This window comes from Paraburkholderia sp. RL18-085-BIA-A, from assembly GCF_046027075.1.
GTDB lineage: Bacteria > Pseudomonadota > Gammaproteobacteria > Burkholderiales > Burkholderiaceae > Paraburkholderia.
On sequence record NZ_JARESU010000076.1, the window covers coordinates 1 to 41,598 of the forward strand.

36 protein-coding genes and 5 pseudogenes are annotated in these 41,598 nt (G+C 57.7%); 15 read left to right on the forward strand and 26 right to left on the reverse strand.

Annotated elements, in window-relative coordinates; all coding sequences use genetic code 11:
* Positions 1-976: 976 nt before the first annotated feature.
* The gene (locus tag P0D89_RS34260) at positions 977-1,249 is read right to left on the reverse strand and encodes a helix-turn-helix domain-containing protein (RefSeq protein ID WP_408363847.1); all 273 of its coding nucleotides are present in this window, start codon (positions 1,247-1,249) and stop codon (positions 977-979) included.
* A gap of 628 nt (positions 1,250-1,877) precedes the next feature.
* Here P0D89_RS34260 and phaP point away from each other — a divergent pair.
* Both phaP and P0D89_RS34270 read left to right on the forward strand, forming a co-directional pair.
* A complete protein-coding gene (gene phaP, locus P0D89_RS34265; protein ID WP_408363849.1) occupies positions 1,878-2,444 on the forward strand; it encodes a TIGR01841 family phasin in 567 nt (188 codons plus the stop codon).
* A 299-nt stretch (positions 2,445-2,743) separates the two neighbouring features.
* Positions 2,744-2,962 (forward strand): hypothetical protein, encoded by a 219-nt coding sequence (locus P0D89_RS34270; protein ID WP_408377828.1) that lies wholly within the window; start codon positions 2,744-2,746, stop codon positions 2,960-2,962.
* A gap of 25 nt (positions 2,963-2,987) precedes the next feature.
* Here P0D89_RS34270 and P0D89_RS34275 read toward each other — a convergent pair whose 3' ends face one another.
* Genes P0D89_RS34275 through P0D89_RS34285 form a run of 3 tightly spaced genes read right to left on the reverse strand, consistent with a single transcriptional unit; the run spans position 2,988 to position 4,513 of the window.
* Positions 2,988-3,800, reverse strand: a complete 813-nt coding sequence (locus tag P0D89_RS34275) for an IS5 family transposase (RefSeq protein WP_408363851.1) — start codon at positions 3,798-3,800, stop codon at positions 2,988-2,990.
* 42 nt (positions 3,801-3,842) lie between these two features.
* A complete protein-coding gene (locus P0D89_RS34280; protein WP_408363853.1) occupies positions 3,843-4,295 on the reverse strand; it encodes a hypothetical protein in 453 nt (150 codons plus the stop codon).
* Positions 4,292-4,513 (reverse strand): hypothetical protein, encoded by a 222-nt coding sequence (locus P0D89_RS34285; protein ID WP_408363855.1) that lies wholly within the window; start codon positions 4,511-4,513, stop codon positions 4,292-4,294. The genes P0D89_RS34280 and P0D89_RS34285 overlap by 4 nt, the downstream gene beginning before the upstream one ends.
* 83 nt (positions 4,514-4,596) lie before the next feature.
* Here P0D89_RS34285 and P0D89_RS34290 point away from each other — a divergent pair, with 83 nt between their 5' ends.
* From P0D89_RS34290 to P0D89_RS34300, 3 genes are all read left to right on the forward strand, one after another.
* A complete protein-coding gene (locus tag P0D89_RS34290) occupies positions 4,597-5,565 on the forward strand; it encodes a LysR family transcriptional regulator (RefSeq protein ID WP_408363857.1) in 969 nt (322 codons plus the stop codon).
* Between the two features lie 563 nt (positions 5,566-6,128).
* Positions 6,129-6,320, forward strand: a complete 192-nt coding sequence (locus P0D89_RS34295) for a hypothetical protein (RefSeq protein WP_408363859.1) — start codon at positions 6,129-6,131, stop codon at positions 6,318-6,320.
* Between the two features lie 9 nt (positions 6,321-6,329).
* Entirely contained in the window at positions 6,330-6,563 is a 234-nt protein-coding gene (locus P0D89_RS34300; RefSeq protein WP_408363925.1) for a YybH family protein, read from the forward strand.
* Between the two features lie 236 nt (positions 6,564-6,799).
* Here the strand turns inward: P0D89_RS34300 and P0D89_RS34305 are convergent, their stop codons facing one another.
* Entirely contained in the window at positions 6,800-7,078 is a 279-nt protein-coding gene (locus P0D89_RS34305) for a hypothetical protein (protein WP_408363861.1), read from the reverse strand.
* Between the two features lie 553 nt (positions 7,079-7,631).
* Here P0D89_RS34305 and P0D89_RS34310 point away from each other — a divergent pair.
* The gene (locus P0D89_RS34310; protein ID WP_408363863.1) at positions 7,632-7,838 is read left to right on the forward strand and encodes a hypothetical protein; all 207 of its coding nucleotides are present in this window, start codon (positions 7,632-7,634) and stop codon (positions 7,836-7,838) included.
* 233 nt (positions 7,839-8,071) lie between these two features.
* Here the strand turns inward: P0D89_RS34310 and P0D89_RS34315 are convergent, their stop codons facing one another.
* Positions 8,072-8,833, reverse strand: coding sequence for an SGNH/GDSL hydrolase family protein (locus tag P0D89_RS34315; protein WP_408363865.1), 762 nt, complete (start codon positions 8,831-8,833; stop codon positions 8,072-8,074).
* Positions 8,834-8,897: 64 nt separating this feature from the next.
* On the opposite strand from P0D89_RS34315, the gene P0D89_RS34320 reads away from it, so the two are divergent.
* Together P0D89_RS34320 and P0D89_RS34325 are read left to right on the forward strand one after the other, a co-directional pair.
* Entirely contained in the window at positions 8,898-9,098 is a 201-nt protein-coding gene (locus P0D89_RS34320; RefSeq protein ID WP_408363867.1) for a hypothetical protein, read from the forward strand.
* A gap of 234 nt (positions 9,099-9,332) precedes the next feature.
* A complete protein-coding gene (locus P0D89_RS34325; protein ID WP_408363869.1) occupies positions 9,333-9,500 on the forward strand; it encodes a hypothetical protein in 168 nt (55 codons plus the stop codon).
* Between the two features lie 1,060 nt (positions 9,501-10,560).
* Here the strand turns inward: P0D89_RS34325 and P0D89_RS34330 are convergent.
* The 7 genes from P0D89_RS34330 to P0D89_RS34360 all read right to left on the reverse strand — a co-directional run bounded on the left by P0D89_RS34330 (position 10,561) and on the right by P0D89_RS34360 (position 20,779).
* The gene (locus tag P0D89_RS34330) at positions 10,561-11,118 is read right to left on the reverse strand and encodes a MerR family transcriptional regulator (protein ID WP_408363871.1); all 558 of its coding nucleotides are present in this window, start codon (positions 11,116-11,118) and stop codon (positions 10,561-10,563) included.
* The gene (locus tag P0D89_RS34335; protein WP_408363873.1) at positions 11,115-11,531 is read right to left on the reverse strand and encodes a hypothetical protein; all 417 of its coding nucleotides are present in this window, start codon (positions 11,529-11,531) and stop codon (positions 11,115-11,117) included. The genes P0D89_RS34330 and P0D89_RS34335 overlap by 4 nt, the downstream gene beginning before the upstream one ends.
* A gap of 1,346 nt (positions 11,532-12,877) precedes the next feature.
* Positions 12,878-14,131 (reverse strand): TniQ family protein, encoded by a 1,254-nt coding sequence (locus P0D89_RS34340; RefSeq protein WP_408377830.1) that lies wholly within the window; start codon positions 14,129-14,131, stop codon positions 12,878-12,880.
* 93 nt (positions 14,132-14,224) lie between these two features.
* Positions 14,225-15,583, reverse strand: coding sequence for a TniQ family protein (locus tag P0D89_RS34345; RefSeq protein WP_408377832.1), 1,359 nt, complete (start codon positions 15,581-15,583; stop codon positions 14,225-14,227).
* A 199-nt stretch (positions 15,584-15,782) separates the two neighbouring features.
* The gene (locus P0D89_RS34350) at positions 15,783-17,336 is read right to left on the reverse strand and encodes an ATP-binding protein (RefSeq protein WP_408377834.1); all 1,554 of its coding nucleotides are present in this window, start codon (positions 17,334-17,336) and stop codon (positions 15,783-15,785) included.
* A 39-nt stretch (positions 17,337-17,375) separates the two neighbouring features.
* Positions 17,376-19,715, reverse strand: a complete 2,340-nt coding sequence (locus P0D89_RS34355; RefSeq protein WP_408377836.1) for a TnsB C-terminal domain-containing protein — start codon at positions 19,713-19,715, stop codon at positions 17,376-17,378.
* Between the two features lie 251 nt (positions 19,716-19,966).
* Positions 19,967-20,779 (reverse strand): PDDEXK family nuclease, encoded by an 813-nt coding sequence (locus P0D89_RS34360; protein WP_408377838.1) that lies wholly within the window; start codon positions 20,777-20,779, stop codon positions 19,967-19,969.
* A 513-nt stretch (positions 20,780-21,292) separates the two neighbouring features.
* On the opposite strand from P0D89_RS34360, the gene P0D89_RS34365 reads away from it, so the two are divergent.
* The 3 genes from P0D89_RS34365 to P0D89_RS34375 all read left to right on the forward strand — a co-directional run bounded on the left by P0D89_RS34365 (position 21,293) and on the right by P0D89_RS34375 (position 24,400).
* Entirely contained in the window at positions 21,293-21,928 is a 636-nt protein-coding gene (locus tag P0D89_RS34365; RefSeq protein WP_408377840.1) for a helix-turn-helix transcriptional regulator, read from the forward strand.
* Positions 21,929-22,049: 121 nt separating this feature from the next.
* Entirely contained in the window at positions 22,050-23,462 is a 1,413-nt protein-coding gene (locus tag P0D89_RS34370; protein ID WP_408363885.1) for an APC family permease, read from the forward strand.
* On the forward strand, positions 23,459-24,400 hold the full coding sequence (locus tag P0D89_RS34375) for an acetamidase/formamidase family protein (RefSeq protein ID WP_408363887.1): 942 nt from the start codon (positions 23,459-23,461) through the stop codon (positions 24,398-24,400). Before P0D89_RS34370 ends, P0D89_RS34375 begins: the two co-directional genes overlap by 4 nt.
* A gap of 365 nt (positions 24,401-24,765) precedes the next feature.
* Here P0D89_RS34375 and P0D89_RS34380 read toward each other — a convergent pair.
* The 4 genes and pseudogenes from P0D89_RS34380 to P0D89_RS34395 form a co-directional block, all read right to left on the reverse strand.
* A pseudogene (locus P0D89_RS34380) lies at positions 24,766-24,942 on the reverse strand (IS5/IS1182 family transposase); the annotation flags it as partial.
* A gap of 215 nt (positions 24,943-25,157) precedes the next feature.
* The gene (locus tag P0D89_RS34385; protein ID WP_408363888.1) at positions 25,158-26,237 is read right to left on the reverse strand and encodes an aldo/keto reductase; all 1,080 of its coding nucleotides are present in this window, start codon (positions 26,235-26,237) and stop codon (positions 25,158-25,160) included.
* Entirely contained in the window at positions 26,237-26,668 is a 432-nt protein-coding gene (locus tag P0D89_RS34390) for an RbsD/FucU family protein (RefSeq protein WP_408363890.1), read from the reverse strand. Before P0D89_RS34390 ends, P0D89_RS34385 begins: the two co-directional genes overlap by 1 nt.
* Before the next feature lie 8 nt (positions 26,669-26,676).
* A complete protein-coding gene (locus P0D89_RS34395) occupies positions 26,677-27,906 on the reverse strand; it encodes an ABC transporter ATP-binding protein (protein ID WP_408363892.1) in 1,230 nt (409 codons plus the stop codon).
* Positions 27,907-28,300: 394 nt separating this feature from the next.
* Between P0D89_RS34395 and P0D89_RS34400 the strand changes: the two genes are divergently transcribed.
* Both P0D89_RS34400 and P0D89_RS34405 read left to right on the forward strand, forming a co-directional pair.
* Entirely contained in the window at positions 28,301-29,761 is a 1,461-nt protein-coding gene (locus tag P0D89_RS34400; RefSeq protein ID WP_408377842.1) for an ISKra4 family transposase, read from the forward strand.
* A gap of 108 nt (positions 29,762-29,869) precedes the next feature.
* Positions 29,870-30,214 (forward strand): helix-turn-helix domain-containing protein, encoded by a 345-nt coding sequence (locus P0D89_RS34405; protein ID WP_408363896.1) that lies wholly within the window; start codon positions 29,870-29,872, stop codon positions 30,212-30,214.
* Between the two features lie 335 nt (positions 30,215-30,549).
* Here the strand turns inward: P0D89_RS34405 and P0D89_RS34410 are convergent, their stop codons facing one another.
* The 6 genes and pseudogenes from P0D89_RS34410 to P0D89_RS34435 all read right to left on the reverse strand — a co-directional run bounded on the left by P0D89_RS34410 (position 30,550) and on the right by P0D89_RS34435 (position 38,303).
* Positions 30,550-30,762: a hypothetical protein gene (locus tag P0D89_RS34410; protein WP_408363898.1), complete on the reverse strand. Its 213-nt coding sequence runs from the start codon at positions 30,760-30,762 to the stop codon at positions 30,550-30,552.
* Positions 30,763-31,037: 275 nt separating this feature from the next.
* Positions 31,038-32,267: a porin gene (locus P0D89_RS34415; protein ID WP_408377844.1), complete on the reverse strand. Its 1,230-nt coding sequence runs from the start codon at positions 32,265-32,267 to the stop codon at positions 31,038-31,040.
* 260 nt (positions 32,268-32,527) lie between these two features.
* Positions 32,528-34,135: pseudogene (locus tag P0D89_RS34420) on the reverse strand (MFS transporter); the annotation flags it as partial.
* Positions 34,136-34,244: 109 nt separating this feature from the next.
* On the reverse strand, positions 34,245-35,495 hold the full coding sequence (locus tag P0D89_RS34425; RefSeq protein ID WP_408363903.1) for a CaiB/BaiF CoA transferase family protein: 1,251 nt from the start codon (positions 35,493-35,495) through the stop codon (positions 34,245-34,247).
* Positions 35,496-35,568: 73 nt separating this feature from the next.
* Positions 35,569-36,705, reverse strand: coding sequence for an FAS1-like dehydratase domain-containing protein (locus tag P0D89_RS34430; protein WP_408363905.1), 1,137 nt, complete (start codon positions 36,703-36,705; stop codon positions 35,569-35,571).
* A 38-nt stretch (positions 36,706-36,743) separates the two neighbouring features.
* Positions 36,744-38,303, reverse strand: coding sequence for an acetate--CoA ligase (locus P0D89_RS34435; protein WP_408363907.1), 1,560 nt, complete (start codon positions 38,301-38,303; stop codon positions 36,744-36,746).
* A 173-nt stretch (positions 38,304-38,476) separates the two neighbouring features.
* Between P0D89_RS34435 and P0D89_RS34440 the strand changes: the two genes are divergently transcribed.
* Positions 38,477-39,220 carry an IclR family transcriptional regulator gene (locus P0D89_RS34440; protein WP_408363909.1) on the forward strand — a complete coding sequence of 248 codons (744 nt, stop codon included), beginning with the start codon at positions 38,477-38,479 and terminating at the stop codon, positions 39,218-39,220.
* Positions 39,221-39,222: 2 nt separating this feature from the next.
* Positions 39,223-39,657, forward strand: coding sequence for a PaaI family thioesterase (locus P0D89_RS34445; RefSeq protein ID WP_408363911.1), 435 nt, complete (start codon positions 39,223-39,225; stop codon positions 39,655-39,657).
* A 259-nt stretch (positions 39,658-39,916) separates the two neighbouring features.
* On the opposite strand, the pseudogene P0D89_RS34450 reads toward P0D89_RS34445, so the two are convergent.
* The 3 pseudogenes from P0D89_RS34450 to P0D89_RS34460 form a co-directional block, all read right to left on the reverse strand.
* Positions 39,917-40,488, reverse strand: a pseudogene (locus P0D89_RS34450) (fumarylacetoacetate hydrolase family protein); the annotation flags it as partial.
* Positions 40,489-40,621: 133 nt separating this feature from the next.
* Positions 40,622-41,026 (reverse strand): annotated as a pseudogene (locus tag P0D89_RS34455) (gluconate 2-dehydrogenase subunit 3 family protein); the annotation flags it as partial.
* A gap of 455 nt (positions 41,027-41,481) precedes the next feature.
* A pseudogene (locus P0D89_RS34460) lies at positions 41,482-41,598 on the reverse strand (transposase); the annotation flags it as partial.

Here is a 41,598-nt window from a genome sequence, read left to right on the forward strand (position 1 = left end):
GTGGTTTTTGCTACGGTTAAAGGTTAAAGGACCAACGTACTTTTGCCCGGTAAGTCACCCTCGGCTGCTAATGTGCTCGGCTTTTAATGCCTGTCGCTTCAATGTAAAACCGGATAACCGCGCGATGCTTAGCGATTGAAAATTCGGCCGACTCGCCTGCTTTGCCGCTTCCATCCACCACCCCATTCTTTCCATGACTACCGCCTTTATCATGAGAACGGCAGCTTCACTTCCTCCAGTTCCCCGGGCCGCCTCTGGCTCCGTTCCCGAGGCGCGGTCAATGCGTCGGATCAAGCAGTCCTCCTCGTTTTCGCTTCAGTGCAAGCGTGCCGGCAGCAATACGGCGGCTGCGACGTCGTTCGTCTGTTGCTACTACCGCTTCAACCGGGGCTCTTTTCCGCTTTGCAGTTCGGTTGCATTCGCGGCGCTTCACCCGTTTTCACACTCGCCAAGCTTCCTTGATTAAGTACTTCACCACTTTTGGGCGACGGGCTTGCGAGTAGGCACAGGTCTGGTCGCTGCGCTGAGTGTCCGCTCTGGTAGACGACCACGCTCTATAAACTGCCCGAAGCCCCTTGCCCGCAGCCGGGTTCCCGCGTTGTCCCAGTCTTCTGAGAAGGGCATGCGCAAATGTCCTTAGGTCGTCGCGTGCGTGCGAAGCCTCGAATTCCAGAATGGTTTCCCTAACCGCCGCGAGCGTGCTTTGCTCGTACAGCATGCTCGCGATATGCGAAGCGCCTCTCGACAACTCCATTTCGTAATGATTCAGACGCGGTGCTTCGTCGAACGCCCCTTTTCGTTTTAGTGCCTTCACATCGATACCCCGGGGTTCTGCGGGAACACCTGCCGTGTCGCATCAGAAATGCGCGCAGCGGCGTCATTGCGAAAGCGATGCCGACCGACCTGCGAACGTCAGAACGTATGGGCATCAACGGGAGAGAAACTCGCTAGGCTCGCGATTCCCGCGAAATGCGAATCAGGCGACCTGAGGCTGCCCTGTGCAAAGCCAGTGAACATCGAGATTGAGAAGGGTGGCGAGACGCATACAAGCGTTCAGCGGCGGGACGGTAATTCCGCCTCGCCAATATTGCACGTCGTATTCATTCACTTCCAACCACTTGGCTGCGCGTGCCGAGGTGATGTTGCCGCGTTTGAGTGCCCTGTCAAGGCGTGCGGCCACGGCGCGTCTCAGGCGGTCATTCTCGGCACTGCGCTCGAGATGATCGATAGTATTAGTGTGACGATTCATCCTATGAAGCTTCTCTCAGATATTATGTTTTATGCAATTTAATCCCAGCTCTCCGGCTGCCGGTCAAATCTACGTACAAGTTATGACGGCCTCGTGACGTCAAAGGCTCGCAGCGCCGTATGGCGTCCATACTGGCACATGATCACATGCATGGCTACACGTACAACTACTCCTTCACCAATAAACCGCTGTCAAACAAAAAACAGTAAATCGTTGCGCCCACTTCACGCTTGCGCGCCAGGTCTTCCGGTAACGAACAGTCGCGCATTCAACGCTTCTTGTCGTCGAATTCCGCATTGCTGGAAGCAACCCTGGCGGGTGGGCCATGACGCTTTTGTGGCGCTGCACACATCTGACTGAAATATCACCATGAATGTCCTGAGGAATCCGAAAACGTTCCTCGGGTATTCCCTTAAATTTCTGTCTCTTCCAATACTGTCGGGGCGTTCGCCCATGTTCTCACGCGCCGCTCGGCGCTGCCGTCGAACCAGTGGTTGACATCCATTCACTCTCCCATAGAATGGATATTGCTGCACCGCACCAACCTTTCATGCTTCGTGACTGTCGCTCGCGATTTGATTCATCTGACTTTTCAACATTAGCCGCTTCACCTCTATGGAGTTTAGTGATGAGCAGTCTTCCCCCGGAACAAGTCGTCGCTGTGCAGAAAGCCAGCGTTGACACAACATTTGGCCTCCTGAACAAAATCTTTGAGGGCGTCGAAAAGCTGGTCGCGCTGAATGTGCAAGCGGTCAAATCCAGTCTTGCCGAAAATCAGGAAATCCTGCTCAAGGCGGTTTCAGCCGGAGAGCCGCACGCGTTGTTCGCGCAACAGGCAAGCCACGCTCAACCCGCCATAGAAAAGACACAGTCGTACTGGCGCCGCGTTTACGAAATCACCTCCGGCACTCAAGCCGAAATCGCGGCGGTCGCCGAAGCGCAACTCAAGCAGTACCAGCAAGATGCACTGGCTTTTGTCGACAGCCTCGCGAACAAAGCGCCGGCAGGAAGCGAAACCGCTGTGGCAGCATGGAAAACGTTAATCACCACGGCAAGCGAGACGGCGAACACGACGTATGAAGCTGCGAGGAAAGCCGCAAAGCAGGCAGTGGAGACTGCGGAGAGCACGGTGGCATCGGGTTCGGACAAGCGGACTCGACAACTTGCAGCACCGGTCGAGGCCAATGAAAAGTAATAGCGTCTTGTCCTAGCTCACTGGTGTCAAATCTTCCAAGCGAGCCCCCGCTCGCCTTGCTTGCGGGTGGCCATCAATGGCGCTCGGAACGCCTGGAGGCAACCAGTGCGCCTCGCACGCCGTCACGAAACCCGTCTTCTGAGCCATAAACTTTCAAGCGGCGGTGCGCAGGTCGCCTGCCCTAGCCGCATTTGATTTTCGTCCGGCATCTATCACGCGAAGCGACCACATTCCTCGCGGCTGAGGGCGCATCGAGGCGGGTGCCACAGGGAACGGCAACGAGACTGAAGGAGGATCTGATGAACACAGCAGAAAGGTCCCTGCGTTCGCTGGTGGAAAAATGGCTGACCTCAACCGCGGCGACACCCATTCGGGTAACCCGATTCGGTCGCACAGGCTCCAGCAGCGGGCGTTACGTACGCGTTGATGCACAGCGACCGGAAGGTTCAGTTTGGCTTTTTTTCTTCCGGCACGATGACGGCGCATGGCAGGTGTTCCCGCCCGGGACCGGCGGCTAACAGTATGTGCCGGCGCTAGAGCGTGTTAGGAACTTTGAGGTACTGGAAGCGCGTGTACGAGCATGTGCATTGCGAAGACCACGAAATCAAGACCGGCAAGCGTTACAGGTAGTCGCTCATAGTCACGAGCAAGGCGACGGAACCGGTTGAGCCAGCCAAAGCTGCGCTCGACCACCCACCGCCGGGGCAGCAGTACAAAACCGTTTTTCGCTTCCTCGAGTTTGATCACCTGCAGTTCAATGCCTTCGTCGAGTGCAGCCTGCGCTGGCTCTTTGCCCGTGTATCCCTGATCTGCAAATGCAACCTTGACTGTGTGTCCCGTCACGTGCTGGACCTGACGTGCCAGTTCTGCTACCTGGGCGCGCTCCTGTTCGTTGGCCGGTGTCACATGCACCGCCAGCAATTGCCCCAAGGTGTCCACCGCAATGTGGACCTTGCTGCCGCGTTTGCGCTTATAACCGTCGTAGCCGGCACGCGGGCCGCTTTCGCAGGTCGACTGCATCGTGCGGCCATCCAGAATGACGGCGCTGGGCTGCCCGTGCCTTCCCTGGGCCACGCGTATTATCGAACGCAGGTCGCCGACCATGTACTCAAAGCAGCCTGCCTGTAGCCAGCGTTGGGTCTGCTGATACACCAGTTCCCAAGGTGGGAAATCATTGGGCAGCATCCTCCATGGCGCGCCGACCCGAGCCATCCAGCACAATGCATCAAACATGTCGCGCAAGTCGTATTTGCGCTGCGGCGCGTTGACGTCCATCAGCGTCAGACAGGGTGCAGCGAAACTCCATTCCTCGTCCGACACATCGGTCGGATACCCTTTGCGGTCTGCTCTTTCCATGCCGCCAGGATACCAGGCATGTGCCCGGCGAGTAATAAAGCTTCATGTTTTATCCTGACAAGGAGCTAAAACAATTGCGCTACGATCGATCCCACTACTGGGGGGAGGCGGATTCAAAAGCTTACTCAACGGCTTCAGTGGGCCTATTGGGAGGAGCGAGAATGTCATTAAGTGCGCTTTCCCCAAGGGAAGTGCCTCAAGCATTTCATGCGCTTGACTTACGTCCGTAACGTTCAGGATGAACGCCGCCCCAGCCCGGTCTTGCAGTGAATACCACTGGTCGATCTTGCCCTCGAGGTAAAGCTGCGCCGTCTCGCGAACTTCGGTCGGAAGAATGTGTTGGACAAGTTCCATGTCCGTGCCTGGCGGAAAGGTGCCAATCGCCAATATCTTCGTGATTGGCGTGGTTGGCATCGAAGTGGTTTGCGCCATGGAGACTCCAGCAGAAGCGACCAGCACAGAGGCTGTTGTCAAATTAAGAAAAAGGCGTTTCATCCAACGTCCAGCACCGACATGTCGGCGGAGATTCCGGCCAGTTGGGCAAGATCGGAGGTAGCAGCAAGCCCACGCATGTGAAAGTGGTCGAGGGCGCCCAGTTGCTGTGGTGTGAGCGGCCGATCCTCCGGCCCAAGGACCGTGAGTGCGATCTTCAGCCGATCGGTCAGTCCGCTCGCGCGATAGTGTTCGCGGTCGCCATCAAGTGCATCAGTCATTGCACACTCCTCACTTGTGAATTGCTGGTGCCAAGGTACCATCGATTTTCGCGAGCGACTATTCATCACAATGTTGATAAGCCATGAAGCAGAACTTCACAGTCAGACAGGGCGCGCTCGACGGCGTGGAGGTGTTCCTGAGCGTTGCCCAGCATCGCAGTTTTCGCAAGGCAGCCGCGGAGTTCGGGGTGACGCCATCGGCCATCAGCCAGACGGTGCGTGTACTCGAAGCGCGCATTGGCGCAGCGCTCTTCATACGCACCACGCGCAGTGTCGGCTTGACCGAAGCCGGCGAACGATTTCTTGCGCGCGCAAAGCCTGCCTTCGAGGAACTGGTCGCCGCCAGTGAGGTTGCGCGTGGACTCGGTCAGCGGCCAGCCGGATTGCTGCGTCTCTCGGTGCCGCGCGCGGTAATCCCGATTCTGCTGGAGCTGATCGCATCCTTCTGCAAGGCTTATCCCGAGGTCGAGGTGGAGTTTGCTGCGAGCAAGGAGGTGATCGACCTTGCGGCCGAAGGATTCGATGCCGCCGTCCGGCAGGGGCATCTCGTTGCTCCCGATATGGTCGCGGTGCCAATGACGCCACCATTTCGTCTCATCGTCGTCGGCAGCCCAGCCTACTTCGCGGAGCGCAGCCGGCCCAGACACCCGAACGACCTGCGCCAACATGCATGCTTGCGATGGCGGCGATCCAACGGCGCGCTCGCGCTATGGTCATTCAACGACAACGACCAAACGATCGAGATCGCCGTATCCGGCCCCCTCATCGCCAGTGACTTTCCCACCACGCTTGGCGCGGCGATAGAAGGCCTGGGCCTGGCCCAGTTGCCTGAGCCGCTGGCAGCTGTTTGGTTGAGATCGGGAAAACTGGTACAGGTGCTGGAGGCGTACGCGCCGGTGAGACCGGGGGTGTTTCTCTGCTATCCAGGCCACCGGCAGATCATGTCGAAGTTGCGCGCGTTCATCGATCATGTGAAGAGCCGCACGGCAGGCGATGGCAAGGTCCGGGTACAAGCTGACGCGAGGCGCGCCGGGCCGCGAAAAAGAGGCTGATAGTCTGCGTGAATTCCATGCATGGGACTGCGTTCGACTCGTCCCTGCTGCGTCGTTGTTTCGGGTCAAGGGCAGGCTTCGGAAGCAGAAGGGACACTTGAGCGTCCGGGAGCCGTCCCCCCTGAATGGCCATAGATGGACGAACCCGGTCCCGTGCAGAATGCCAATGGCAGCTTGTGGTCGAGGCCGTGTCAAAACGGAAAATCGCAAGGTTTTGAAGGGTCGCTTTACCATTGCCGACACTCGCCGAAGCCGTTGTAGGCCTTTCTCGCAAGCCGGTTTCGACAGCGCTCGAATGAAGCGCACGTTTTGACACGGCCTGGGTCCAATGCATCCTTGTCCCCCTGCTATGCTGGATTGGCGGTCCGGACCACTCCATGGGCTCGTCACTGAGGCGCAACTTTTCTTGGGACTCGGGCCGTCATGTGATGGAGAGTTATTTCGCCCATTGGGATCAATTGAACGTAAAGCATACTTAAGCCGCGCCGGCATTTCAGTTGCCTGGATCACGCAGCGGGCGCAACGCACAGCTGCAAATGCCTCACGAACGGAAAGGAGAAGCCATGACAACCGATGAATCTGACGTTCGTGACCTCCTCACCAGACGGGATAACGCGCTTGCACGCGGCGACGCCGCAGCCGTAGTGGCGACGACCGACCCGGATATTGTTAGCTTTGACCTCCAACCGCCGCTGCGCCTCATCGGCGCGGCAGCCCGCGATCCGGCCGACCTCGACGGCTGGCTCGCTACATGAGACGGGCCAATAACCAGTCGCTTCATCGACCCCGTGATCCACATGAGCGGCGACCTTGCCGTGGCTCATGGGCTGACGAACCTGCGAGGCGACAAGAAAGATCAGGGTTTGGTGGACGTCTGGTTCCGCAGCAGTTTCGTGCTTGTTCGACGTGCATCCGGTTGGCGCATTGTGCATGAGCATCACTCATTTCCGATGAAGATGGACGGCAGCAATCTCGTCGCCAGCGATCTCAAACCCTAAGGACTGAGCAAGTGCGACTCGCTGGATAACCCCGCCAGCTTCGATGCGGCGGCGGACTTCAGTGAAACCGACACCTGGGCCACCCCGGCGGGCGATGCATCCGGTCCTTCGCTGTCCATTGGGGCGGCAGGCGCTGCGCAGCCCACAAGCCCGTAGCGCGTCACCTGAATTTTCAGGACGCACGTTCGGCGCTCGGTACAAGGGGCGCGAAGAAGCCAATCGTGACCGCATTTATCTCAACAGAGAAAGCCGACCGCCACCAATGAGGCTGCACGACCAGCCGGTCCTGGCCAACTTGCCCAGAGCGTGGCGAGAAGCGTCGCGGCACCGGGAATATTGGCAGGAATCCAAAACAGTTTGCGATTGGCTCCGCCTTCGACTTGACGAACAATCGCAGGGTTGTTGGGCGAGGCCGTATCGAGTATGGCTTGGTCGTACCAGCCCGCGCCAATGAGGAAACTGGTCGCAATTAAAGCATTGAATACGGCGACAAGCCCCATTGTCAGATCGCTCATCAGGCGCCCTCCACGCTCAACGAGCGGCAAGATAGAGTTGCTGCAACGGCGGCACCGCGTCCATCGTTCGAAGCAGCAGCAGGGCTGCGAGCCGCTGGACGTGCGCGGCAAGTTTTGGGGCTGCGACGGAAGGCCGGCCGCATGATCATCATTCGCTACGTCCGCCGCGGCGTCGCGTCTTGATGTCTGTCCGAGGTCCGCCCGACACCCAGCCTGATCTACAGGCGTGCGAGTGCGCCGCTGGAAAGTGCGCGCAGGCGCCGAACGATTCCAGCAAACTATTGCATCCACCGGTTGAATCCGCCGAGCGAAGCAGTCACCCAAATGTTCGGCTTCTGGTGCGAGCGAAAGGCGCTTCGGTTCGTCGAAGTTCGCGTCCCTGAGCAATACTGGTCGAGGCAGCGCTGCAGACGGAAACATCCCTTGGTAATCAAAGGAGGATCAAAAGATGGCGAACGTTAGAATCATCGCGCCGGCTCGCGACGGCGGCCATGGACAAGGTAGATTTACGCGACACAGTATCGAACTGAACACGAATCCGGAAAAGCCGAGCTTGCTCTACGCCGTTGTTGATCAGTTTCCGATGCCGGCGAGTGACCTTGTCAGTCTTGTGCTCTTCCGCGATGAGATTGACGGAGAAGGTTTCCGCGACATCGAGGACAACGAGCGACTCATACGTATGTCGATGACCCGCGACCAAGCGCGTGCGCTCGCCGTCGCGCTAATCTCCTTTGTCGACGACGACGGCAGACCAACGTGAGGCGGTAGGGAAAGACGCGCCAGGTGATTGGGCCGCCCGAAAACGACTCGCACGACGGGCGGCCGGGACCAATCTGATTCGACTGACCGCGTCCGACCCGCCGCCGCCGTTCAACCACGTGACACCTTGATGGCAACTTCGAAGCTGAAATCGGCCATTCGTATAACGCACTGCGATCCGGAAGATCGCCGCGCGGTAGTCACGATGTCCCGTGCGAGCGACGAAGCACCCCTTTACCAGTTCTTGGATGCGAGGAACGACTTCACCTGCCCCGCGACTATTGTGTAGCCGGCGTCGTTGAGATGCACCGTGTCGTAACGCAGCGAAGTCGGCGGGATGTTGTTGTTGTGATCCGCGACGTCCTGAGGAAGGCTCGGATCGTACGAATTGACTAGCGTCGCCTCGACGTCGATGAAATTGTCCGGATACGCCGCTTTCAAGGACGCGTTGAGATCGTCGATGTACTGCGCGCCCTCTGCACCCGCATATTCATAGCTGTACTCGCCCTTGATGACCGAAAGCACCGCGAAGTGCGCACCGGTTGGCTTGAGCCACTGCACGATGGATTTGACGTCCGCGATGACAGTCGAAGCGTCATTGTAATTGTTACGACCGACCCAAATGATCGCGGTCCACATGTCATAACCTTCCGTGTCGGCGAGGAATGCCGATCCAGCGGCACACGGCACAGCCGACCCGGTGCTGTCACGCGTGAAGGTATAGCTTTCGGTCGTCGACGGCGGCCCGCCATCCGCTGTCCGATGGAGCGCGCCATGAACCGAACAGAGCGTTCCCGACTCGCTGCGAGCGGTGTCATCGGCTGGTGTCGACAACAGATCGATCGACAAACTCGATAAACCGACTGCAGTGTTGCTTGCCGGCACCGCGTCGCCATCGAGCGTCACAGCGGATGGCAACGCTCCGACCCGCGCTGCGATTTGCGTCGATGTTTGACCTCCGATGCCGAGATTCGCATATGGTCTATTATTTAGCATTACAGATAATATTTCCGGATAACCGCCGTTCTCCGATCCGACTCCCAGCGTCAAACTATCGCCGATGGCAACGAGATTCGGCGACGAACTCGCGGCCGCGGGAGCGGAAGCGGCTGCGGGAGCCGATGCGGCTGCGGGAGCCGAAACGGCCGCGGGAGCGGCACTTTCGACGTTTGAAGAAGTATCGCCGCCGCCGCTGCTGCCGCCGCCGCCGCCGCAAGCAGTCAGCACCGAGCTGACGGCCATTACCGTCAAAAGTGCTTGAGTCCGATTCATGGCTCCTCTCTGTCGAGTAATCGAGTCCCTCAACCTGCACGCATCGCCGGCCTTGAAGCAAGCGGGATATCCGAGGCTTCTCCCTATTTCAGGGACGAAACTGAGTCAGCGTTCTTCCTCTGCGATTCGCACTTTGCCAGGGTTCACCGCATGGATTCGCAAGATCGGATCGGGTATTCCGGTCGAACATAGAGATCGCGCCATTGGACTGAATCGATAGAACGTGGAAGACGATCTCCAGAAAACTGCAACACAGGAAAAGTATCGCCAATACGACGATGCTTCCGCTTACACCGTACTTAACAAACATATTGATCAGCGCATTGTCGCTCGCACCGGATTCCATGCTCGCCGCGGATCTCACCTGGTCCGATACGAGCCTGCCCAGTGACTGCGAAGGCGACGCCGAGCAAATCGCCTTCGCCGACAGCCTGCATCGGATACAAGAGACGCACGAGGGATGGATTGTCGGAGCCCTGCATCCTCACATCGCTCGCTCGCACATGCAGTACGCGACTGTTGCTGTTCGCGATGTGCGCATGACGGCGTCGGCATCGACGGGACCGCGCCATCGCTGCCTGCAAGCGTACTTTCATGGGAACGGACGCGTGCCTGTCGGACGGAAATCGCCAAGACCTTGTCGGTTTCGCACGGATCTCCATCGAGAAGAAGGGAACCCCGACGTTCATGGAAGGCCTGCTCCTGCAATGGCCCAACCCGAAGGCACGGATCACCGGTGCTTCCGGAGCGGTGTTGTTTCCGGATCCGAACTCGAATTCCAAGTTTACGGTCTTTGTGGGCGCTTACTTTCCGATCTGCTACGCCTCACTCCCGGCCTGGGCCGTTCTTTGTGATCGCGTCCATGGTTCTAAAGACTCGCTCGCGTATTCATCTGTTCAACCTGATCATGGGTGGCATTTAAATACTGACGGCCGCTTATCTGATTTATGTAGCGCTCGCCCGTCATGGGGCATGATGGGCTTCAGAAGCGAGCGCGGAACAGGACGAGTTTTCACCGGTTCTGCGGCGCCATTTCTCGCGCCCCGGCAACAACGCAGGGTTCGCGCAATCAAGTTCTCTCTACCTCGATTCACACGAACGACAGTTGTCGTGCGTCGATCGGCCATCCGGACCTCGTGGTGTCCGAGCGGGCGATCGTCCGGAACTGGCTGCGTGGTGCCTCATGCAATGGGCGTGCGGAGCATCAATCTTCGCCAGGCAGCGATCGGCAGCGCGCGACCCACGTCAGTCATTCGTACCCTTGCGCTGTCGACGGCAGCTACGGGGAAGCTTGCAGTCATCCGTGGCGGCAAGCCAGCGGACGTCCGCGGGACCATGCTGGTTACTTTGGCCCGGTGCGGGAACCGCGCCGAGCGGCAGCGTAGCGGGCAACGATGCCATCACCTTCTATGCTGACAGGGTGCTGGCGTCCGCGGCATCGAGCGCAAAGCTCATGGTGTAAATGAGGTGGGGCTCTTGCCTGTCAGTCTCGCGCGTCGGCGGATTGCGTTTGCCTCTTCCGGTGTCAGCCCGAGCGAACCCAGAAACGCCAAATGCGAGTCGGGGTTCTCTGCCTCGAACTCGGCGTGCCACCGATCCATATCAACGTCATCGAAGCCAGCACCACGCAGCATCGCAACCCATGCGTCCTTGCCACGCGGGCGTCCTCGACGACGAAACGACGGTTGTGCTAGTAACGTGGCAATCGCTTTCTGGCGATGTCTAAGACGCGCGACTTCCTCCGTCAGTGTCATCAAATGCGTTTCAAGGATCTGGGCGGCCGCATCTCCCTCATTTGTGAGCAAGTCGCGTATCGCGACCAACGGCAGTCCGGCGGCCCGGTAAGCGCAGATCGCGCGCAGCCGCTCGCGTTGCGTCTTGTCGTAAAGGCGATAGCCCGCGGAACTGCGTCCGGACTGGACGAGCAGACCGAGCGCTTCGTAGTGAAGGAGCGAGGAGCGCGCGAGCCCTACCTCGCGAGCCAGTCGTCCGAGAGTCAGTCGTGTCATGACGGCAAGGGAAGTCGATCGGGTGAGAGAAAGCGATAGCGCGCATCGGAACGGGCCAGCAAATCGGGCGAATAGTGCGCGGCGATAAGCGTGCGGCAATCGCCTGAAAAGGCCGGTGCGCGCGCGAGAAAGTCCTCAAACGACAGCGATGGATCCGAAGCCCCGGCGCGCGCCATGAGCCGGATCAGCGCTTCTGTCATTGTATGGTGGTATCGATCTGGTACGCCGAGGTGTGTGGCGTATCGCGCGATGCCGGCACAGGTCCACTCAATGGCCTCATCCAGTGGGAAGCGCTGCAAATGAATCCACGCCACGCGCAGATGGTTGCGGTGATTGAACGCGGACGGTGGCAGCCGGCAGGCGAGGAAGGCTTCGAGGAACACGTCGTCGGTGAAATCGCGGGCAATATCCATCTGGATCGAAAAGGATGTCTGTTAAACATGATCTCGATCGTGAAGGTGACTACGGCAGTAGGGTCAAGCGCATTTACGGCTCGTTTGAACGGAATCGGTCGATCTGAGTCGCTTCCAGCCACCGACTTTCTGGCGCAATTTGGCCTCGAACTACCGTAGCCGACTGGCGCCTGCGGCGCGTCCAGCGACCGGGCGCGACGGTCGCCTTACCTGCGCGGAGCCGACGTCTGAACGTCGCGCTTGCGCAACGAGCGAGTGGCGCTTCCTGGCCGGCTCCGGGCGAATCGAGCGCGCCCGCTAACAATGGACGTCCGAAGCCCGGTGACACAATCAAACTCCCATCAACTAAATGGGAGTCTGTCATGGGAAACAAGCAAAAACTCGAGCCGCTTGGAAATGGCGCATATATGGGCCCTGCGAAGCGCTTCATGACGAGAGAAGTCGCCACAAGTCGCTGAATGGCATCCGTTCAACATGCCGCGGACAATATGAAAGCAAATTGAAAATAGTTCCGCAATGCCTCTTCAGACAAGGTAAGTACGCACGTATATTTAGTTTTCCGAACTATACATCCTGAATCCCAACAAACCGTTTCCCCTGCTGCGCCGAAATTTGCAGCGCTACAGATCAAAACCGTATATCCAATAAATCAAACATTTACATCTATTTTTTCATGATACGAAAAAGAAAGTGCGATCCTTTTTGAAAATTTCAACGTGTTTCCGGAAAGTGCGGGCTTTTTTTTGTGCGTCGACACCTATTCTGTGCACACAAAAAAGTACGCACTTCACTTTCCAGGCGCGACGCTAGTGGGCGCGCGCGCCTCTTGATACAAAACCAACAGAACTACGCACTCAAACGCTGATCTCGATTAGGCAGACGCGCTATTCTGAACACAAGTTCACACCTGCCGCGTGCGGCAAGGGCGCGAGAGCCGCAGTTAATTGGGGTCATATAAAATAGAGCATGCTTGCGGTAGTGTGGCGATTGTAGGAGCTCGAACCAGACACAAACAGCCCTAGCGCCTCCGTTCAGAGAACTCGAGCACAGATCTTTGGGGAAGATCGCGAAGCCCGTGACGTATGCCGCATCAGATGAGGGGCATCACTCTCCGTGATTGTTTACGCGAGCACGATCAGTCGACGTCTCGACTACTTCAAAGGCGTCGACGTTGCCACACCTGAGGTCCCGTAGCTCCCGCGTGACCGCCGGTGGCACGAAGCTGGAGGCTTGAGGCACCATACAAGAGCCGACCTCGATCACGACCGCGTCTTCATGCTACCCCCGCTGCATCGCCGCTTGATGCCTGTTTTTCATCCGCGGGGTCGGCTCTGCCCGATGGCCTACTAGGCTGAATACATGTTGAAGACTGTTCGTAACGGAAGCCCAAGCATCTTCGAGATATCTGTGGGACCGTAGCCAGCAGATCGTAAACGCTTCACTTCTCGAACATACGCCTCGCCCCAACGCTTAATCTGCGGCGGCCCGATGCCAACATCAAGCTCAGCGCATCTGAACCTCATGCCGCAGGTGCACGCGCACCTTAGCGCGGAATTTCTCCATGCGGCGCTTTCTACGATATGCCCGGCGCCATGTTCCGCGAGCGTATTCGGACATTCCACTGGAGGACGCGCACGGAAATGCGGCCTACGCCTAAAATTTTCCGGCGGTGCGTTACCGTACACTGCCTTGAAACGACAATCATCTAAGAGGTTTGGATCCCGTTCGATTAAATTCAGCATGGTCGCAAAAATTACAATCCACAAAAGGCGAGATGTCTCAAATCCACGAAGCCTTCTACAATCAGGAAATCGCGTCCCCCTATAACCCACGCATCCCAAATAATCCCCGCCAAAACAATTCTCAATAATAAGTAAAATGGATTTTCGCAATTCGCCATGGTCACGATACTTCAATCTTCTTTTAATCTTTTCATTGAAAACTTCATAAATATATCGACGATCAATTCTCACTCTCCCATTCAATAAATCATGCGACAACTTTGCATATTGCAACGCCGCCTCTTTTCGTACATCCATTGACTCCCGCACCATAGGTGACACACCCATGGTCTGGGCGACTTCCGGCGTAACAAATTTAAGATAACGGCCACCTTTGCTAGCATTGTAAATCCAGAGAAACTCCGCATGATGAACACAGAGGGTCACCCCTGGTAGTTGATGAGTCCGGCGCCAGTGCCTAGGCACTCCCTGCTCCATGTCTTCCGCAATGCAGCGCCTGCAATAGCGAAACCCCTCGCATCCCAATGCCGGCCAACTTCCATTACGTTTCTTGCCTCTACTCCTCGATACAAGCATTTCTCCAATCAAATCATCGGACGCTTTCTCATCAATCAAACTCGATACGTATGGAAATAACGTCATCCTGTGAATTATCTCCTTCGACGTAAGTCCCCAACATGACTTGGTTTCCACAGCAACATGACTATAATTTCTACCCAACAATGATGGCCGAGTCCTTTCACCATAAATTAGTGGAATCACTCGCTCTACGGTTATCGACGGAGACATTTCCATATATCGAGCGACAATCCCGAACATTGGTTCATCGTCAAGTTGCTCATCGAGATAGACAGCCATTAAACTCTCCAATCTGCGCCACGAGACACGCGATGTTTTATAGAAGACTGGGGTCATACGGATTGCGCCCGAACGGCGTTCACCACAATTGATTCACAGCGAACGCTCGATTGGTTCTGCAAGTGCAGGCGCCATACCTTCTGAAAACGCACCAGCAAGCGCCGCGACCTGTCTCCAAAGCCTGACGTCACGTTGAAATGCAAGGTTGGCATCGCCAAGGTGATCGACCAACTGGATCCAGGACGCCAGATGCCTCGCGCGCACAGTCCGCCGGTGCCAGGGGCGAACTTCGATCCCGTAGCGGATTTGCCGTTCGACATCGCGGACCTCAAGGCCCAACGTTCCCGCAATTCTCACGACGGAATAGCCCCGGCTTGCAAGAATCGCAGCAGTTACAGCGAGGTCGGGTCCCACCTGCGTGGGCACGATGGATACATCGCCACAATTGAATTGCTGACAGATGAAAGAGAAGCCACAGGAACAAAAGTAATGGGGAGTGCCGTCTCCCATATTTTTTCTCGAGACCCGATGGTCCTCATCATGCTCAGATTTCGCCCCTGGACAAACCGCAAAGTTTGAATTCGCAAGGCGCGTTGAGCTGTCCATCAGAAGATATGCCACCAGCAGGGTAGACACTGACTGAAGTGAGCCACGAGTCGGTCGAAGGAGAGCCCGACGCAGCCAGATAGAGTCGTTACGCGCCACGCCCATCACCCGCATGTACGCTCCCCCGAGGCGCGTAGTCAGATCACGTGACATTCGCGCAAGATCCAGAGAGGCGCCTCTGCCATAACCACAGCGCTGAACGTACTCGAGGCACACGCCGAGATCGGAAAAACCTGCCCACGGGCAACCACCACGCAATAGCTGACCTGCCAGGCGCGCTACAGCATCCCACGCGATGACCTCGCTAGCGCTTCCATCAACTGCTGGACGCGCATCATCGAACTGCGTATCTACAGTCAGAAGTCGTCGCGCCGTCGCGGCGCCAGCAAGGCAGAGTATTTCACCGTGCCAGATGCAGGTAACCACGCCGGGCAACTGATGCGAGCGGCGCCAGTACCGGGGGTCATTCAGATTGTCGTCCCGTCTCCAGCAACTCCGGCAGAAACGGAGACCGGGACGCCCTGGCTCCAGAAATCCAGACCACTGCGCGCATCTTGAGTTAGGCCCGCTAATAGACGGGTCACCGCTCGGACCAAATACTGTCGAGTAGAACGGCGCAAGGGTCAGCGTGTCCTGGATGGCGCGCGCACTTCTTCCCCAGGCGGCGTCCGTCTGTGCTGACAGATGCTCAAATCGCAAGGTTTCATCTGTCGCAACAGCGCCTAGAGGCCCCATGAGATAGCGTAGAAAGCGCGCCGTGTCACCGACAGGAGACATTCGAACATAACGCGCAATAACACTGAAAAGCATCTCATCGGGCAATGGCTCGTCAAGATAGACTGTCACGCTACCTCCGCGTCGATATTCATCGCTCAAAGGAGCGTTACGCCCGCATACAAGAGTAACCGAGACCTTCAGGCGGTCTCATCGCTCCCCAACCACAAGCGCAGTCTGCGTAGAATGTTTTGTGACGATTCTGCTTCAGACATCGCGCCACGGTGAATCTGCAAAGGTCTGTCCTCGCGATGAACGATCATCTTTCAGATCAATGCTTCGATGCTACCGCCAATGCAATCATCTCCCTGACTGGCATTGACGCGTCTGCAGTCAGTTTTGACCTGACAAACGCCTCGGCCTCGATTTGCGGCCAGTCCATCTTGATTAGCATATCTACACATCTCGAAAATTTCTTTGACGCCTCGTCCTCTCCCGCGGTCAGTGCAAGCCGGCTCCTTTCCTGATCCAGCAGCATTTTCTCCCTGATATCAGCAATCTGTTTTATCGCCGTATCCCTGTATTGATCCAGCGCGACAAGATCCTTCCTGCGTAGGGCCCCCAGAAGGCCTTCGACGAGGGAAAATGGTTCCTTGACCGCTTCACGAATAAGTGCAGGCGTAACACGCGACTCTCCCGCACGATGACCAGCGTATTGGGTGTGCACCCAGGCAAGCTTCATAAAAGCTGGCGATCCAGCTCCGACCTCAATAAGCGCCTCGTTCACGGCGTCGCTGTTGAGCGGCGCCTCCCGCAGGAAATCAATCTGAGTGATCTTCTTGGCGAGACGCAACGAGGCCTCCGGCCCCGGGAAGAGGTCGAGCGGGATATACGCTCTGCTGGCAACACGCCGGAGATTGTGAATGGTTGCTTTTATCATGTCGCCCGCGTCAGGAGTTCCAACGAGCACGAAAAGACACTTTCCGTCATTAAGCAACCCGGTAATAAAATCCAGCAAATGCACCTTGTCGGCGGATTTGACGGCGAACTGGATTTCATCAATCACAATCATTCCCACGAGATGCTTGTTGATTTTATCCACCACAGCAGCGATCCAGTCACCCGTGTTTGCACCACTCCTCATCTCGCCGACATAATTCGTTCCTAAATGGATATCAAACCAGTGCAGAATCCCCTTCATAAGAGTGGCTACCGATCCATTAGCCGGGCAGGAAACGAAAATCCATACAACCTGTGCAAATCTAGCCGATATTCCAGAAAACTCGGTATGTTCCACTATCATTGGGAACATACTTAAAACCATCTTTACCGTCGTCGTCTTCCCCGCCCCGGAAATACCAGGAATGAAAATACAATCGGCATGCGAATCGTCTACGGGATATATGGCGCAAGTTTCCCCCCTCTGGGTTGCCTCGTATCTAGACTGTGCAAGTTCTCTCAAGGACCTCGTGGGCAGAAGCCCTCTGTATCTATGACGCAGGGCAATATGCAACCAGTCGATGAGTTTGAGGTGTGGCTCTGTCACGACTAGAACATTTGAAATTCTCTCAATTGCCAGGAGCCGCAACAGCCCGGAAAGATTCCGAGCATTTTCCGGGTGATGAACAGCAAAGCTGATACTCATCGCACTGGCAAACTCCTTCTGCTCCTCAAGCCGAGGGAGTGCCAAAATCATCGGGTTATTTGCATTCTCTGGCAGTTCCAGTGTCGATGCATGGTAGCATGCCGATACCGAAGTGGCTTTTCGGCCAAAAATAGGATCGTCATACGCGTTGACTGGAACAAGCTTATACAAGTCATCTTCGCTTTGCGCAGCATCTGATTTATTTTTTTTCGCTCTTCCGATCGAATTTCCGCTTTTCATGTTGACGCCTCAATTTGATTATAAACGTGATTCAATAGCTCACATCGAATCCAGAATGTTCTGAATATTTTTTGACATTCTCTCTGCAATCGAACCCTTTCCTCCACTGTCCTGTTGTTCGTTGCAATGAACTTCTGGGACGTCGTCGCACTGCTCTCTTTGCTGAGAACGCACGGACTGAGGTTTTCCCATTTTTTTAACTAATTCGGAAGTATTTGGCTTACCGGACGACTGCTGCCGGCGTTGCTGTCGAGGATGATCGATACCAGCCTGCTTGAGTGCCTTTCTTTGCTCCCGCCTTGAAGCGCGGCTTTCTTCTGCATTGTTCAGCCCATCCATAATGCGCTGCGGTTGAAGGGCATCATGTTCCTTGCGCGCGTTGTCCCGGTCCATGCTCCGGTACAACTCCCATTCCATCAGTGTTCCGCCACCAGGTAGTACCTTGTTGCTCTTTGCGAGTTCCGCGTATTCCCATTTCATATCCTCAGGAATCAGTATTTGCGAAGGGGAATCTGGATTGAACTGGATCTCCACCGGCTTCTTCGCATGTTTTCCGAAAAGGTGAACGTGTTTTGATTGAATATACGGCGACGTGTAATACGAACCTCGCCAGTGCAGCCCTTGCTTTGAAGGCTTTGCCGGTTCGAGCGGCCACGTTGCGCGGCGAATCTCATCGATAGAATGCTTCCGCAAAGTCCCTGAGCGATTCTCCAAGCCCCAGTTCCATCGGTTGAGCGGCGTATCTGCTATTCCCGCAGTCGCCATCTCGATAATTGCGCCTTTCCGACCGATCGGTGTTTTGTTGTGTCTCAAGATCGCGCGGATCAGCTTCCGCGTAAATTCACTTATCGTGTGGTTCGCATCCCAGGCATAGTGCGGAGCCCCGCGTGTCGTAGCGTCCGCCTCCACCACGCCGAACGTCGCTCGCTGAAAATACGCCGGAATGATGCCGAACCTTCGCTCCACAAGTGCACGCAGAGTGGGATCGCCCGCCTTCGCATTACTGATCGGTATGCCCAGAATTTTGTTGACTGCCTGCCACCTCGCAGTCTTCATAAAGTCGCCACCACGATCGGCGAAGAAACCAGACAGCGGAAGGTATTCACAGGGCCAATCAGGCCAGGCTATCTTCATCCCAAACTTTGCGCAAACCTCGTCCTTGGGAGTCGCGATGTTCTCCAGCATCAACGCAACACCTTCGAACGATGGTGGGTCGAATGTCGCATAGAATCCGACAATCATTCGACTCCACACGTCCATCGCCAGATAGACTGTGGGACGTTTGACTACCACCGTCCGATCGTACGAGAGCACCAGAAATACATCGGCTATCGTCGCATCAATCAGATATTCCTGCCCCGGCCCAACGGAATGCTGTAACGCGTGCCCCTGGATCGGGCGCCCATGCCGCGCGTACTGTCGCTCGCCCATTTGCCTGCGTTTTCTTGTTTCAGGTGGCACCCGGGTCTGATAGTAATGCGTCAATTGCCGGCGGGTAACGATCCCAAACGGTGCGAGTTCCAGGTCGATTATCTGACCGGTATGATCTCGCACCTCGTGATTGCAACGACAGACATAGTTCAAGTGGTCTGTCAGATCCTGCCACGTCACCCGGGTACGCAGTCCGCCGCGACGACCGGGACTCCTTCGGGCCTTGCGCCTCGTGGAACTTCCGCGTTTCGGGTGCTTCTTGGGCTTGCGTGTTGAAGGGAAACGAGCAGCATTGGCGTATTTCCTGATTTCCTCCCGATCTTCATCGCTCACTTCGAGCGTCCATGGACCGACTTTGCTGGTGAAATAGATGTCGATGTATTGCTCGAAGAGCCGTTCAAGCGCATCCGTTCTCGGCGCATGGAGGCCACGGTTTGAAGGCTTACGCCCCGGCCTTTTCTCAAATGAGCGTGCGACAACCGTCGGTTTAGCGTCCTCCCCTGTCTGATATCGTGGCGGCTGCAAGCTGCGACCACAGCGCCAAAATTCTGAGGCAACCGCGGCTTCGTTCATTCCTCTCTGCAGATATTCACGGAAGATCTTGCGGATACGCTGAATCGTCACGCCACAGTCATCCGCAATTTCCTGCAAAATCTGCGTCCGTCCTGACCCTCCCCGAAGCGCCCGATACAACTTTCGTGGATTTTTGACAACGGGTGCGATTCGTTTCCAGTTGACCTCACTCTGTCGATCGCCGGCCGGCGTTTCCCGCATGCTCCTTTGAAGTACGCTGTATGGATCGTCCTCCTGTTTGATACGTGTAAATCCGTCTTCGCCTGAATAACCGCGCGCGCTAAGAACGCAGAAATCGGTCAAGGAGACAAATCTCAGAATCAGCTTGGATCCAAAGATGTAGCAGAGGACGGCTTCTGACGATTCGCGCTCCACATGCACAAGCCGGTATATCTTCCCACTCGACCTCTCCCTGTATAACTCCCTGAGAGCCGGCAACCTCTCCACGCGTTCAGCCATTCCTCGACACCTCATTTATAAATATAGTAGTACTAATTAATGTTATCGAAAGATAGCTCACTGCGGTTCTTGTGTAGATCTTTCTACGTGATCTTGATGCTGCCCGCCTAGTGTTCCGCGGTTTCGTTCCAGACCCGACTCAAGGAAATCCTTACGCGTGCGTCCCGTCATTTTTGCGACAACAGAACGGGAATATCAAGCGAGCACTCAACGATCCCCAGCGCAATCAGTTCATGCATCGCTGCTACGCACGCTGCGCGTGCAATACCGTTCGTGTCTGCTGCTTCATGACACAGGGTAAGTAGCGTTGATCCGGCATGTATCTTTAGTTGTCCTATGACTTGACGTCGAGAGAGTCGCTTTAGAACTGCCTGTTGTGCAAGTCGCTGAGAGTCGGAGAGCCCGCGATTCGCAATTGACTCAGCGATGTTGAAGAGGTTCCAGAGATGCTTTGACTTATGACTGTCTAGACCAGTGGAATATTCAATACGGTGATCTACCCCGAGCCTGCGCCAGTATTCGCTTTTGATCCGGTTTGCGTCCGATGGCGTATGCTGAGCTTCACGCGAAGACACTATATCTATAGCCTGCCACTTATAGGATCCGGCCTTACGTTTACTGACCATCAGGCTCGTCATCAGAATAGCTGGACTTCCATCCCGAAGCTTCGGATGCCTGACCCCTAGGATCTCGGCAAGCAGCATGGTCTTTTCGACGTCGATGAGAGGGAAGTGCTCATGAAGGTCACGCGTGCATGGATCCCAATGCTCATCAAGGAACATTGAGAACTCTGCGTCTGACGGAAGCACTATCTGGCGCCCGCCACAACGTGTACATGCAAACCTGCGCAGGCGTCCGATACCAGACATGTCTCGAAGGTCTCGACCGGCGACATAATCCGCACCATCTCCGGTGCCGCGGCCTTCCTTCTGAAACAAGTCTATCTGCTGTTCGGACAGGCTTTGGATCCTGGCTGCCACATGGCCTCCTGAAACAAAAGTTGATGACGCGAAGATATGATTAGTTATACGAAATAATTTGAAGAGAGGCACACGCCCTATCCCCTTCGTGATCATGCAGACGAATCGATGTGCACTCCCCTCCCTGAGGCCCGCTGATCGCTGACTAGGAACGGGCCATTGCGCTGTGCCTCGCTATCGAATGCGCGACCAATTGCCTCTTCCCGGCGAAACGCGCCGCCTCCCGTTTTATCGGCCATCTGCTGGCTTTGCTTCTTGCCTGAGAGAATGCCACCATCCCTTCCAGGCAAACCATCATCGCGGCTCCCGCTGATCGGGTCGGGCCGCCCCAGTCGTTGGAAAATCAACGCCCCGCCGCCCTCCATCCGGCACCGGACTTGCCGCGGCCTTCCGGCTTCCGCGAAAAAGGAGGCAGGTACCGCCCTACTAAAGCGATTGCCTGGCTTGTACACTCTCCTTTTCATCGGCGCGAACGCCAGCAAGCACTGTCGTTGAATTTTCAACACGACTTCAATGCTTTCCGCCCTATCAAAAATGAGGCAGGTCGACGCGCCACATCAGCACCTCGTCGTCTGCATTCCCGAGCGCGTCCTTTTATCGGCAGCCAGCGGTGACGGGACGTCCAGCGCGGACCTTGGGTGGCTGCACGAAAAAGCTTTCCGGGATGCGTTTTTGTCTCAACTGTGTCTGACCATCTGGGACGAAGCCCGCCACGGAAACCCGCTCGGACCGATGTTCGGCGATTGCGCCCACCTTGCGCTGGCCGCCGGCCTGATGCGAGGTGCTGGACGTCGCGGCAAGACCAAACGGGAAACACGCAAGCTCCATGATCGAGAACTTAAGCGCATCCAAGAGTACCTCGACGAGCGGCTCGACCAGGCCATTTCGCTGCGCGACGTGGCAGGCGTGGTGGGTTTGTCGCAGCAAAGCTTCGCACGCGCGCTGAAAGAGACAAGCGGGTTGTCACCTCATCAATATCTGATCACGCGGCGTCTTGACACAGCGAGGCGACTTCTGCTGGACCCCGCACGCAGCGTTGCTGAAATCGCAGCGACTGTCGGCTTCTCCGACCAGGCCCATATGACCGCCACCTTCTCACGCCAGCTCGGCTATACGCCGGGCCACTGGCGCAAGGAACGCCTCAGCTGAAACGAGGCCGGGCCCGACCGAATTCCCTTGTGCCGAATTCAAAAAGCCGCTTTTTTTCTACAAGCGTGCGCAGTGCCGCGTTCCTACTATTGTCCCGTGACTTTGTTACTGGGGAATAGACATGCAACTCAAGCGGACGCTCAATCGCATAGAGACTGTTGCTCTATCGGTGGCAGTCATCGCCATGATGGTCGGCATGACGCTCAATACGCCATTCGTTGCCGCGCCGGCGGGTGCCGCCGTGCCGCTGGTGTATGTGATCTCGACGATCGGCGTGTTGTGCATCGCCCTATCATTCGTGCGGCTCGCGTCGAAGGTCGGGCACGCCGGCTCGGTCTATGGATTGATTCGTTATGCGCAGGGCCGCAACCCCGGCTTCATTTCCGGCTGGTCGCTCCTTCTGACATACACGCTCTTCGTCGCCAGCGGCTTATTCGGCTTCGGGCTGTTTGCCTCGATGCTGTTCGATCCTGTCGTCAAAGTACCTTGGCCCGTCTATAGCGCGGCCTGCGGCATTGTCGTGTGGTGGGTCACCTACCGGGACATCAAACTGTCGACGCGTCTGATGCTGTCAATCGAGTTTCTGTCGATCATGGTGCTGATCGTGGTTGCCATGGTGATCTTGAAAAAGCAGCCGTCCAGTGCGGTGCCCTTCCAGGTAGGGAGCGCCGGCATCAGCGGCATCAGCCAGGGTCTCGTGTTCGGCGTGATGACTTTCATCGGCTTCGAGGCCGCCGCTTCGCTAGGCGAGGAGTCGCGCAATGCCTTTCGCGACGTGCCGTTCGCAATCGTCGCCACAGTACTGATCGGCGGCGCATTTTTCACCTTTGTCTCATATGCGCAGACGATCGGGTACGGGCTCGACAACATCAAGGCGTTCGCAGCTGCAGCGACGCCAGTAAATGACCTGACGAGCCGCTATCTTGGTGAACCGTTCAATGTCGCCATCAAATTCGGTGCCTTGATTAGTAACTTTGCGATGGCTGTGGGCTCCGCCAGTGCGGCTTCCCGCCTGCTGCTCGCGCTGGCGCGTGACGGTTTCCTGCCGCGGCCCATGGCCAGCATCAACAGCTTCGGTTCGCCGAAGCTGGCCACCCACATCGTGATGGGGATCAACATGGCGCTCGCGGTCGTCCTGCCGTTTATCGTTGCGAGTGCGTCCGACCTGTACGGCTATCTGGGCACCATTGCCACTCTAACCGTGCTGGTTGCTTACGGGATGATGAACCTCGCGACGCTGACTCACTTTGCGCGGCAGGATGTGCAAGCCGGAAAGGCATACCGTCTGCTGCCGCCTGTCGTTGGTCTGTTGCTCTCGGCGTACGTGCTGTTTGCCAACCTGTACCCCGTGCCGGCCGCGCCGTTCAATGTGTTTCCCTATGTTGCCGCAGCCTACATGCTGATCGGGGCAACAATAATGTTCCTGTCAACCCGTAAAGACAGTTCCCGCACGATGGACGCCTATGTGTTCCAGCGCATCACCCAGGCTGTCGAAGACACAACCCAGGAAGTCGAAGGACGCTCCCAAGCATGAATCACATCAGCAAGACCATACACAGTTGCCGCAACTGCGGCAGCCTGCATTCCCACTGGGACAACTGCGTACCGCCCGCGATGCATGTCGAGCCCGGCGAGGTGTTCAGCCTGACCAGCCCCGACGCATCCAATGGCGCGTTGAGCCGCCATTCTAGCGCCGCGGACATAGCGACGATCGACTTTAACAAGCTCGATCCGCTGTGCGGGCCGATCTATGTCGAAGGCGCAAAGCCTGACGATACCCTCAAGGTCGACATTCTGGATCTCCAACTGGGCGACTGGGGATGGACGGGATTGATGCCCGACTTCGGCTTGCTCGCCGGGGATTTCAAGCAATCGTATTTTCGCAGCTTCGATTTGACGAGTGGGTCGGTGGACCTGTTCGGCGTAGCGTTCAAACTGCAGCCGATGCTGGGCGTGCTTGGCGTGGCGCCCGCTGCGCCCGGGCCGCATTCGCCGATCCCTCCAACTCGTGCGGGCGGCAATCTCGACGTGCGCTACATGAACGCCGGAGCGACCCTCTATCTGCCCGTATACAACGAAGGCGCGCTGCTGTCGGGCGGCGACGGTCATGCGTTGCAGGGCGAAGGAGAGATATCGGGAACGGCGATCGAAGCGCCGATGACCGCGACGCTAAGGGTCGAAGTCATCAAGGGCAGCCCGCCACTGCGCGCGCCGGTGCTCGACATGTCGACGTCCAGCTATACCGAAACCGAATATCGCAACTTCCTCGGCGTCCAACCCGACCTGTTTCGTGCAGCCCAGGATGCGTGTCGTTTTGCGGTAGACGCCCTGTCCCGCAGTCTCGGCGTGGAGCCCTACGAAGCGTATGCAATCATGGGCATGGTCGGAGAGTTGCGCATCCACGAGATTGTCGACAAGCCGAACTGGGTCGTCGGCTGCATGCTGCCGCGTACCCTGTTCGCGCGTGGCTGAAGCGTTGCCGCAACCGATGGTCCGAGTGAGTGGACACGATGCTCCCAAGACACTCAACGCAATTCAAGATGGGTTGCCCGTGCGCATATGCCAGGAATTCGCTGAGGCAGTGCGGCTGGCGGCACTGGGCAAACAGCCTAAAACCGGATTTCCACGCCCTCGGCCGAATCGTTCACCCACGCATATGGCGCTTCTCGACCCAGGCTGTGTGGAGACGCCGAAATAATCTCAATACACGCAGCTCGGGCATCAACCAGAGCGTTTGGCAATTCGTGTATGGCTCAGTTCGCCGATGGCGAACCGCTGGAGGGCTCTAAGGCTCTCTAAATGGCTATTGTTTGCTTGCCTATAAGGCCAACAAATGTTCACGCGCCCGCCAGTCGCATCGCCTTCATTGTTTTCTTGAACCCTAGGATTCGCAGCACTCGCGTGAGATTGTAGGCAAGTACGTTAAGACTCATCTCGGTACCCACGTTGGGCAGCCTCCGTGTCAGGAAGTGCGTGTAGCCCATCCAATGCTTGAACGTCCCGAAGACATTGTCAAACGACACAAAGTTATCCGAGAAATGCAGCCGGTCGCGCCTCTTGCTACGTGAGTTTTGCCGGCCTCGGAAGCACGGACGGTCCGAAGAGTACGTCCGGCAGCATGCGTTTTCAGTCGGACGTCATAAGGTACCTTCAATAAGGCAGGTCGTTCGCCGTGGATCGCGCGTGTGAACACCGTTGTCCCGGACTCGCAGGTTGGACGCGTCGACTCTCACGCGATGCCGCGCGGCGTGGGCGCGGCATCGGGCAGCAAGCCTTCCGTGCGCAGATCACGCCACATTGCATCGGGAATGGGCGAGGCAAGCGACGCAACATTGCGCCGGACTTCCTCCGGCGTCACGGCGCCCAGCACCAGCGAGGTCACGGCGGGATGGCCTAGCGCGAACTGCATCGCGGCATCGGCCAGCCGCACGCCATGCGAGTCGCAGACCGTTTCTATTTTCGCCACCCGCGTCATCACGTCGGGCGGTGCGGGCTGGTAGTTATAGCGCGCGCCCGGCACCGCGCCGGTGGCGAGGATCCCCGAATTAAATACGCCGCCCAGCAATACTGCGATGTTCTTTGCTTGCGCCAGCGGCAGGAAAGAAGTGAGCGCGGGCTGCTCCAGCAACGAGTAACGTCCGGCGAGCAACATGGTGTCGAAGACACCGGCACGCGCGAAGCGCTCACACATTTCGCTCTCGTTGAGCCCCACACCGATCGCGCGGACCACGCCTTCATCACGCAAGCGGCTCAGCGCCCGGTATGCCCCATCCATTGCCTCTTTAAAGCGTGCCTCGATGACGGCTGCGCCATGCGTCCACACATCGACATCGTGGATCAACACGATGTCGAACCGGTCGAGCCCGGTCCGCAAAAGCGACTGCTCAATCGAGCGCAACGTACCGTCGTACGAATAGTCGAGCATCGCGCGGTGCGGCAGCGGACCGGCAAATCCGGGGCTCTCCACGACCGGTTCGCTCTCGCTGCGGATTGCCGGACGCGGTGCCATCGGATCGAACCAGCGCCCCACCTTGGTCGAAACCACCACGTCCTCGCGCGATTGCCGCTGCAGCACTTGCCGAAGCGCCGCGCCCACGCGTAATTCGGCTAGGCCGTTGCCGTAGTGCGGCGCCATGTCGAACAGGTTGATGCCGTTGTCGAATGCCTCTACGACGGTGGCGACGCTGGTCGCTTCGTCAAGGTGACTGAAGAGGTTGCCGAGCGGCGCGGCGCCAAAGCCGAGCACGGTAACGTCGAGCCCGGTGGCGCCAACCCGGCGCCGTGGCAATGGAGTCGAGTCGGTCGCCATCACAATACCCCTTTGCTCAGCAGGAAATTCCCATACGGCCGGGTTTCTCCAGTGATAACGACGGCGCAGGCTTCTCGCGCTCGCGCGTAGTAAGCGAAGCGCTCGATACCGGCAACCTTGGGCTCAGGATCGAGCTTCGCAAAAACGGTTTCGATAACCTCCTGTTGAACTTCTGCGAGCGTGTCGACATCGCCGACCTGCTCCATCCGATGCACCGGGCTACCCTCGAACGTGTCGAGCGGCAGCACCGACAGAATGGCGCGCAACACCGCGACGGTGCCGCAGGCGGGCAGGTGAATCAGCGGCTTGTCGCCTGCGATCGAATAGGCCGGAAAATTCGCGTCGCAGACCGCAATGAAGTCGCCGTGTGCCATCGCGGCGAGTTCGCGCAGCAGCGGGGGCGTCAGAAGGGGATCGATATTCCTCAGCATGGGCATCCTCAGCTTGATTGGCGGGTCACGCCGAAGCCTGACAGTCGCGTTGGTGGTTGAACAATATCGTTATTTCTCTGCATGGATCTCTTCCCCCAATTCGTTGTGTTCGGATGGTGCGCCGCACTACCCCGCCGCAGCCAGCGCCGTGTCAGCCCCTCTTCGAGTGCCATGCCATCCTGGTCGAATACATGGATGTGCGCGAGGTCGGGTTCGAAGGCCAGCACCTCGCCAATTTCCACATGAATTGCTCCGCGTAGCGACGCGCGAATGGTTTCACCTGATCCGAGCGTGCCGGTAATGATCGTCTCGGCCCCAAGGAATTCGCGCGCCGTCACGCTCACGCGCAACGCGCCGTGCTCGCGCAGCGACAGATGCTCGGGCCTTATGCCGATCGTACAGCGCGCGGTGTCGGCCGCGACGTTCGCATGTCGGGGCAGTCTGATCTTCAGCCTCTCCTCGTCGACCGAGAACACCGGATGGCCATCGCCGGAGAGGGTTCCGTGAGCGGCCAGCAGGTTCATTTGAGGAGAACCTAGAAAGCCGGCGACAAAGAGGTTCTTCGGGTGCGCATAAAGCTCGGCCGGGGAACCACTCTGCTCGATCTGCCCATTGCGCAGCACGACGATGGTGTCGGCCATCGTCATTGCCTCGACTTGATCGTGTGTGACGTAAATCATTGTCGATTTAAGCCGCTGATGGAGCGCGACGATTTCGCCGCGCATCTTGACCCGCAGTTCCGCGTCGAGGTTCGAGAGCGGTTCGTCGAACAGGAAACCCTTGGGCTGCTTGACAATTGCACGCCCGATCGCCACGCGCTGGCTCTGTCCACCCGACAATTGAGACGGCTTACGCTCCAGCAGATGCGAGATCTGCAGAATCTCAGCAGCGCGTTGAATGCGGGGCTCGATTTCGGCTTTCGGGGTCTTCTGGAAGACCAGCCCGAAGCGCAGGTTCTCCCGGATGCTCATATGCGGGTACAGCGCGTATGACTGGAAAACCATCGCCATGCCGCGCGCCGACGGCAACAGATGATCGCAACGCGTCGCGTCGATATGAACCTCGCCGGAACTGACTTCTTCAAGCCCCGCGATCATGCGCAACAAGGTTGACTTCCCGCAGCCCGACGGCCCCACGAAAACCATAAACGACCCGTCTTCAACGACCAGATCGATACCGGGAATCACAGTCGTGTTGCCAAAGCTCTTGCGCACCGATTTCAACTCAAGCTTCGCCATGCTGCGCCTCCCTTTGAACAGTTGCCGGCCCCGTTTCACGGGTTCCCTGCGCGCCACTGGCCCGGCACACCGCGAGCCAATCACCGGCTTGCAGGGTACGTGGCGTCGCGAGCACGACGAGCGCGCCCTCTCGTCGTGCAGGCGCCCCGTCGATTGTCACCGCACCGTCGAGCAAAGGCAATAATAGCGATGCAACCCGCAGGAGAGTGAACCAAACCGTGGGAGGCCATTTCCGTCGACTCGACCGCCGTCATAGACGGCGTGACGACGCCGTACCCGATGGGATACGGCGCTTGGAATCTGCGAAGTTTCTAACGAAAAGAGCTCTGCGAGCCCGCCGGCACGCTGGCCGTATCAGCTACGCTGGCGACGTTACCAACCGATCGGAGTTGCTATGCGACTGATCATCGAGGCCCGCCTGGAGGGTGGGGAAACGAGTGAGACTGAAGCGACGATTGTTGCTGTGGTTGAACGAAAAGACCGCAGCGTCGCCGACCTGGGACTCACACTTGCCGAAGGTCGCGCCTTGCTCGCCGAGGTTCAATCGTTACTGGTGTCGGAGCAGACTGCCGGGTGGATGGAGAGCCAATTGGCTTGCCACCGTTGTGGCTCGATGCTGGCGCACAAGGACGCCCGGTCGATCGTGCTGCGAACCGTGTTTGGCAAGGTCGACGTGCCGAGTCCGAGGCTGTGGGCGTGCAGCTGCGCGGCAAAGCAAGGGCAACCGCGCCGCTCCGTGAGTCCGCTGTGCAAGGCCGTTCACCAGCGTGTGACGCCGGAATTGGAGTACCTGCAGGCCAAGTGGGCCGCCCATCTACCCTTCCGTCAGGCCACTGAGCTGCTTCGAGAGGTCCTTCCGCTGGACAAAGGCATTTCCTTCGGTAGTACTCGCCGTCGAATCCTCGCCGTCGGTAGCGCGCTGGACGCGCAGATCAAGCGCGATATCGCGTCTGGACCAAAAGCGGTCAGCGGAGAGCCGGTTCGCGAATCGCCCACCGTCGGCTGCGTGAGCGTCGACTCGGCGTGGCGGAGCTACAGCAGCAGCCCCAAGAGCCGCAAGGCAGCGCGCGACCTTGCGGAGCTGAAATCGCCTTGGGCGCAGAAGTTGACGCGGGATCGACATGTCAACATCGTTGCGGGCCGTGCAACTCTTGCTGATCGCACCCCGCGTCTCTACGCGTACGTGCATAAGCTGGTGCCATCGCCGCCCGCGCGGCTGGACCAATTTCTCTTTGCAAGCGGCGTGGCTCCAGACGAGCGAGTCACCGTGATCAGCGATGACGCTGGCGAATTCGGCAAGGCTGTGGACGGCAGCCAGCTCACCAGGGGAAGGATCCTGGACTGGTTTCACATCGCGATGAAGTTCAAGGCTGCCAAGAACTGGGTGTTAGGAAGCCAGACGATGGAGCCCCACGAGCGAATCGCTGTACAGACAGAGATCGATCACGCCAAGTGGCTGGTTTGGCATGGAAAGGGCCGGCAATCGGTGTCCTGCATCAAGGCCCTGGATGCCACGCTGTTGGCGAAGGAAGGCTATGAGCACTCGACGTTGTACTGGAACCTGCGCCGCGTGTACTTCTACATCGAGAACAACGCCGGTACGCTCGTGAACTATGGCATGCGCTATCACAAGGGGCTACCGATCAGCAGCAGCATTGCCGAGTCCGCGGTGAACCTGGTGGTCAGCCATCGCATGGCGAAGAAGCAACAAATGCGATGGACAGACGAGGGAGCGCACTGCCTGGCACAGGTCAGAGTTGCTGTTCTCAACGAAGAATTCTCGGTTAAGAAACTTGCCGTGTTGACCAAGACTTCTGCAGTTGCAAACTCGCCGAGTGCACGCCGAGCGGCGTGAATTGCCCCCCCCCACGGTTTGGTTCACTCTCTATCTAATTCCCAGTTCACTGGGAAGACAAATTCTAGCGCCAACTGGACAGTGCTCCCATTTCACTGGGAGAAAATTTTGGAGTTGGCCGAAGTCTTTGGCGCGGTCTTACGCGAGCACCGCATTCGCGCCGAGCTAACACAGGAGCAGTTCGCCTTTGAGGCGGATATACGCCGCAATTACGTCAGCATGCTGGAGCTTGGCCAGCACCAGCGGACTCTCACAATGCTGTTTTCGCTTGCAGCCGCTTTGAAATGCTCGCCCAATGAACTCATCGCCGAGGTTGAACAGAAGGTCAAAAGATCCCCTCGCTCGACCAAGAAGGCGCCGAAGCCGGCCAGAAAGCGCGTGAAAGCCACCGCCGACAAATCCGGCAGCGCGGCGAACGATCGCTCAGACCGCCGGCCCCGGCGCGGGAACTAAGCGGTTTTCCTGCTCGCCAGTTGAAGTGCTGCCCGCCGTCTCTGCGCGCTTCTTGACATAGAACACGCGCTGCGGCGCTGCAGAATGCCACCGGCTTGCAATGCCTTCCGAGGTACACGCGTCGCCTGGAATAGCTGAAGGTCGACTCGGTCGCCTGAAGTGCAGGTGCATCAGCCGGCTCGTCGCGTCGTCGACATAACCAGCAGGATGCAGGCAGGTACCCCGTCCCTCGAACCCATGATGGCTAATGCCGTCGATCTGCAACAGTTCGCCGGAACAGGGACAGCGGCGGCCCAAAATCGGCGTAACGCTCGTGAATCAGTCTGAGCGCATGGTCAAGTAGCGTCTGCGGCAACTGGTGATTGCTGCGCACGCCGTGCCGCCGCGAAGTCAGCAGCATCTTCGTCGCCGTAGCGGATCACGAGTCGCTCGACCTGGCGCCGGCTCAGACCCAAGCGCTCGGCGGCACGCCAGGTCATCAGTCGCGCCTCTGCGACCGCCTCGATGACCTTCAGTCGGCCAAGCTCCTGCACGCTCATCGCGATCATCCCAGTGCACGCGCCATGGCGGGTCTCCACAGGCGGGAAAACTGCGCCACCATCCGCTACAGACGCCTTGGGTACGAAATCTGTACTTTGCCAAAGTACGGCACTGCCTCTTTGCTCCTACGGCGTTTTTTAGGATAACGAGTTCGAGGCAACGCTGCCTGCGACCCTTGCCAAGGGACGACACGACCGCCGCCCGCTCGGGTTGGCGCTTTTGCCACACGCCGACGCAGCGGTAGCCGTATGCCGCACTGACCCATTGATCTGGCCTGGATTATTCAGAAAAAATGCATGATGCCCAGTCGCAGGATAAACTGCCGCGCGCTATCAGACGGAGTCACCGTCAGCACTGAGGCAACCGCTTGTTGTTTCGTTGAATCCGTTCCGCTTGCCATCACATAAGTTCCGAGGCAGTAAATGTCCGTACGCTTCGAAAGCAGATAGTGAACTGCTGCGTTGAACTGGTTGTAGTGCGCTGGAGGTTTGCCGTCAACCGCACCACCCGTCAGAAAGTCATACGCACCTGTCAACGCTATATCGGGTTTCAGAAAGTACCGAGCGTAAGCTGCATAACTATTGAAGACCGCGGTACCGCTGTATCCAAACGGGTTGGTCAAAGAAAGTGTCCCGGAAGCCGGATCGCCTAGACCTCCAAAGCGGATATTGGAGTAGTTAGCCCCGACCGAGAATGTCGTAGTCCCGTATTGCGCGCCCGCTCCAATCACCTGATACGTGCCGGCCGACGCAAACCCGCCATAGACCGGATTGGCTTGCACGCCAGTAGTCGCGCCGAGATTGTTGCCAGTAGTCGAACTGAGAGTGTTGTTACCGAAGAAAGACTGGTTTGGATCTCGCACCTTCAGGTACGCAGCAGCGACCTTGACAGGTCCCTGTGCAAACGAGGCGCCGAACGAATAGATGCTATTTCTCGACATCGACCCTGCGACGCCGCCGAAACTGTACATGCCGCTCGCAACGAAGCCGTGATACGACGTGCTGGTGAACTTGACAGCATTGTTGGTACGGTAGGTGTCGGCAAAGTTGTCGATATCGTTACCGTGTGACGTAAAAGTGCCGCCACCGCCTGACGCCGCAGCGCTCAACGGCCGTAGAAAGTCAACGACCGAATCGTATTGGCGCCCAAACGTCAGCGTGCCATACGGCGCGCTCAATCCAACGAACGCCTGTCTGCCGAAAAATGTACCGCCTTCCTGGAGCTTGCCCGTGCCGATGTCGAAGCCGGTTTCCAGCGTGAAAATCGCCTTGTAGCCCTGCCCCAGATCTTCGACACCGCGGAACCCCAACTGGTTGCCGGCCATCACCGTGCTGCTGGTTGAATACAACGTGCGCCCGACACGCTTCCCGGCCCCATCGATTGTTTGTGCATTGCTGATGTAATTCAAACCTTGATCGATAATTCCATAAATCGTAACCGAGGATTGCGCGATGGCGTCTGTCGACACGAGAACGCCAAGTGTAATTGTCATCAATAAAATGCAGGTTTTCATTGATCGACTCCTGTTGTCGTTTTTCGTAGACGTGACGGCACCCTGCCGTGATCGTCCATAGCAATCTGCTGCACTTCAATGCTGAAGAGTTAGATCAGGCGAAACTTTTTTATATATGGATTACTAACCATAATCAAACGAATATATTTTTGAAGGTAGCCATCTCAACCGAGATCGGCTCGCTGCTGGTCGGCGCTCAGGTGCGCCGGTTGATACGAACCAGCAACCGCCTCCGCCGGATCAAACGAACCTTCGACCTCAAGATCGCTGCCTTTCGTTTCCGGCAGGAAAGCAACGCCCACCACGAACGTCATGGCAATGAGGCCAACCGGATACCACAGTCCCGCGTAGATATCGCCGCTGGCCGCGACTATTGCGAACGCTGTCGCGGGCAGGAAGCCGCCAAACCAGCCGTTCCCGATGTTGTACGGCAATGACACAGCGGTATAGCGAATCCGCGTGGGAAACATTTCCGCCAGTACAGCCGCGACCGGGCCATAGGTCGCCGTAATCAGCAGGCCCAGTGCGATCAGCGTCAGGAGCGCCATCACCCAGTTGACGCGCGAGGGATCGGCGTGCGCAGGGTAGCCGGCCTCAGCCAGCGCGCTGGACAGCGCCGCGGCAAAGCGGGTTTCTTCGCTCTTTGCTTGTGGGCTGTTGGCCGCGTAAGCCGGCACGCTGACGGCGCCGATATGAATCACCGCGGTGAAAGACTCACCCGCTTTGACATTGCGATAACTCAGGCCGGCTCGCGCAAGCGCCTGCTTCGCAATATCGCAGGAACTGGTGAAGCGGGCAGTTCCGGTCGGATTGAACTGGAATGAGCAGTCGCCCGGATTCGCGACCAACTCGATCGGAGAACGCTCGAGCGCCTGTTCGAGCGCGGGATTGACGAAGTGCGTGAGCCCTTTGAACAGCGGAAAATAAGCGAATGCGGCGATCAGTAGACCGGTCATGATTACCGGCTTGCGTCCGATGCGATCCGACAGGACTCCGAATGCGATGAAAAGCGGCGTGCACACGATCAACGCAACACCGATCAGCATGTTCGCCATCATGATGTCGAGCTTGAGTGTCTGGGTCAGAAAGAACAGCGCATAGAATTGCCCTGTGTAAAGCACTACGGCTTGCCCAGCGACCAGGCCAAACAGCGCAATGAGCGATAGCCGCAAGTTCCGCCATTGACCGAAGGCCTCCTTCAGAGGTGCCTTTGAAGCTCTGTTCTGCGCTTTCATGCGGCTAAACACCGGCGATTCGTGAAGCTTCAGCCGGATCCAGACCGAAGCGGCCAGCAACAGCGCCGAAAGCAGGAACGGCACTCGCCATCCCCAATCTGCGAAAGCGGCTTCTCCCACGCTGTAGCGCACCGCAATGATGACGACGAGCGACAACAACAGGCTAAGGGTGGCCGGCGTCTGTATCCATGCGGTCCATGCTCCGCGCTTTGCATTGGGCGCATGTTCCGCGACATATGTCGCCGCCCCGCTGTACTCGCCTCCAAGCGACAATCCCTGTAGCAGACGCAGGCAAATGAAAAGAATGGGCGCAGCCATGCCGATCTTGTCAAAACCAGGCAGTAAGCCAATAAGGAACGTCGAAAACCCCATCACTGAAATCGTGAAGAGGAAAGTACATTTACGGCCGACTTTATCGCCGATACGACCAAATACAATCGAGCCGAGCGGCCGTACCGCAAAGCCGGCAGCGAAACTGAGAAGCGTGAAGACGAAAGCGGCGCCGGGATTGACGCCAGAGAAGAACTGCTTGCTGATGATGACGGCGAGCGAGCCGGCAAGGTAGAAATCGTAGGCTTCAAAGACCGCGCCCAGAGACGACGCAATGAGAACACGCCGGTCGTCACGCGACATGCGCGTGTCCCGGATTACGTTGCTTGCCATTCCTGTCTCCTTCCGGCAGCCGCTTCGGGCAGCCTTGTTTATCTAACGGTGCAGGTGTCGATGTGCGCGCCGCAATCCATCATGTCTTTTTGCGTGGGTGCCTGGGAGCAACGCCGGATGCAATCAGCGCGCGGGCAGCCTCGCCGTCATAACCTGCTTCCCGCAATACGGATTCGGTATCGGCTGCGAACGCTGGCGGCGCTGTGCGTACCGAACCGGGCGTGCGCGAAAGCTTGATGGGTATTCCAACACCTTTGTACCCTGGTAATTCAGCCACCATCTCGCGTGCGAGGGTATGAGGGTGTTGCAACGAGTCGGCTACCGTGTTGATACGCGATGCCGAAACGCCAGCCTCTGTTAGCCGACGACATAGATCAGTTGCGTCGACGTCGCGTAAAACCGGTTCAATCTCCGCACGCAACATCGCGCGATTCTCGACGCGAGCGCGGTTTGTGTCGAAGCGCGCGTCGCTGACCAGTTCCGAACGATTAATGACGTTACAGAAGCGCTTGAACTGTCCATCGTTGACCACGCCGATAAACACCTCGCCGTGTGCCGCTGTGAAGGTGTCGTAAGGCGAGATGTTTGGATGCGCATTGCCAGTAAGAGCCGGGGTATTGCCGGACGCAAACCAGTTCGCCGGATGCGGGTGTAGCAGGCCCAATGCAGTTTCGAACAGCGACGTATCGACAAGTTGCCCCAGGCCCGAACGCGCCCGTTCCGCGACAGCTAGCAAAATTCCAATCACGGAAGAAAGTCCTACAGCGGTATCCACGATTGGAATGCCAATGCGGGTGGGCCCCGACTCGTGATGACCATTGATACTCATTAACCCGCAGAACGCCTGGAGCACTGCGTCGTAACCTGGCATGCCGGATAGCGGACCGCTATCGCCAAAGCCGGTGATGCGGCAATAGATGAGGCGCGGAAACCGCTGCTGAAGCACGGTGGTGTAGTCGAGTCCCCACCTCTTCATCGTGCCCGGAAGGAAGTTTTCAACCAGAATGTCGGCATCGGCAAGCAGGGCCATCAGCACTTCGCGCCCGTCCGGCTCGGAGAGGTCGAGCGAAATTGCGCGCTTGTTACGGTTCAATCCCTGAAAGTAGGCGGCACTCTCGCCCACGAACGGCGGCCCGAGTTCACGCGTTTCGTCGCCTTGAGGCGGCTCGACCTTAGTCACGTCGGCGCCGTGATCGGCGAGAATCTGGGCCGCGAAAGGGCCCGCTAGAACTCTCGACAGATCGAGTACTTTTAAGCCCTGCAACGCACCACGCGTGTCGCTTTTCTGGTTCGGCGGACCTCCTCGTGACTCAGTCATCCATGTCTCCATATGTTGGAATGTCGATGGAACGGGCCGTTATGCTCGGCCCTGAATCCTTTGACTTACTCTTAGCGACTCTCTGTCATCCCCGGCTGCGCAATTCCACGATGCCGCTTCCAAGTACCGACAGCTCATCGTCCTGATTGCGGGCTTCCTGTTCGATCTCGACCAGGTGACGCCCGTCTTCGACGAATTTGCGTTTGACCTTGCCCTTGATGAACAGCATATCGCCCGCGGGATTATGGCGGCGAATCTTGCACGTTGCGCTGCGCAGGAAGCCATCATCCCCCATCCAGTTTGTCATATGATGCGTGAGCCACGAGCAGCGTTCAGGACCGTAGTCATATGCCCCCGGCGCGCCTACGCGCAGCGCGAATTCTTCTTCCCAGTGCACCCGTTCCGGGCAATCGGGAATACCGAAGCGATTTCTGATCCCTACGCCCGGGTGCGCATCGATCAATTGCCATGCGAGCTTGTTCGCACGGATGTAAAGGCCGCCCCAGCCTTGCGCATACGCGATGAATCCCGTCACTGTCATCGGCCCCTTGAACATCACCGGCAACACTTCACCTTCAACGACATCTTCCCAATAGCGGGTTTTCGAACCCCGTATTTCCTCGTTCCGATACAGCTCATACGCCGCCGCCAGTTCTTCCTCGGTGTAGATGCGAGGCGGCCGCGATTTGACATCGCTGTACTTGGTGCCCTGTTCCCGCGCATGATCGCGCTCCGTGCGGAAACACCAGCTGTCGGCATCGGCAACGAGATCGCCGTGCTGGTTATAGAAGTCGACGTGATATATCTGCTGGATCGCACGACCGGCGAAACGGGTTTCGTGCTCGATCAGATCCTTGAGCCGCGCCTGCGTGCTGATCACATCATTACGCTTGACCTCTTTATGCCAGTGCCAGTCCGCTCCCGACCACATCGCATGCACACCGGGCAATCCGCCCACATAGCCGGACACGATGCGGCTCGTCGTGAACAGGAAACTCGGCAACGCAATGATTCCATCGTGACGGGTCTGCGCCGCGTAATCCGGATCACACCAGAGCGGATTGTCGTCGCCAATCCCGTGCGCGTAGTGACGAATATTGTCGCGAGTCGCTTCATAACACCACGGCTCGGCTGTCGCGCCCACCTCGACGCCAATTCTTTTGCTCAACTCTTCCAGACCCTTTTCGGTGATCTTGGGGAACATTACCTGATCTTCTGCCATGCCTCTCTCCTTGTGTATTCCTGACTGGTCCTGTTGTATTAGCTCGGAATCTCCGACGTGAGCCGCTCGCGGTCACGCAGCGCTTTCCGGTTTACCTTGCCTGCCGGGTTCTTTGGAAGCGCGGTAACGTACTCAATGATTCGGGGATATTCGTGCTGACTCAAGCGATCTCTTACGGATTCCTGAATTTCCCTGGTAAAAGTTTCGTCGCCTGGTCGCTCTGCGACTACAAACGCTTTGACGACCTGCCCGCGCAATGAATCGGCAACTCCGATCGCAGCCGTTTCACGCACGTCCGGATGTTTCATGACCGCATCTTCGATCTCGACCGCGCTGATGGTCCAGCCCGCCGAGATAATCACGTCATCGGCGCGGCCACGATGATAGAAGTAACCGTCTTCGTCGATCCGGCCGAGGTCTTTGGTCGGCACCCAGTTGCCGCCTCGCCAGACTGCCAGTTCGCCAGTGACATCGGGCGCACACGGCCGGCCGTTTGCGTCCTGGACTTCGACGCGCACGCCTGGAACCGCTTTGCCGAGCGACCCTGGCTTCACCGGAAAATCTTCCGCACCCGGATAGCTGACGAGAATCACACCAATCTCGGTCGTGCCATACATGCTGCACACCGGGCAGCCAAAAGTCTGCTGTACGAACTCCATTGTCTCGCTGTCAATCGGTTCGCCGGTAAATGACAGTTTCTCGATCGCATAGTTGTAGCGGCCGGCGACGCCTGAGTTTCTGATCATCCGGTAATGGGTCGCCGCCGCCGACATATTGACAAAACGATGCTCGTGCAGTGCTTTCAGCAGCCGCTCTGCGGAAAACTTCCCCGCATAGGCGCCAATGGTGGCCCCCAGCGCAAGCGGAGCTAGCGTGCCATGCCAGAGCCCATGACCCCACGCCGGCGACGAAGGACAAAAGAAACGTTCGCCAGGTCGCACGCCAGTTCCATACAGTGCGGCGCGCAACACCATGACCAGCGCTCGGTGGGTGTGCCGCACAGCATCGGGTAATTCGCGTGTAGTGCCCGATGTGTACTGGAAAATAGCGAGATCGTCGCTATGCGTGACCGTGCTGAACTGGCGCGGATATTTCGTCAACTCGTTCAGCCACTCGGTACTGGCGATTACAGTCTTGACGTCCTCGACCGTAGCCGCTACGGCTGCTTTTGTTTCGTTGGTAATGAGAATGCGTGGCTTGCAGTCGTGAACACGTAACCGGAGCCCATCGGGACCGAACAGCGTGAATAGCGGCACGGCAATCGCGCCGAGCTTCAGCACGCCGAACAACGAAGCGTAAAAAGCCAGCGATGGTTCGAGCATGATGCCGATACGATCCCCGGGACGTACGCCTTGAGCGTGCAGGTAGTGTGCAACCTGCGAGGACGTCCCCGAGATTTCGCGAAAGCTCAGCACTTCGTCCAGCCCGTCGGCATGCGCGATGATGACGGCAGATCGGTCCTCGTGGACGTGCCTGTCGATGCATTCGTGCGCGATGTTCAGCAGCGGAACCTTGCCGTCGACGAGGTCCCACAACTTCTGCGCGCTAAAGTGCTGCTGGGCATCGCCATAGGACGTGTACGCCGTGAGTCTGGTCATAGCAATATGTCTCCGGGTTTTTTGCTGAAGCATCTTGTTAAATCCACTTTAGGAGCCTCTTGTGTTTTTGTCAAATAGCATGTACGTTTGTATATATACAAAACGGAGGTTGAATGACGGTCATTAGGCAAGCAGTTCCGAAACCAGCCAAACCCGGTCCACGAGTGCGGCCGGTGCCGGCAGTCACCCGTTCAATCGCGATTCTGCGGCTGCTCGGCGACAGCGCGGAGCCGATCGGGGTGAAGGCGATCGCCGATCAACTCGAGCTTGTGCCGAGTACCTGTTTGCACATCTTGCGAGTGCTGGTCGACGAGGAGCTAGTCAAGATCGACCCTTCCACCAAACGTTATTCGGTGGGCCCAGGGATGTTGTCGCTCGCACGAAGCGCGCTGAAAAGCGGTGGTTTCGGCGACCTGGTGCAACCGTTCCTCGACGATCTGGCGTCGCGATATGGCGTCACCACGATGGGCGTCGAAGCGAGTGGTCTGAAACACATGGTGGTGAAAGCGATGTCAGCGTCAGAACTAACAGTGAGTCTGCGCGTCGAGCTGGGTAGTCGCTTTCCCGCGTTGATCAGCGCAACGGGTCGCTGTGTTGCGGCATACGGTGACTATACGGCGGCCGAACTTCAAAGCGGATTCGAGGCATTGCGCTGGCAGAACCCACCTGCTTTCGATGCGTGGTTGAAAGAAGTCGACCTCACCCACAAGCGCGGCTATGCGATCGATCGTGGCAACTATATTGCTGGCGTCACGGTGGTCGCGGTGCCGGTCCTCGACTCGCGGCAACGGATGGTGTTCGGTCTTGCTGCAGTGGGTCTCGCGAGTCAGCTCAACGCGACCCAGGTGAGCGCGCTGGCTGCGGATCTGGGCAAAGCGGCGAGCGAACTGGCGGCCACCGTCGTATCGGTGCGGTGATCATGACCCAGTCCGAGGTTAGCGCACGGCTGGAACAGGAAGGTTGGCGCCAGCACAAGCCACGAGGTTTCACCGGACTGGTAGGTCCGTTATGGAGCCGTGCCGATCCGGAGTTGCTGAGTTTTGGATTAGTGACTGACGAACGGCATTTGAATCCGGCTGGGATCGTTCACGGCGGCTTACTGACCACACTGCTCGACCAGGTGCTCAGCACCGCAGCGTGGCAAGTGACCGGACAGCTCCCTTGCGTGACGATTCAACTCGACGCGCAGTTCGTTTCGCCCGTGAAGGCCGGCGTGTTCCTCGCAGCACATGCGGAGGTCGTCAAACGAACCCGCGAGATCGTGTTTGTGCGTGGCGAATTGAGCATTTCCGACGCCCTTGTGATGACGGGAAGCGCGGTGTTAAAGGTTCTTCATTCAGCGGATGGAAAGTGAGTGGGTGCACCTGGCCGAAGCCAGGCGGTGTTGGAGGTCAAATAGCCGTTGAAGATCGGGCATCCCGGTTACGCGGAACAGTTTCTTATCGAATGGTTCCGGGCTACTGTTTGGCACGGTTGATCATAAACGGCTCTATAGCGGGACCGGTTGACCTGCCGTACCTTTTGTCGCCTGCGATATTAACGTCCTCCTCAAATCAAAGGCTCCTATGTATAAGGCCAACTTGCTCTCAGCACCCACGTCGCTTTCATCCCCGTCAGTCGAGGAACCCGCGCGCCTCGAGATTGCGATACAGCGCACGCACGCCGAACGTCCACGGTGCAATCTCAGTCGATAAGCGCACCGTGTTGACGAGCGCCCCAAGCGGTGGAGTCGAGATCGTCACCACGTCTCCGAGGTGGTGCGTGAAGCCACCACCTTCCTCGCCCCGGTCCTTGATTGGTGAAAACATTGTCCCGAGAAACAGCATGAAGCCGTCTGGATACTGGTGATGCGCACCAAAAGTTTGTGCTACGAGTTCAAGCGGGTCACGTCTGATCTCCCTCATACGACTCACGCCCTCGAGCACGAAGCCATCGTCGCCTTCAATATGTAGCGATACGCTCGCATTGCGCATGGTCGAGAGTAAAAAGCATCGTCAAACATCCGGATAAAAGGACCGATCGCGCACGAGCCGTTGTTGTCCTCGGCCTTACCGAGCAGCAATGCAGACCGCCCTTCTATATCCCGCAGATTGACATCGTTGCCAAGCGTTGCCCCCACCACCTGCCCGGCAGCATTTACGGCGAGGACAATCTCCGGCTCTGCGTTATTCCGAGGCTCGGCCGGGATTCGCAAAAATCCGCCACATCTCCAGTTAGATCACTGATCTAACTGGAGAAATTGATCGCCTGGTCGAGCTTCGACGGCCGTTTCTGCGAGTCCGTCAGGTTGCCATGCCTGAAGACGGCGCTGGAGGGCAGCCGAGCCGGTACAGATCGCGCGGCACGAGCTTCAACTGATAGCCGAGTTCGGGCATGCCCTGCGTGAACGGTGCCTGCATGTACCAGAGCGCGCCATGCGCGTACGGCGTGTCCATCTGCCGGTCGATGAATTCGGGCACGCCCGCTTCGACACCGCCCGGGCCTTCACTGTCCGCCGGAATCAGACGGTCGACCGCCGCATGGATGAACGCCCATTCCTTCGCATCGAAGAAACGCGGTTTGTAGTCGGCGCCAGAGGCTTGCGGTCCTGATGTTGCCGGGTTCGAATCTGGCGCCGACGTGCCAGACGACTTTAGATCGCACCCGGCAAGCGTTCCTGCTGGAACCAGCGCTACGGCCGAGCGAAAGAAGCCTCGGCGCGAGGTCAGGGGCAATTTACGCATGGTGTTCAAGTCAGCAAGCCGAGATGCAGATGCCCTCTCGGACAGTTAGTGGATCGCCTTTGGCGATGATATTGGCAGCACTTGCAATCGCGCGCGGCATGAGTCAGTCGCGCCGTGTCGGGAGGCGCGATGCCCAGGTAACGACGTACCAACGGGCCGGAGCATTGAGCGCTCACGGAACTGAGGCTCACTTCAAGACCTACTTTGCCTTCATGATAGTAAGCAGCATGAAGGAGCGCTATTACATGAAGCTGTAGTTCGCGCCGGCTCTGTTAAATCGACCGGCGTAGACTACCTGCGTCTCTTAAGAGTAGTAATCCTTAGTGAATCACCACGTTCGCAGAACGTGGTTTCGCATTAAGCCCCCCAATAGGGGGGCACACCTATCGGCCCTTCTGAGAAGGTCTTCTACCCGGTTCCAACTGAAGCTGCTCTTGATGCATCTCTTCTTTCTCCTAGAACCGAACGTACTTTTGGATCATCTCGCTGTTCAAACCGACCGAATCTACGCAGTAACCCTTTTCCCAAAAATGATTGCCCCAATAAGGTTTTTCTTCAAAAATGGAAAGGCC

What these genes read in the sequence shown, in the direction of transcription:
- P0D89_RS34260 (WP_408363847.1), bottom strand. Translation starts at nt 1,249, where the DNA reads ATGAATCGTCACACTAATACTATCGATCATCTCGAGCGCAGTGCCGAG.
- phaP (WP_408363849.1), top strand. Translation starts at nt 1,878, where the DNA reads ATGAGCAGTCTTCCCCCGGAACAAGTCGTCGCTGTGCAGAAAGCCAGC.
- P0D89_RS34270 (WP_408377828.1), top strand. Translation starts at nt 2,744, where the DNA reads ATGAACACAGCAGAAAGGTCCCTGCGTTCGCTGGTGGAAAAATGGCTG.
- P0D89_RS34275 (WP_408363851.1), bottom strand. Translation starts at nt 3,800, where the DNA reads ATGGAAAGAGCAGACCGCAAAGGGTATCCGACCGATGTGTCGGACGAG.
- P0D89_RS34280 (WP_408363853.1), bottom strand. Translation starts at nt 4,295, where the DNA reads ATGAAACGCCTTTTTCTTAATTTGACAACAGCCTCTGTGCTGGTCGCT.
- P0D89_RS34285 (WP_408363855.1), bottom strand. Translation starts at nt 4,513, where the DNA reads ATGACTGATGCACTTGATGGCGACCGCGAACACTATCGCGCGAGCGGA.
- P0D89_RS34290 (WP_408363857.1), top strand. Translation starts at nt 4,597, where the DNA reads ATGAAGCAGAACTTCACAGTCAGACAGGGCGCGCTCGACGGCGTGGAG.
- P0D89_RS34295 (WP_408363859.1), top strand. Translation starts at nt 6,129, where the DNA reads ATGACAACCGATGAATCTGACGTTCGTGACCTCCTCACCAGACGGGAT.
- P0D89_RS34305 (WP_408363861.1), bottom strand. Translation starts at nt 7,078, where the DNA reads ATGAGCGATCTGACAATGGGGCTTGTCGCCGTATTCAATGCTTTAATT.
- P0D89_RS34315 (WP_408363865.1), bottom strand. Translation starts at nt 8,833, where the DNA reads ATGCTAAATAATAGACCATATGCGAATCTCGGCATCGGAGGTCAAACA.
- P0D89_RS34320 (WP_408363867.1), top strand. Translation starts at nt 8,898, where the DNA reads ATGGCAACGAGATTCGGCGACGAACTCGCGGCCGCGGGAGCGGAAGCG.
- P0D89_RS34330 (WP_408363871.1), bottom strand. Translation starts at nt 11,118, where the DNA reads ATGACACGACTGACTCTCGGACGACTGGCTCGCGAGGTAGGGCTCGCG.
- P0D89_RS34335 (WP_408363873.1), bottom strand. Translation starts at nt 11,531, where the DNA reads ATGGATATTGCCCGCGATTTCACCGACGACGTGTTCCTCGAAGCCTTC.
- P0D89_RS34340 (WP_408377830.1), bottom strand. Translation starts at nt 14,131, where the DNA reads ATGGCTGTCTATCTCGATGAGCAACTTGACGATGAACCAATGTTCGGG.
- P0D89_RS34350 (WP_408377834.1), bottom strand. Translation starts at nt 17,336, where the DNA reads ATGAAAAGCGGAAATTCGATCGGAAGAGCGAAAAAAAATAAATCAGAT.
- P0D89_RS34365 (WP_408377840.1), top strand. Translation starts at nt 21,293, where the DNA reads ATGCTTTCCGCCCTATCAAAAATGAGGCAGGTCGACGCGCCACATCAG.
- P0D89_RS34370 (WP_408363885.1), top strand. Translation starts at nt 22,050, where the DNA reads ATGCAACTCAAGCGGACGCTCAATCGCATAGAGACTGTTGCTCTATCG.
- P0D89_RS34375 (WP_408363887.1), top strand. Translation starts at nt 23,459, where the DNA reads ATGAATCACATCAGCAAGACCATACACAGTTGCCGCAACTGCGGCAGC.
- P0D89_RS34385 (WP_408363888.1), bottom strand. Translation starts at nt 26,237, where the DNA reads ATGGCGACCGACTCGACTCCATTGCCACGGCGCCGGGTTGGCGCCACC.
- P0D89_RS34390 (WP_408363890.1), bottom strand. Translation starts at nt 26,668, where the DNA reads ATGCTGAGGAATATCGATCCCCTTCTGACGCCCCCGCTGCTGCGCGAA.
- P0D89_RS34395 (WP_408363892.1), bottom strand. Translation starts at nt 27,906, where the DNA reads ATGGCGAAGCTTGAGTTGAAATCGGTGCGCAAGAGCTTTGGCAACACG.
- P0D89_RS34400 (WP_408377842.1), top strand. Translation starts at nt 28,301, where the DNA reads ATGCGACTGATCATCGAGGCCCGCCTGGAGGGTGGGGAAACGAGTGAG.
- P0D89_RS34410 (WP_408363898.1), bottom strand. Translation starts at nt 30,762, where the DNA reads ATGATCGCGATGAGCGTGCAGGAGCTTGGCCGACTGAAGGTCATCGAG.
- P0D89_RS34415 (WP_408377844.1), bottom strand. Translation starts at nt 32,267, where the DNA reads ATGAAAACCTGCATTTTATTGATGACAATTACACTTGGCGTTCTCGTG.
- P0D89_RS34425 (WP_408363903.1), bottom strand. Translation starts at nt 35,495, where the DNA reads ATGGAGACATGGATGACTGAGTCACGAGGAGGTCCGCCGAACCAGAAA.
- P0D89_RS34430 (WP_408363905.1), bottom strand. Translation starts at nt 36,705, where the DNA reads ATGGCAGAAGATCAGGTAATGTTCCCCAAGATCACCGAAAAGGGTCTG.
- P0D89_RS34435 (WP_408363907.1), bottom strand. Translation starts at nt 38,303, where the DNA reads ATGACCAGACTCACGGCGTACACGTCCTATGGCGATGCCCAGCAGCAC.
- P0D89_RS34445 (WP_408363911.1), top strand. Translation starts at nt 39,223, where the DNA reads ATGACCCAGTCCGAGGTTAGCGCACGGCTGGAACAGGAAGGTTGGCGC.